The organism is Aeromonas sp. Y318-1, from assembly GCF_027706125.1.
Lineage (GTDB): Bacteria > Pseudomonadota > Gammaproteobacteria > Enterobacterales > Aeromonadaceae > Aeromonas > Aeromonas hydrophila.
Window position 1 is genome coordinate 56,551 of the sequence record NZ_JAPDCM010000016.1, and the last position, 50,687, is coordinate 107,237.

The 50,687-nt window shown below is 59.3% G+C and carries 44 protein-coding genes (1 of these 44 running past the window's edge); 25 read left to right on the plus strand and 19 right to left on the minus strand.

The annotated features are described in order from the left end of the window. The 10 genes from OKB87_RS20180 to OKB87_RS20225 all read left to right on the plus strand — a co-directional run. On the plus strand, positions 1–101 hold the end of the coding sequence (locus OKB87_RS20180) for a TetR/AcrR family transcriptional regulator (RefSeq protein ID WP_016348886.1). It extends 463 nt beyond the left edge of the window; the window shows 101 of its 564 coding nt (coding positions 464–564); its start codon lies beyond the left edge, outside the window; the stop codon is at positions 99–101. Between the two features lie 32 nt (positions 102–133). Beyond that, on the plus strand, positions 134–1,240 hold the full coding sequence (locus OKB87_RS20185) for an efflux RND transporter periplasmic adaptor subunit (protein WP_011704066.1): 1,107 nt from the start codon (positions 134–136) through the stop codon (positions 1,238–1,240). A 15-nt stretch (positions 1,241–1,255) separates the two neighbouring features. Next, positions 1,256–4,336, plus strand: a complete 3,081-nt coding sequence (locus OKB87_RS20190) for a multidrug efflux RND transporter permease subunit (RefSeq protein ID WP_270828369.1) — start codon at positions 1,256–1,258, stop codon at positions 4,334–4,336. A gap of 122 nt (positions 4,337–4,458) precedes the next feature. Then, the gene (locus OKB87_RS20195; RefSeq protein WP_193388893.1) at positions 4,459–6,426 is read left to right on the plus strand and encodes an ATP-binding protein; all 1,968 of its coding nucleotides are present in this window, start codon (positions 4,459–4,461) and stop codon (positions 6,424–6,426) included. Between the two features lie 76 nt (positions 6,427–6,502). Next, positions 6,503–7,852, plus strand: a complete 1,350-nt coding sequence (gene gorA / locus OKB87_RS20200) for a glutathione-disulfide reductase (RefSeq protein ID WP_263680965.1) — start codon at positions 6,503–6,505, stop codon at positions 7,850–7,852. 348 nt (positions 7,853–8,200) lie between these two features. Then, positions 8,201–9,883, plus strand: a complete 1,683-nt coding sequence (gene kdpA, locus OKB87_RS20205; RefSeq protein WP_270828370.1) for a potassium-transporting ATPase subunit KdpA — start codon at positions 8,201–8,203, stop codon at positions 9,881–9,883. 55 nt (positions 9,884–9,938) lie between these two features. After that, entirely contained in the window at positions 9,939–11,996 is a 2,058-nt protein-coding gene (kdpB, locus tag OKB87_RS20210; RefSeq protein WP_024946250.1) for a potassium-transporting ATPase subunit KdpB, read from the plus strand. Between the two features lie 58 nt (positions 11,997–12,054). Then, positions 12,055–12,582: a potassium-transporting ATPase subunit C gene (locus OKB87_RS20215; RefSeq protein ID WP_011704060.1), complete on the plus strand. Its 528-nt coding sequence runs from the start codon at positions 12,055–12,057 to the stop codon at positions 12,580–12,582. 103 nt (positions 12,583–12,685) lie between these two features. Then, positions 12,686–15,274, plus strand: a complete 2,589-nt coding sequence (locus OKB87_RS20220; RefSeq protein ID WP_171281835.1) for a sensor histidine kinase — start codon at positions 12,686–12,688, stop codon at positions 15,272–15,274. A 30-nt stretch (positions 15,275–15,304) separates the two neighbouring features. Next, complete coding sequence (locus OKB87_RS20225) at positions 15,305–15,988, plus strand: response regulator (protein ID WP_011704058.1); 684 nt, start codon at positions 15,305–15,307, stop codon at positions 15,986–15,988. Positions 15,989–15,992: 4 nt separating this feature from the next. Here the strand turns inward: OKB87_RS20225 and OKB87_RS20230 are convergent, their stop codons facing one another. Then, complete coding sequence (locus OKB87_RS20230; RefSeq protein ID WP_270828371.1) at positions 15,993–17,120, minus strand: multidrug effflux MFS transporter; 1,128 nt, start codon at positions 17,118–17,120, stop codon at positions 15,993–15,995. Between the two features lie 92 nt (positions 17,121–17,212). Between OKB87_RS20230 and OKB87_RS20235 the strand changes: the two genes are divergently transcribed. Continuing rightward, a complete protein-coding gene (locus OKB87_RS20235) occupies positions 17,213–18,037 on the plus strand; it encodes an AraC family transcriptional regulator (protein WP_270828372.1) in 825 nt (274 codons plus the stop codon). On the opposite strand, the gene OKB87_RS20240 is transcribed toward OKB87_RS20235, so the two are convergent. Then, the gene (locus OKB87_RS20240) at positions 17,967–18,200 is read right to left on the minus strand and encodes a hypothetical protein (protein WP_270828373.1); all 234 of its coding nucleotides are present in this window, start codon (positions 18,198–18,200) and stop codon (positions 17,967–17,969) included. The two genes, OKB87_RS20235 and OKB87_RS20240, sit on opposite strands and share 71 nt — an antisense overlap. 283 nt (positions 18,201–18,483) lie before the next feature. Between OKB87_RS20240 and OKB87_RS20245 the strand changes: the two genes are divergently transcribed. Then, entirely contained in the window at positions 18,484–19,734 is a 1,251-nt protein-coding gene (locus OKB87_RS20245; RefSeq protein ID WP_270828374.1) for a valine--pyruvate transaminase, read from the plus strand. Positions 19,735–19,807: 73 nt separating this feature from the next. On the opposite strand, the gene OKB87_RS20250 is transcribed toward OKB87_RS20245, so the two are convergent. Then, entirely contained in the window at positions 19,808–20,245 is a 438-nt protein-coding gene (locus tag OKB87_RS20250) for an Hsp20 family protein (RefSeq protein ID WP_076362540.1), read from the minus strand. Between the two features lie 92 nt (positions 20,246–20,337). Then, positions 20,338–20,751 carry an Hsp20 family protein gene (locus OKB87_RS20255; protein WP_010635612.1) on the minus strand — a complete coding sequence of 138 codons (414 nt, stop codon included), beginning with the start codon at positions 20,749–20,751 and terminating at the stop codon, positions 20,338–20,340. A gap of 234 nt (positions 20,752–20,985) precedes the next feature. Here OKB87_RS20255 and OKB87_RS20260 point away from each other — a divergent pair, with 234 nt between their 5' ends. Continuing rightward, positions 20,986–21,690, plus strand: a complete 705-nt coding sequence (locus OKB87_RS20260) for a helix-turn-helix transcriptional regulator (RefSeq protein WP_263680988.1) — start codon at positions 20,986–20,988, stop codon at positions 21,688–21,690. 66 nt (positions 21,691–21,756) lie between these two features. Then, on the plus strand, positions 21,757–22,134 hold the full coding sequence (locus tag OKB87_RS20265) for a VOC family protein (protein WP_270828375.1): 378 nt from the start codon (positions 21,757–21,759) through the stop codon (positions 22,132–22,134). 116 nt (positions 22,135–22,250) lie between these two features. Here the strand turns inward: OKB87_RS20265 and gyrB are convergent, their stop codons facing one another. The 4 genes from gyrB to dnaA form a co-directional block, all read right to left on the minus strand. Then, on the minus strand, positions 22,251–24,662 hold the full coding sequence (gene gyrB / locus OKB87_RS20270; RefSeq protein ID WP_016348869.1) for a DNA topoisomerase (ATP-hydrolyzing) subunit B: 2,412 nt from the start codon (positions 24,660–24,662) through the stop codon (positions 22,251–22,253). Further along, on the minus strand, positions 24,659–25,762 hold the full coding sequence (gene recF, locus OKB87_RS20275) for a DNA replication/repair protein RecF (RefSeq protein ID WP_259232340.1): 1,104 nt from the start codon (positions 25,760–25,762) through the stop codon (positions 24,659–24,661). Before recF ends, gyrB begins: the two co-directional genes overlap by 4 nt. Positions 25,763–25,764: 2 nt before the next feature. Next, positions 25,765–26,868 carry a DNA polymerase III subunit beta gene (gene dnaN / locus OKB87_RS20280; protein ID WP_011704048.1) on the minus strand — a complete coding sequence of 368 codons (1,104 nt, stop codon included), beginning with the start codon at positions 26,866–26,868 and terminating at the stop codon, positions 25,765–25,767. An 83-nt stretch (positions 26,869–26,951) separates the two neighbouring features. Next, complete coding sequence (dnaA, locus tag OKB87_RS20285) at positions 26,952–28,322, minus strand: chromosomal replication initiator protein DnaA (protein WP_005307141.1); 1,371 nt, start codon at positions 28,320–28,322, stop codon at positions 26,952–26,954. Positions 28,323–28,635: 313 nt separating this feature from the next. On the opposite strand from dnaA, the gene OKB87_RS20290 reads away from it, so the two are divergent. The 9 genes from OKB87_RS20290 to OKB87_RS20330 all read left to right on the plus strand — a co-directional run bounded on the left by OKB87_RS20290 (position 28,636) and on the right by OKB87_RS20330 (position 36,212). Then, on the plus strand, positions 28,636–29,394 hold the full coding sequence (locus OKB87_RS20290; protein WP_005307144.1) for an amino acid ABC transporter substrate-binding protein: 759 nt from the start codon (positions 28,636–28,638) through the stop codon (positions 29,392–29,394). Beyond that, positions 29,395–30,063: an amino acid ABC transporter permease gene (locus tag OKB87_RS20295; protein WP_011707929.1), complete on the plus strand. Its 669-nt coding sequence runs from the start codon at positions 29,395–29,397 to the stop codon at positions 30,061–30,063. It abuts the gene before it with no gap. Between the two features lie 12 nt (positions 30,064–30,075). Next, positions 30,076–30,810: an amino acid ABC transporter ATP-binding protein gene (locus OKB87_RS20300; protein ID WP_017410488.1), complete on the plus strand. Its 735-nt coding sequence runs from the start codon at positions 30,076–30,078 to the stop codon at positions 30,808–30,810. Between the two features lie 269 nt (positions 30,811–31,079). Continuing rightward, the gene (rpmH, locus tag OKB87_RS20305; protein ID WP_005307156.1) at positions 31,080–31,214 is read left to right on the plus strand and encodes a 50S ribosomal protein L34; all 135 of its coding nucleotides are present in this window, start codon (positions 31,080–31,082) and stop codon (positions 31,212–31,214) included. Further along, positions 31,214–31,573, plus strand: a complete 360-nt coding sequence (rnpA, locus tag OKB87_RS20310; RefSeq protein ID WP_016352406.1) for a ribonuclease P protein component — start codon at positions 31,214–31,216, stop codon at positions 31,571–31,573. Before rpmH ends, rnpA begins: the two co-directional genes overlap by 1 nt. Further along, a complete protein-coding gene (gene yidD, locus OKB87_RS20315; protein ID WP_010635605.1) occupies positions 31,540–31,788 on the plus strand; it encodes a membrane protein insertion efficiency factor YidD in 249 nt (82 codons plus the stop codon). The genes rnpA and yidD overlap by 34 nt, the downstream gene beginning before the upstream one ends. Positions 31,789–31,793: 5 nt before the next feature. Beyond that, complete coding sequence (yidC, locus tag OKB87_RS20320; RefSeq protein ID WP_011707925.1) at positions 31,794–33,440, plus strand: membrane protein insertase YidC; 1,647 nt, start codon at positions 31,794–31,796, stop codon at positions 33,438–33,440. Positions 33,441–33,549: 109 nt separating this feature from the next. Continuing rightward, the gene (mnmE, locus tag OKB87_RS20325; protein WP_139753486.1) at positions 33,550–34,911 is read left to right on the plus strand and encodes a tRNA uridine-5-carboxymethylaminomethyl(34) synthesis GTPase MnmE; all 1,362 of its coding nucleotides are present in this window, start codon (positions 33,550–33,552) and stop codon (positions 34,909–34,911) included. 161 nt (positions 34,912–35,072) lie between these two features. Beyond that, positions 35,073–36,212, plus strand: a complete 1,140-nt coding sequence (locus OKB87_RS20330; protein WP_047439882.1) for a site-specific integrase — start codon at positions 35,073–35,075, stop codon at positions 36,210–36,212. A 201-nt stretch (positions 36,213–36,413) separates the two neighbouring features. Here the strand turns inward: OKB87_RS20330 and repC are convergent, their stop codons facing one another. The 10 genes from repC to hsdR all read right to left on the minus strand — a co-directional run bounded on the left by repC (position 36,414) and on the right by hsdR (position 47,492). Next, positions 36,414–37,214, minus strand: a complete 801-nt coding sequence (gene repC / locus OKB87_RS20335; RefSeq protein WP_052200084.1) for a replication protein C, IncQ-type — start codon at positions 37,212–37,214, stop codon at positions 36,414–36,416. Between the two features lie 25 nt (positions 37,215–37,239). Continuing rightward, on the minus strand, positions 37,240–38,118 hold the full coding sequence (locus OKB87_RS20340) for a helicase RepA family protein (RefSeq protein WP_323136994.1): 879 nt from the start codon (positions 38,116–38,118) through the stop codon (positions 37,240–37,242). Beyond that, positions 38,105–38,440, minus strand: a complete 336-nt coding sequence (locus OKB87_RS20345; protein WP_015848536.1) for a helix-turn-helix domain-containing protein — start codon at positions 38,438–38,440, stop codon at positions 38,105–38,107. The genes OKB87_RS20340 and OKB87_RS20345 overlap by 14 nt, the downstream gene beginning before the upstream one ends. A 240-nt stretch (positions 38,441–38,680) precedes the next feature. Further along, positions 38,681–39,283: a hypothetical protein gene (locus OKB87_RS20350; protein WP_047439890.1), complete on the minus strand. Its 603-nt coding sequence runs from the start codon at positions 39,281–39,283 to the stop codon at positions 38,681–38,683. Positions 39,284–39,303: 20 nt separating this feature from the next. Further along, entirely contained in the window at positions 39,304–40,086 is a 783-nt protein-coding gene (locus tag OKB87_RS20355) for a hypothetical protein (protein ID WP_047439892.1), read from the minus strand. A 395-nt stretch (positions 40,087–40,481) separates the two neighbouring features. Next, the gene (locus OKB87_RS20360) at positions 40,482–40,961 is read right to left on the minus strand and encodes a hypothetical protein (RefSeq protein WP_047439901.1); all 480 of its coding nucleotides are present in this window, start codon (positions 40,959–40,961) and stop codon (positions 40,482–40,484) included. Then, the gene (locus tag OKB87_RS20365) at positions 40,961–41,668 is read right to left on the minus strand and encodes a DUF3800 domain-containing protein (protein ID WP_081990753.1); all 708 of its coding nucleotides are present in this window, start codon (positions 41,666–41,668) and stop codon (positions 40,961–40,963) included. The genes OKB87_RS20360 and OKB87_RS20365 overlap by 1 nt, the downstream gene beginning before the upstream one ends. Then, positions 41,668–43,419 carry a restriction endonuclease subunit S gene (locus tag OKB87_RS20370; protein WP_103261036.1) on the minus strand — a complete coding sequence of 584 codons (1,752 nt, stop codon included), beginning with the start codon at positions 43,417–43,419 and terminating at the stop codon, positions 41,668–41,670. The genes OKB87_RS20365 and OKB87_RS20370 overlap by 1 nt, the downstream gene beginning before the upstream one ends. Beyond that, entirely contained in the window at positions 43,419–44,906 is a 1,488-nt protein-coding gene (locus OKB87_RS20375; RefSeq protein WP_103261035.1) for an N-6 DNA methylase, read from the minus strand. The genes OKB87_RS20370 and OKB87_RS20375 overlap by 1 nt, the downstream gene beginning before the upstream one ends. Positions 44,907–45,026: 120 nt before the next feature. Continuing rightward, on the minus strand, positions 45,027–47,492 hold the full coding sequence (hsdR, locus tag OKB87_RS20380; RefSeq protein ID WP_103261034.1) for an EcoAI/FtnUII family type I restriction enzme subunit R: 2,466 nt from the start codon (positions 47,490–47,492) through the stop codon (positions 45,027–45,029). 737 nt (positions 47,493–48,229) lie between these two features. Here hsdR and OKB87_RS20385 point away from each other — a divergent pair. Then, a complete protein-coding gene (locus OKB87_RS20385) occupies positions 48,230–48,553 on the plus strand; it encodes a hypothetical protein (RefSeq protein ID WP_047439811.1) in 324 nt (107 codons plus the stop codon). On the opposite strand, the gene OKB87_RS20390 is transcribed toward OKB87_RS20385, so the two are convergent. Then, on the minus strand, positions 48,550–49,167 hold the full coding sequence (locus tag OKB87_RS20390) for a recombinase family protein (RefSeq protein WP_047439809.1): 618 nt from the start codon (positions 49,165–49,167) through the stop codon (positions 48,550–48,552). The two genes, OKB87_RS20385 and OKB87_RS20390, sit on opposite strands and share 4 nt — an antisense overlap. A 191-nt stretch (positions 49,168–49,358) precedes the next feature. Here OKB87_RS20390 and OKB87_RS20400 point away from each other — a divergent pair, with 191 nt between their 5' ends. Continuing rightward, a complete protein-coding gene (locus OKB87_RS20400) occupies positions 49,359–50,627 on the plus strand; it encodes a DNA-binding domain-containing protein (protein WP_000179845.1) in 1,269 nt (422 codons plus the stop codon). Positions 50,628–50,687: the final 60 nt, after the last annotated feature.

Below are 50,687 nucleotides of genomic sequence, written 5' to 3' on the forward strand. Positions count from 1 at the left end.
CAAATATGGCGCTGCAAAGCCAGGTGCACCAATTCGAACTGACGCAAGACCAGCTGGAAGCCGTGATCCGGGCCTGCTGGCGAGCTATTTTGACCCCTTAAACATTGCACTCATATCTCAGGAGCGAGAGTTCATGAAAAAGTGGATGAGCATCATGTTGCTCATCGCGCTGGCCCTGTTCGGCAGCGTGATTGGCTTCAACCTGTTCAAGCAAAAGATGATAGCCAACTACATGGCCAACATGCCGGAGCCCGAGTTTCCGGTCACCACCCACAAGGTGGAGACCCGCGACTGGGTGCCGACCATCGAGGCCATCGGTTTCATCGAACCCAACCAAGGGGTAACCCTGTCGACCGAGCAATCCGGCACCATCGACAGCATCTCCTTCGAGTCGGGTGATACCGTCAAGCCGGATCAGCTGCTGCTGAGCCTGGATGCCAGCGTCGAGAAGGCCAACCTGCGCGCCTCCATGGCCAAGCTGCCGGCGGCCAAGGCCAAGTTCGATCGCTATCAGAACCTGTTCACCAAGGGCTCCATCTCCCGCGACCAGCTGGACGATACCGAGGCGACCTATCGCTCCCTCGAGGCCGATATCGAGAGTCTGAAATCGACCATCGCCCGCCGCGAAGTGCGCGCACCGTTTGCCGGCGTAGTCGGCCTGCGCAACGTCTTCCTCGGTCAGTACCTGCAACCGGGTACCGACATCGTCCGGCTGGAAGACACCAGCGTGATGCGCCTGCGCTTCACCGTGCCGCAGACCGATATCTCCCGCATTCGCCTGAATCAGGACATCCTGATCAACGTGGATTCCTACCCGCATCGCCAGTTCAAGGGTCACATCAGCGCCATCGAGCCGGCCGTCAACTACCAGAGCGGCCTGATCCAGGTGCAGGCAGACATCCCCAACAACGACGGCCAGCTGCGCTCCGGCATGTTTGCCCGCGCCAGCATTCTGCTGCCGGCCCAGAAGGACCAGATCGTGCTGCCGCAGACCGCCATCACCTTTACCCTGTATGGCGAGAACGTCTACCTGGTCAAGGAGAAGGATGGCGTGAAGCGCGTCGAGCAGGTGGTGGTCAAGGTCAGCGAGCGCAAGGGCAACGATGCGCACGTGGTCTCCGGCATCAAGGCGGGTGACGAAGTGGTCATGTCCGGCCAGGTACGCCTGAGCAACGGCGCCAAAGTGAAAATCGTGCAGGACCAGGGCCTGAAGGTTCCGGACCAGGTTCCCATGCTGTAAAACGCGGAGAGACAGATGCGCTTTACCGATATATTCATCAAGCGGCCCATCTTGGCCATCTCGATCAGCTTTCTGATCGCGTTGCTGGGTGTCCAGGCCGTGTTCAAGATGCAGGTGCGGGAATACCCCGAGATGACCAACACGGTCGTCACGGTCAGCACCAGCTACTATGGCGCGAGTGCCGACCTGATCCAGGGCTTCATCACCCAGCCACTGGAACAGGCCATCGCCCAGGCGGACAACATCGACTTCATGACGTCGTCCACCCAGCTCGGCAGCTCGACCATCACTGCCTACATGAAGCTCAACACCAACCCGAATGCGGCCCTGTCCGACATTCTGGCCAAGGTCAACTCGGTACGTTCCCAGTTGCCGAAGGAGTCGGAAGATCCCTCGGTAACCATGTCGACCGGCTCGACCACGGCGGTGCTCTACATCGGCTTTACCAGCCCCGAGCTCAACGCCAGCCAGATCACCGACTATCTGGAGCGGGTCATCAAGCCCCAGCTCTTTACCGTCGGTGGCGTCTCCAAGGTCGACATGTACGGTGGTACCAAGTACGCCCTGCGGGTGTGGCTGGATCCGGCCAAGATGGCGGCGTTCAACCTGACCGCCGCAGACGTGATGAGCGTGCTCAACAGCAACAACTATCAGTCCGCTACCGGTCAGGCCACCGGCTACTTCACCCTCTACAACGGCAATGCCGAGACCCAGGTCAACACCACCGAGGAGCTCGAGCGCCTGGTGGTGGCCACCCGTGACAGCAAGGTGATCCGTCTGGCAGACATCGCCAAGGTCAGCCTGGAGAAGAGCCACGATACCTATCGCGCCACCGCCAACGGCCGCGAGGCCGTGGTACTGGCCATCAACGCGGCGCCGACCGCCAACCCGATCAACATCGCCCACGACGTGCTGGAGATGCTGCCGAGCCTGAAGAGCAACATGCCGAGCACCATGGAGGCCAACGTCCTCTATGACTCGACCGTTGCCATCAACGAATCGATCAGCGAAGTCATCAAGACCATCGCCGAGGCAGCCGCCATCGTGCTGGTGGTGATCACCCTGTTCCTTGGTTCGTTCCGGGCGGTCATCATCCCGATTATCACCATTCCCCTCAGCCTGATCGGGGTGGTGATGGTGATGCAGATGTTCGGCTTCTCCATCAACCTGATGACCCTGCTGGCCATGGTGCTGGCCATCGGTCTGGTGGTGGATGACGCCATCGTGGTACTGGAGAACGTGGATCGCCACGTCAAGGAGGGGGAAGAACCATTCCGGGCCGCCATCATAGGTACCCGTGAAATCGCCGTGCCGGTCATCGCCATGACGGTCACCCTGGCCGCCGTGTATGCGCCCATCGCCCTGATGGGGGGCATCACCGGCTCCCTGTTCAAGGAGTTTGCCCTCACCCTGGCCGGCGCCGTGTTCGTGTCGGGCATCATAGCGCTGACCCTGTCGCCCATGATGTGCGCCAAGATGCTCAAGGCCAACGAGGAGCCGGGCAAGTTCGAGAGCAAGGTACATCACCTGCTCGACCGCATGACGGTCCGCTACGATGCCATGCTGCACGCCGTGATGCAGAAGCGCATCGTGGTGGTGCTGTTCGCCGTCATCGTCTTCGCCAGCCTGCCGATGCTGTTCAAGTTCATTCCGAGCGAACTGGCACCGAACGAAGACAAGGGCGTCATGGCCGTGCTGGGTACCGCTCCCTCCAACGTCAACCTGGACTACATCCAGGGCACCATGGAGCAGGTAAACAAGGTGCTGGACGAACAGCCGGAAGTGGCCTTCTCCCAGGTCTTCTCCGGGGTGTTCAACGCCAACCAGGCGTTCGGCATCGCCTCCATGGTGCCGTGGAGCCAGCGTGAAGCGAGCCAGAAAGAGGTGCTGGAACGGATTGGCAAGCTGGTCGAGAACGTGCCCGGCATGTCCATCACCACCTTCCAGTTCCCGGAATTGCCGGGTGCCTCGAGCGGCCTGCCGATCCAGTTCGTCATCACCACGCCGAACAACTTCGAGAGCCTCTATCAGGTGGCAAGCGAGATCCTGACCGCAGCCCAGGGGAGTGGACGCTTCGTCTACTCCGAGCTGGACCTGCAGTACGACTCCGCCACTATGAAGATCAAGATCGACAAGGACAAGGCGGGTGCCTACGGCATCACCATGCAGGACATCGGCATTACCCTGGGCACCATGATGTCGGACGGTTACGTCAACCGGATCGACCTGGATGGCCGCTCCTACGAGGTGATCCCGCAGGTCGAGCGCAAATACCGCCTCAACCCCGAGTCGATCAAGTGCTACTACGTGCGGGCGGCCGACGGCCAGTCCATCCCGCTCGGCAGCCTGATCAGCATCGAGGTGGTCGGCGAGCCGCGCGCCCTGCCCCACTTCAACCAGCTCAACTCGGCCACCATAGGTGCCGTACTGATGCCGGGCACCACCATGGGCAACGCCATCGCCTGGCTGGATGCCACCGCCAGCGAGAAGCTGCCGCAGGGTTACCGTTACGACTACATGGGTGAAGCCCGCCAGTTCGTGACCGAAGGCAGCGCCCTGTACGCCACCTTCGCCCTGGCGCTGGCCATCATCTTCCTGGTGCTGGCGATCCAGTTCGAGTCGGCCCGCGACCCGCTGGTGATCATGGTCTCCGTGCCGCTGGCCATCAGTGGTGCACTGATCGCGCTGGCCTGGGGTGCCGCCACCATGAACATCTACTCCCAGGTGGGTCTGATCACCCTGGTCGGCCTGATTACCAAGCACGGTATCCTGATCTGCGAGGTGGCCAAGGAGGAGCAGCTGCTGCACGGTCGCAACCGGATGGAAGCCGTGATGGCCGCCGCCAAGGTACGTCTGCGCCCCATCCTGATGACCACGGCCGCCATGATCGCCGGTCTCATCCCGCTGCTCTATGCAACGGGCGCCGGGGCTGCCCAGCGTTTCAGCATCGGTATCGTGATCGTGGCCGGTCTGGCTATCGGCACCCTGTTCACCCTGTTCGTGCTGCCGGTGATCTACACCTACCTGGCCTCCGAACACAAACCGCTGCCGGTGTTTGACGAATCCATTCCGCCCAAGGCGAAAGGGAGTCATTAAAAACCGTTCTTAATCAACAAGGCCCCGTTTCGGGGCCTTGTTTTTATCACGCTAACGAAACACGACATAAGTGCATGAAGCAGTTAAACTAAATGGCAATATATCCAGACCGCAAGGACGCCATGTCAGGACTCTTCTCCAAGACCGCTAAGGCCGTCGGCCGTAACGGACTCTCATACCGCCTGCTCTCCTACATTCTGGTGTGCAGTACCGTATTGGCGATGATCATTACGGTGTTGCAGCTTGCCTGGGATTACCGCAAGGACGTGGCAGTGATCGAGGACAGCATCGGCCAGATCGAGGCTTCCTTCCTGCAGCCCATCGCCGCCAGCCTGTGGAACCTGGACGAAGAACAGGTCAAGGTACAGATCGAAGGCATCATGAACCTGCCCAACATGCAGTTCGTGATGGTGAAGGAGATGCTCGGCAACTCGGAAGTGCCGCTGCTGACCCAAGGGGTGGAGCGGGAAAGCTACGACATCTCCCGCGAATTCAACCTCACCTATCAGGGCGAAGTGGTGGGCAAGCTGTTTGTCGCCGCCTCCCTCGAGCAGATCTACCAGCGCCTGATCGAGAAATCGGTGCTGATCATGGTCAGCCAGACCATCAAGACCCTGGTGGTCTCGTTCTGCATCCTGATCATCATCTACTACCTGGTGGTGCGACACCTCAACCGCATCGCCAACTATGCCCAGAAGTTCAATCTGGACCGGCTCGCCATCGAGCTGACCCTGGAGGGGCGCCCCCTGCCCCGCAAGAAACCCGACGAACTCGACACCCTGGTTGCCACCCTCAACCAGATGCGCACCCGGCTGAACGACGAATTTGCGGCGCGCCATCAGGCCGCCGAGCAGCTGCAACAGGAGCGTGACTTCTCCGCCACCCTGATCAACTCGGCCAACATGGTCATCTGCTGCATGGAACCGGACCTCAACATCGCCAGCATCAATCCGGCAGCCATCCTGCTGACCGGCTACCACCAGCAGGAGATACTGCAGCACAACTGGCTGGATCTGTTCGTCAGCAAAGCCCAGCGCGATGAGCTGGCGGCTACCCTGGCCGATCACGGCTCCATCGAGGACAAAGAGGTCATCATGCATGACCAGCAGGGCCACGAGCTGGTGCTGCAGTGGACCTTCGCCCCCTTCTACGAGGGGCCCAACCTCAAGTATCTGATTGGCTTTGGCTACGACATCACCCGCCTCAAGAAGGTGGAGCGGGAGATCATCCAGCTCAACGAACAGCTGGAAGGCAAGGTGGTGGAACGCACCCGCAGCCTGAGCGATGCCAACGACCAGCTGGGCAAGGCCTACGACGACCTGAAACAGGCCCAGCAAACCTTGGTGGAATCGGAGAAGATGGCCTCCCTAGGTTCGCTGGTGGCCGGCGTGGCCCACGAGATCAACACCCCCATCGGCATCAGCGTGACCGCTTCCTCCTACCTGCAGGAGCGGGTGGCCGACTTCAAGCAGCACATCGAATCAAAACAGTTGTCACGCTCCTATCTCACCGAATTTACCGTCAACCTCGACGAGTCCATGCAGCTGCTGCAGGGCAACCTGCGCCGCGCTTCGGAGCTTATCGCCAGCTTCAAGCAGGTGGCGGTGGATCAGTCGTCCGAGGCACGCTACAACTTCAGCCTCGCCGACAACCTGCACCAGGTGGTGGTCTCCCTCGGCCACAAGCTGAAGAAGGCCCAGTGCGAGGTGGATATCCAGTGCGATCCCAAGCTGTCGATCTTCTCCTTCCCCGGCAGCTTCACCCAGATATATTCGAACCTGATCCTCAACTCCATCAACCACGGCTTCGACAACTGGGACAAACCCAAGAAGATCACCATCAAGGTGGAACAGCAGGGTGAAGAGCTGCTGATCGACTACAGCGACAACGGCCGCGGCATCCCGCCCGAGATCTTGCCGCGCATCTTCGACCCCTTCGTCACCTCCAAGCGGGGCCAGGGCGGCAGCGGGCTTGGCACCCACATCATCTACAACCTGGTGGTGCAGCTGCTGCGCGGTCGCATCAACTGCGTCAGCGAGCCGGACAACGGCGCCCAGTTCCATATTCGCCTGCCGATCCAACATAACTGAGCGCTGGCTCTTGTGAGCCAGCCGCTTTATCCCCATCATGCTGTGATTGCATTCTTAATGAGCGGAGAACCTCGCAATGGCACAGCATTTTGACTATATCGCCATCGGCGGCGGCAGCGGCGGCATCGCCTCGGCCAACCGGGCTGCCATGTACGGTAAGAAAGTTGCCCTGATTGAAGCCAAAGAGTTGGGTGGAACCTGCGTCAACGTCGGCTGCGTACCGAAGAAGGCCATGTGGTATGCCGGCCAGATCGCCGATGCCCTGAAATATGGCGCCGATTACGGCTTCGACACCACCCTCAACCACTTCAACTGGGCCAAGCTGGTCGAGTCCCGCCAGGCCTACATCGGCCGCATTCATCAGTCCTACCAGAACGTACTGGGCAAGAACCAGATCACCGTCATCAAGGGCTTCGCCCGCTTCGTCAGCAGCAACACCATCGAAGTGAATGGCGAGCAGTACAGCGCCGATCACATCCTGATCGCCACCGGCGGCCGCCCTGAAGTGCCGGCCATCCCGGGTGCCGAGCTGGGCATCGACTCCGACGGCTTCTTCGAGCTGCAGAGCCAGCCCAAGCGGGTTGCCGTGGTAGGGGCCGGCTATATCGCCGTCGAGATCGCCGGGGTGATGCAGGCGCTCGGCTCCGAGACCCATCTGGTGGTGCGCAAACACGCGCCGCTGCGCAACTTCGACCCCATGATCCACGAGACTCTGGTGGAGATCATGGCGCAGGAAGGGCCCAAGCTGCACACCCACGCCATTCCAAAAGCGGTGGTCAAGAACGCCGATGAGAGCCTGACCCTGCAGCTGGAAGATGGTCGTCACCTCACCGTCGACTGCCTGATCTGGGCCATCGGCCGCGTCCCGGCCACCGACAACCTCAATCTGGCTGCCGCCGGCATCGAGTTGGACGAGCAGGGCTTTATCCCGACCGACAAGTTCCAGAACACCGCCGTCGCCAATGTCTATGCCGTCGGTGACAACACCGGCCGCATCCAGCTCACCCCGGTGGCCGTCGCGGCGGGCCGCCGCCTCTCCGAGCGGCTGTTCAACAACAAGCCGAACGAGCACCTCAATTACGATCTGGTGCCGACCGTGGTGTTCAGCCACCCCCCCATCGGCACCATAGGCCTGACCGAGCCGGAAGCCGTTGCCGAATACGGTGAAGATCAGGTCAAGGTCTACCGCAGCCAGTTCACCGCCATGTACTCGGCGCTGACCCAGCATCGCCAGCCTACCCGGATGAAACTGGTCTGCGTCGGGCCGGAAGAGAAGGTGGTCGGCCTGCACGGCATCGGCTTCGCCATGGACGAGATCCTGCAAGGCTTCGGCGTCGCCATGAAGATGGGTGCCACCAAGGCGGACTTCGACAACTGCGTTGCCATCCATCCCACCAGCGCGGAAGAGTTTGTGACCATGCGATAAGCATGTTTGAAGCTGACCTGTCACTATCAGGCCAGTCTCAGTCAATTGCTACCAAACCCGGCCCAGGCCGGGTTTTTTGATCGCGTCCCACCCCTCCCACTCTGCCAGCCCTTCATTTTTACGCCGATTTTACGCCAGCCAAATCGGGCTTTATGGCGCCTTTACGCCCGTTCTACATACCCTTTCAGCGTCAATGAGACCTATGGGATCGACACGGATATGCATCGATCCCTGACGCTAATTACCTCAACGGAGTCGTTATGAATTGGCTATATCTGCTGCTGGTCCTCGCCCTCGCGGGTTATCTGCTGCGCGCCCTCGCGCGTACCCATGAGTGAGGAACCGGATATGTGGCAAGAGATCATCTATCCCGTCGCGTTCGTGCTGCTGGTGCTGCTGCCGGCGTCTCTGCTTGGCAACTACCTGTATCGGGTATTTGAAGGCAAGAGTCGCTGGCTGGCCCCGCTTGAGCGCGCCACCCTGGCCTGCTGCGGCACGGACGGGCGCGAGCAGGACTGGAAGTCCTACGCCCTCAGCCTGCTGGCCTTCAACGGCGCCGGCTTCGGCCTGCTGTTCCTGATCCTGCTGGCACAGGGGCTGCTGCCCCTCAACCCGCAACAGCTGCCCGGGCTGAACTGGCAACTCGCCTTCAACACCGCGGTCAGCTTCATGACCAACACCAACTGGCAGGCCTACTCCGGCGAAGCCAGCCTCTCCTACTTCAGCCAGATGGTGGGGCTCACCACCCAGAACTTCGTCTCCGCAGCCACCGGCGCCGCGGTCGCCATCGCCCTGTTTCGCGGCATCGCCCGCCAGCAGACCACCCACCTTGGCAACTTCTGGCAGGATCTGGTGCGTTTCTGTCTCTACGTGCTGCTGCCGATGGCGCTGATCCTGGCGCTGCTGCTGGTCTGGCAGGGGGTGCCCCAGAGCCTGTCTGCCTACCTGCCGTTCCACGCCCTGGAAGGTCAGGAGCAGCTGCTGCCGCTCGGCCCGGCCGCCTCCCAGATCGCCATCAAGCAGCTCGGCTCCAACGGCGGCGGCTTCTTCGGCATCAACTCGGCCCATCCGTTCGAAAACCCCACCGCCCTCTCCAACTGGCTGGAAATGGTCGCCCTGCTGACGCTGGCCGCCGCCATGGTCTGCACCCTGGGTCGTTACGTGAAGGATCTGGCCCACAGCCGCGCCATCCTCATCGCCATGACCATCATGCTGGTGCTGGGGCTCTGCCTCGCCATCGGCCAGGAGCTGAAGCCGGATCCGGCCCTCGCCCACCTCACCAGCGAAGCCGGCAACTGGGAAGGCAAGGAGAGCCGCTTCGGCCCCGTGCTGTCCAGCATCTGGGAAGTGGCCACCACCGCCGCCTCCAACGGCTCGGTCAACGCCATGCACGACAGCTTCGCCCCGCTCGCCGGCATGGTCGCCATGATCAACATGCTGCTGGGTGAAGTGGTGTTCGGCGGCGTCGGTGCCGGTATCTACGGCATGATGCTGTTCGTGCTGCTGACCGTGTTCCTTTGCGGCCTGATGGTGGGGCGCACCCCGACCTATCTGGGCAAACGGCTCGGCATCACCGAGATGAAATGGGTGGTCGCCAGCATGCTGGTGATGCCGGTCGGGGTATTGGTGATCGGCGGCATTACCCTGCTGATGCCGAACTCCGCCACCGTCATCGGTCACGACGGCCCCCACGGCCTCTCACGACTGATCTATGCCTACGCTTCGGCCGCCGGCAACAACGGCTCCGCCTTCGCCGGCTTTGCCGCCGCCGACAGCTGGCAGTGCATCGCCATCGGGCTGGCCATGCTGCTCGGCCGCTTCGGCTACATCATTCCGGTACTGGCCATCGCCGGCCAGCTGGCCCGCGCACCACGCCAGGAGACGAGCGAAGGGGACTTCCCGATCAGCGGCCCGCTCTTCATCACCCTGCTGATCGTCACCGTGCTGCTGATGGGGGGTCTCTCCTTCCTGCCGGTGCTGGCGCTGGGCCCGGTGGCGGAACACCTGAGCCTGCTGGGAGGAGCCTTCTGATGCTGCACACCCGATTGATCTGCGTGACCAACTATTCGATGCAGGGAGCTTTCCAATGAGCAAGTCCGCTTCAATGAGCACCGACACCATTCAGGTGAAGGGCAAGAAACAGAAATCACAGATCCTGCAGGCCATGGTGGAAGCCCTCTATCGCTTCAACCCCAGGGCGCTGTTTGGCAGCCCCATCCTGTTCACCCTCTGGCTGGCGGCCGTGATGGCGACCCTGGAGTCGCTGCTGGGGCAACCGCTCTCCGGCGTCGCTCCTTCGCTGGCCTGGCAGCTGACCGCCTGGCTCTGGCTCACCCTCTGGTTTGCCAACTTCGCCGAGACCCTGGCCGAGGGGCGCGGCAAGGCGCGGGCCGACAGCCTGAAGGCCGGCATGAGCCAGCTCAAGGCACGTCGAGTCACCAGCCCGCAGGATGACAAGGGCGAGTGGGTACCGGCCACCAGCCTGCTCAAGGGCGATCTGGTGCTGGTGCGCAGCGGCGAGATGATCCCGGCCGACGGCGAAGTGGTCGCCGGCATCGCTTCGGTCAACGAGGCGGCCATCACCGGCGAATCCGCCCCCGTCATCCGCGAGTCCGGCACCGACCGCAGCGGCGTGACCGGCAACACCACCGTCGTCTCCGACCAGATCTGGGTGCACATCAGCAACAACCCGGGCGAAAGCACGCTGGATCGCATGATTGCCCTGGTGGAAGGAGCCAAGCGGCAAAAGACCCCCAACGAGATGGCGCTGGACGCCCTGCTGGTGGGGCTGACCCTCATCTTCCTGCTGGTGGTGGCCACCCTGCCCTGGTTCCTCGACTACAACGGCACCCAGGTGCCCCGGCTCTATCTGCTGGCGCTGTTCATCACCCTGATCCCGACCACCATCGGCGGTCTGCTCTCCGCCATCGGCATCGCCGGCATGGACCGACTGGTGAAGCTCAACGTGATCGCCAAATCGGGCCGGGCGGTGGAAGCCGCCGGCGATGTGCGTACCCTGCTGCTGGACAAGACCGGCACCATCACCTTCGGCAACCGGATGGCAGACGAGCTGATCCCGGCCCCCGGCGTGGACCCCTCCCTGCTGGCCCAGGCCGCCATGCTGGCCTCGCTCGGTGACAATACCCCGGAGGGCAAATCCATCCTGACCCTGGCGGGCAAGAGCCACACCAGACCGAGCCAGCTGGAGAGCGACATCCTCATCCCCTTCAGCGCCGAGACCCGGCTGAGCGGGCTGGATCGCAACGGCCATCACTATCGCAAGGGGGCGGTGGATGCTGTGTTGCGCTACCTCTCGCTCGATCGCAAGGCGGTGCCCGAGCTCATCCTCAAATCGGTGGACAACATCGCCCGCCAGGGCGGCACCCCGCTGCTGGTCTGTACCCACGAGAAGCTGCTGGGAGTGGTGTTCCTCAAGGACATCATCAAGCCGGGCATCAAGGCCCGCTTCCAGATCCTGCGCCACATGGGGATCCGCACCGTGATGATCACCGGTGACAACCCGCTGACCGCCGCCGCCATCGCCGCCGAGGCCGGGGTGGATGACTTCATCGCCGAGGCGACACCGGAGAAGAAGCTGGCCTACATCCGTCAGGAGCAGGCCGACGGCCGGCTGGTCGCCATGTGCGGGGACGGCGCCAACGACGCACCGGCACTGGCCCAGGCCGACGTGGGGCTGGCCATGAACGAGGGGACCCAGGCCGCCAAGGAGGCGGGCAACCTGGTGGATCTCGACTCCAACCCCACCAAGCTGCTGGACGTGGTGCTGGTGGGCAAGCAGCTGCTGGTGACCCGTGGCGCCCTGACCACCTTCTCCATCGCCAACGACGTGGCCAAGTACTTCGCCATCCTGCCGGCCCTGTTCATCGCCGCCTATCCGCAGCTGGGGGTGCTGAACCTGATGCAACTGGGCAGCCCCGAGAGCGCCATCCTGTCGGCCATCATCTTCAACGCCCTGATCATCGTCGCGCTGGTGCCACTGGCCCTGCGCGGGGTCAGCCTGCAGGGCTCGGCCGCCAGCCTGCTGCGCCGCAACCTGCTGATCTACGGCGTCGGCGGCCTGATAGTGCCTTTCATAGGTATCAAGTTGATCGACCTGGTCATCACCGGCCTGGGGCTGGTGTAACCACATAGCGGGGTGCAGGCCGGGCTTGTACCCCATCAATCTTTTGGAGCAAAAAAACATGATCGCAATCAGAACCCTGCTGACCCTGACCCTGCTGCTGGGGGTGGCATATCCGCTGGCCGTCACCGGGCTGGCCCAGCTGCTCTTCCCCTGGCAGGCCAACGGCAGCCTGCTCACCAACGCCAAACAGCAGGTGGTCGGCAGTGCCCTGCTGGCACAGAAGTTCGAGCGGGCAGACTACTTCCACTCCCGCCCCTCCGCCAGCGACTTCGCCACCATAGGCGGAGGCGCCAGCAACCTGGGGATGAGCTCGCCGCTGCGGGCCGAGTTTGCCGCAGCGGCGGCCAGGGCGCAGCCGGAAGCCAGGGTCCCCGCCCTGCTGACCCGCTCCGCCTCCGGCCTCGATCCCCATCTGCCGCTCGCTGCAGCGCTGGCTCAGGTAGAGCGGGTCGCCGGGCAACGGGGGCTGGATCCCGTTCAGCTGACGGAGCAGGTCAAGTCGGCGGCACAAGCTGGTATCCTTGGCCCGCAGGTGGTCAACATTCTCCAGTTGAACCTGCAACTCGATCATCAAAAGGGCGCCTGAGGGCGCTCCTTGCCGTTCGGGACAGGCTCCCTTTCGACAACGGGGACAAGCATGAGCAATGAGGTCACGGCCGCGGTTCGGCCGATGCAACGGGAGCACGGGGATGCGTGATGAGTTGAGGGCGGACGCCCTGCTGGCGAGCCTGGAACAGGAGCACAGGGGCAAGCTGAAGGTGTTTCTCGGTGCCGCCCCCGGCGTCGGCAAGACCTACGCCATGCTGCAGGCGGTGCGGGAGCAGGCCAAGGAGGGGGTCGACATCCTGATCGGGGTGGTGGAGACCCACGGCCGCCAGGAGACCCTGGCCCTGCTCGACAAGCTCGCCATCCAGCCGCGCAAGCTGCACCTACACCGCCAGCAGCGGCTGGAGGAGATGGATCTGGACGGCCTGCTGGCCCGCAAGCCTGCCATCGCCGTGGTGGACGAGCTGGCTCACAGCAACGCCCCCGGCAGTCGCCACGAGAAGCGCTGGCAGGATGTGGAAGAGCTGCTCGGTGCCGGCATCGACGTCTACACCACCCTCAACGTGCAGCACCTGGAGAGCCTCAACGATCTGGTGTGGCAGCTGACCGGGGTCAGGGTCAAGGAGACCCTGCCGGATCAGGTGCTGCTGGAGGCCGACAGCCTGGTGCTGATCGACCTCCCCCCCAAGGAGCTGCTCGGCCGCCTCAAGGAGGGCAAGGTCTATGTGCCCCACCAGGCCAAGGCCGCCCTGCAGTCCTTCTTCTCCCTCAACAACCTCACCGCCCTGCGCGAGCTGGCGATGCAGACCGCCGCCAGCCACGTGGAGGGGGATCTGCAACTGCAGTGGCAGGCGGCCGGCAAGACCACTCTGCCGCTGCGGGGCAAGCTGATGGTCTGCCTCGGCGATCAGCACGGCGCCGCCCTGGTGCGCTACGGTCACCGCTTCGCCCAGCGCCGCCAGCTGCCCTGGCTGGTGGTGCACATCGACAGCAAGGGGCAGCGCTCGGTCGAGCTGGAGCAGGCACTGGCGCTCGCTTCCCAGCTGGGGGCCAAGGTGCTGACTCTCTCCAGTCCGGCGGTGGCCGACACCCTGCTGGAGACCGCCGAGCAGCAGCAGGTATCGCAACTGCTGCTGGGCAAACCCCACAAGGCGCCCTGGCGTCGCTCGCTGGTGCAACATCTGCTCAAGCAGGCGCAAGGACTCGAGATCACGCTGGTGGATACCGAGAAGCGCAAGCCCAGCCTGGGCTTGCAGCCGCTCCACCCCAAGGACATTCGCCAGAGCCTGCTGGCGGTGGCCATCATGGGGACCACCTCGGCCGCCGTCTGGGGCCTCTCCCACTGGTTGCCGCCCGCCTCCCTGCCCATGCTGTTCGTGCTGGGGGTGCTGGCCACCGCGCTCACCACCAGCCTGATGCCCGCCATCCTGGCCGCCGTGCTGGGCTTCGTCGGCCACAATCTGCTGTTCACCGCCCCCTACTTCTCTTTGAGCGTGGCCAGCCACAGCGATCTGCTCACCCTGTTCGTGCTGCTGATCGTCGGCATCACGGCCGGGCGGCTCGCCTCCCGTCAGCGCCAACAGCTGATCGGCCTGCGCGAGACCCAACAGCTGGGCAATGCCCTGCTGTCGCTGAGCCAGGGGCTGGCCACCGCCAGCAGCCCGGAAGAGGTGCTCAGGCAGGGATCTCAGGCCATCTCGCTGGCGCTGGGCCAGCCGGTGTTCGCCCTCGATCAGCACTACCAGCACAGGGCCGGCTCGACCCAGCACAAGCCGGGGCAGACCGACAAGGCAGCCATCGACTGGTGTCTGGCCCAGAAGCAGAGCGCCGGCGCCCACACCGCCACCCTCAACGCGGCCGAGGCCCAGTACCATCACCTCAGTGATGAACTGGTGCTGGGGATAGTGCTGGCCAATCCGCTCGCCTCTTCGGCCGAGCATCAGCTGCAGGCCCTGCTCACCGATATCCGCGCCGCGCTGGCCCGGATCGATCTCAACGAACGGCTGGCCGACAGCCAGCTGCAGGCGGAAACCGACCGGATGCGCGCCGCCCTGCTCTCCTCGGTCTCCCACGATCTGAAGACACCGCTGGCCACCATCATGGGGGCCGGCAGCACCCTGCTGGAATATGGTGACCGGATCAGCAGCGAAGATCGCAGCGAGCTGCTGCACTCGGTGCAGGACGAGGCGCGCCGCCTGCACAGCTATGTGCAGAACCTGCTGGACATGACCCGCATCGGCTCACCGGATTTCCAGCTCAAACGGGACTGGGTCGACCTGGCGGATCTGGTGGAAAACGCCCGCCGCCGGCTCGACTCCTCCTGGCGCCAGCACAAGCTGCTGGTGCACTTCGATCAGCAGATCCCCCGTCTCTATGTGCACGGCGCCCTGATCGAGCAGGTGCTGGTCAACATTCTCGACAACGCCTCCCGCTACTCACCGGCCGGCACCCCCATCGAGTTCAAGGTGATGCTGGCGGACCCCGATCTCATCCTCGACATCATCGACATCGGGGTCGGCATTGCCGAGTCGGATCGGGACAAGATCTTCAATCTGTTCTACACCCAGCCGGTCGGCGACTGCGGCAGCCGTGGCACCGGACTTGGCCTCGCCATTTCCCGCGCTATGATAGAGGCCCACGGCGGCCGCATCTGGGCATTTTCCGGCCCCAACGGCAACGGCACCTGCATGCGCATCTCCCTGCCGCTGGCGCTCAATGCAGCCGCGGCCTGAACCTTTTTACTCTATCCAGCTGGAGGCTGAATGGCTCACATACTGGTCATCGACGACGAGGCGGCCATCCGCCGTTTTTTGCGGATCAGCCTGATCGCCGAGGGGCATCAGGTGAGCGAGGCGGTCGGTGTCAACGAGGGGTTGGCGCAGTATCGCCACCTCAATCCCGATCTGGTGATCCTGGACCTCGGCCTGCCGGACGGAGACGGCATTCAGGTGTTGCAGGCCATTCGCGAGCACCATCAGCACCCGGTACTGGTGCTGTCGGCACGGGACTCTGAACAGGAGAAGGTGCGCTTGCTGGATGCGGGGGCCAACGACTACATGAGCAAGCCGTTCGGCATCGGCGAGATGATGGCCCGCATCCGGGTACTGTTGCGCCAGCGGGCCGGGGTCAGCAGCGGCGAGCAGCGCCACTTCCCCCAGTGCGGGCTGACCCTGGACAGCAGCAGCCACAGGGTCACCCTGGGGGAAGAAGAGGTGCCCCTCTCCCGCAAGGAGTTCGCCCTGCTGCAGGCACTGGTGTGCCACCCCGGCAAGCTGGTGCTGCAGACCCAGCTGCTCAACGACATCTGGGGACCAAGCCACAAAGAAGACACCCACTACCTGCGCATCGTCATCGCCAGCCTGCGCAAGAAGCTGGGAGATAACCCCCAGCAACCCACCCTGATCGAGACCGAATCCGGCATCGGCTACCGCTTTATCGGCAGCTGATGTTTCACGTGGAACGACGCCAACCACAGCAGAGGGCCAGCAGACCGCAACCACCGAGCAGCAGACCGAGATCCTGCAAGCTGGCGGCAACCGCCAACCCCAGGCTGAGCAACAGGTAGTAACCGAGCCCGAACAGGGCACCGGCACTGCCTGCCACCTCCCGATAGGCCAGCAGCGCCTGGCTCAGCACATTGGGGATCGCCAGCCCGAACGCCACCACCACCCCCATCATGGGCACCAGGAACCAGAGCGAAGCCTGACTGGCCCACACCAGCCAGCCGGACCCCAGCGCCAACGCGGCGGCGAGCCGGATCAGCGAGGCTGGCGACCAGCCACGCCCCAGCAGGCGCTTGTTGAGCAGGCTGCCCCCCAGGGTTGCCAGCGCCAGCAAGATGCCGGAGTAACCAAACTCACCTGCACTCAACCCCAGCCCGGCAAACAGGAAGGGAGCCAGGCTGTAGTAGCCGAACAGCATGGTGTTGAACAGCGCCACCAATGCGGCGCTGCGCCACAAGGCTGCATCACGCACCATCCGTTGTGCCAGCGGCCAGAGCGCCACCCGCTGGGTGATGGCCGGCCGGGTTTCCGGCAGTTGCCAGCAAGTGACCAGCAGCAATCCAACTGCCAATACCAGCAGGGCGCTGAATACCCCCAGATAACCGAACCCGCTCGCCAGCTGGCCGCCGCTCACCAGTCCCAGCACCGGACTGAGGGAGAGCGCGATGCCCATCACCGAAAAGACCCGCGCCAGATCGCTGCCCTGATAGCTGTCGCGCAGCATGGTCTGGGTCACCACAGAGCCCACGGCGGCGCCGAAGGCCGCGATGACCCGGGCCAACAGCAGGGTTTCAAATTGAGTGGCCAGCAACGCCAGCAGAGTGCCGGCGCCATAGGTCATCAGCCCCGCCAGCATGGCGGGACGCCGCCCGACCAGATCGCACAGTCGGCCCCAGCAGACCACGCCCGCCGCAAACGCCAGAAAATAGACCGATAGGGTCTGGGATGCCTGCCCCTCGCTCACCCGAAACTGGCTGGCGATATGGGTCAGCACCGGGCTGTAGATGGTCTCCACTATCTGCGGAAACATCATCAATCCAACCACCAGCCAAAGCGGTGGCAACTTGTTGTTCATGACAAACCTCCTTCACAAGAGGCCGTCATTCTAGAGTGATGCCGATTGTCCGATTACAATAAGCAGGACTATAAACATCAATAATCGGACATATGGCTTTTATTCTTCCCGATCACCCTTTTGACCCGGATCAGCACGACGGCAGCGCCATCGGGATCGCCTCCGCCCTCGGCTGGCACGACTCCGGCCGTCATCAGCACAAACGCCATCAGCTGCTGTTCGCCCAGGCCGGCTGCATGACCATAGAGCTGGACGATCAGGTCTGCCTGCTGCCGCCGACGCGGGCGGCCTGGCTGCCGGTAGGGCTGCCCCATCGGGTGCTGATGCGCGGAGTGGTGGCGTATCGCTCCCTCTACTTCCAGCCGGAGCCCGGTTTGCCGACCGAGATGGCGGTGCTGGCGGTCAACCCGCTGCTGCGGGAGATCATCGAACGGATGGCGATCTGGCCGTGGGACAAACCGGCAGCGGAGCAGCATTGCACGCTGGCGCTGTTGCAGGAGGAGCTGGCGCAAGCGCCTCGGGAGTCCTGGCAGTTGCCGCTGCCGTCAGACTCGCGTCTGGCCGGCTGGCTGCAGGAAGTGAAGCGGGGCGACACCCTGCCCGATCGGCTCAACCGGCTGGCCGAACGGGTGGGTGCCAGTGACAAGACCATAGGTCGTATCTTCATGCGGGAGACCGGCATGAGCTACCAGGCCTGGCGCCAGCAGTGGCGACTATTGCGGGCGCTGGAACTGCTGGCCGAGGCCGAACCCATCAGCCGGGTAGCGGCAACGCTGGAGTTCGCCAGCGACAGCGCCTTCATCAGCTTCTTCAGACAACACACGGGGCAGACCCCGCTGCGCTATCTCAACTCTCGGGGTGAGTCGCATCGGCCGAGCTCGCCTCCACCACCAGGGTCTCCAGCGCCAGCGGTTTGAGGTTGTGAATAGCCTCCTCCACCACCGCATGGGAGGCCTGCTGCTGCTGGGCCGCTATCTCCTGCGCCAGCTTGGCGCAATCCAGTTCGGGTCTGGGGTACTCGTCAGCCATGACGTTCAGGCTCAGGCTGCTGGCAATCAAGGTTGCGATCAGGATTTTCATCTGGTGTGCTCCGGTGTGGTTGAGATGACCAGATAGCTATTCCAATTGTTGTGCCACATCTATAACAACATGATTTTGTTAAAATTAATTGTTTTTAGATGATAAGTGGCGCCAGTTGGAGAACATCCTGTAGTCAGGATTGAACCAACAAGTGGTCATTTTCACCACGCTTAATTTTTGTCTGCTGTTCCACGTGGAACGTCCCATTTTTTTGATCGACACCCGCTTTTAAACTGAGCTATGGTGCTAGCTCCCCCGTAACTGACTCTGGATCTGTCACCGAATGGAATTTTCCTTGTTCGGCGAGAAGTTCACTCGCCATGCCGGTATTACCCAACTCATGGATGACCTTAATCAGGGGCTGACCAATCCGGACGCCATCATGCTGGGTGGCGGCAACCCGGCCCCCATCCCCGCCATGCTGGAACGTTTTCAGGCCGAGGCCAAGAGCCTGCTCGACAACGGCGAGCTGGTGAAGGCGATGGCCAACTACGATGGCCCCCAGGGCAAGGACAGGTTCACCAAAGCGCTGGCGGCCCTGCTCAGCAAAGAGCTGGGCTGGGACATCTCCGCCCGCAACATCGCCCTCACCAACGGCAGCCAGAACGCCTTCTTCTATCTGTTCAACCTGCTGGCGGGCGAATTTGCCGATGGCCGCAAGAAGAAGGTGCTGTTCCCGCTCGCCCCCGAGTACATCGGCTATGCCGACTCGGCACTGGCGGACGACTACTTCGTGGCCTATAAGCCCACCATAGAGAAGCTGGCCGACGGCCAGTTCAAGTACCACGTGGACTTCGAGAGCCTGCAGGTGGGTGACGACATCGGGGTGATCTGCGTCTCCCGACCCACCAACCCCACCGGCAACGTGCTGACCGATGAAGAGATCGAGCACCTCGATCAGATTGCCCGCGACAAGGGCATTCCGCTGCTGATCGACAACGCCTACGGCGTCCCCTTCCCGGGCATCATCTTCAGCGAGGCCAAGCCGTTCTGGAACGCCAATACCATCCTCTGCATGAGCCTCTCCAAGCTCGGCCTGCCGGGCACCCGCTGCGGCATCGTCATCGCCGACGAGAAGATCATTCAGGCCATCACCAACCTGAGCGGCATCATCAATCTGGCACCGGGCAGTCTGGGGCCCGCTATCACCATTCCGATGATCGAGAGCGGCGAGATCATCGCCCTCAGCGAACAGGTGGTGAAACCCTTCTATCGGCAGAAGGCGGAGCTGGCGGTGCAACTGCTGCGCGAAGCGATCCCCGATCCTCGCTTTCACATCCACAAGCCGGAAGGCGCTCTCTTCCTCTGGCTCTGGTTCGAAGGCCTGCCGATCCACTGTCAGGAGCTGTACGAGCGACTGAAGGCGAAGAACCTGCTGATCGTGCCGGGGCACTACTTCTTCCCCGGCATAGACGATCCGGAGTGGCGTCACAGCCAGGAGTGCATCCGCCTCAACTACTCCCAGAGCGAGGAGCTGGTACGGCGCGGCATCACCATCCTGGCCGACGAGATCAACGCCCTCTACGCCGGCTAAGCCAGTTCGGCGATACAAAAACAGAGAGGCCTGCACATGCAGGCCTCTCTTGTTTATTGCGCGCCCGGTTTGCTTAACCGGGCAGTGCCAGCTGATCGGGCTTGCCGATCGGGATGGCACGAGGCTTGAGCGCCTCCGGCAGCTCGCGCGCCAGATCGATGGTCAGCAGCCCATGCTCCAGCTTGGCGCCCTGCACTTCCACATGCTGGCTCAGCTTGAAGGCGAGCTCGAAGTCGCGCTCGGCGATCCCCTGATGGAGGAACTGGCGTTCATCGGCGGCGGCCTTGCGCCCCTTCACCTTGAGGGTGCCGTTTTCGGTCTCCAGCTCCAGCTCTTCGCGCTCGAAGCCGGCCACGGCAACCGTGATGCGATAGCCGTCGTGATCGCGCTTTTCGATGTTGTACGGGGGGTAAGCGGCAGTCTTCTGCTCGAACAGACCTTCCAGCTCACGGGCCATCCGCTCGAAGCCGACGGCGTTGGAATAGAGATGAGAAAAATCGAGGTTACGCATAATCCTATCCTTCTATAAGCAACAGGTTTCACTTCTCCACGGGCCCGTCATCGGCACCCGGGAAACGTCAACAATTCAATGAGGTCAGGCTATCAGCCGTTGATCTCGATCTTGCGGGGCTTCATCGCCTCGGGCACTTCGCGCACCAGGTCGATGTGCAGCAGACCATTTTTCAGATCGGCCCCCTTCACCCGCACATAGTCAGCCAGCTGGAAGCGACGCTCGAAACCGCGTTCGGCTATGCCTTGGTAGAGGTAGTTGCGCTCGGTATCGGCCTGCTTGTTGCCCTTCACCGTCAGCAGATTTTCCTGGAAGCTCAGCTCCAGCTCTTCCTGGGTAAAGCCCGCCACCGCCATGCTGATGCGGTAGTCGCTGTCACCCAGCTGCTCGATGTTGTAGGGGGGATAACCGGCATTGCCATTGCTGGCCGCAGATTCGATGAGATTGGCCAGACGATCAAAACCGATGGCAGAACGATAGAGCGGAGAAAAGTCGATAGAACGCATAGTATTATCCTCTTTTGAGCGATAACTGATTGTTTGCCCTCCTGATGGACGGGCGCCTGGTCGAAACCTCTGTCGAGCGTTCCGGCCTTGTTATCTATATAGGGGCCCGCTTTCGGCTTTCAAGGGCTCTGCTCGAAAAATCTTCTCGCCGCCCGTGGCAGGCCTTTTCCACATTCAGCTTTCTCCCCCAGTCACAACATGGCACCCTGAGCGGAGATCTTGAGGAGCCATATCATGTCCCGTTCAGAACGCCTGCTGGCCCTGCTCCAGCTGCTGCGCGGCCACCGCTACGCCATCACCGGCAGCGAATTGGCCAGCCAGCTTGGCATCAGCCTGCGCACCCTCTATCGGGATATCGCCACCCTGCAGGCACAGGGCGCCCACATCGAGGGGGAAGCGGGCATCGGCTATGTGCTTCGCCCCGGCTTCATGCTGCCGCCGCTGATGTTCAGCGAGGAGGAGCTGGATGCGCTGGTGCTGGGCTCACGCTGGGTGGCGGCTCATGCCGACCATGCCCTCAGTACCGCCGCCAGCAGCGCGCTGGCCAAGATAGAGGCCGTGCTGCCCACCGACTATCGCCAGCAGCTCCAGAGCAATGCCCTGCTAATCGGCACCTCCCGCAGCGACAGCCTCACCGATGAAGCCCCCCTGCGCAGTGCCATCCGCCAGCAACGCAAGGTGATCCTGGGCTATCGGGATCTCAAGGAGAAGAGTTCGGAGCGCACCGTCTGGCCCTGTGCCCTCGGCTACTTCGACCAGGTGCGGGTATTGGTGGCCTGGTGCGAGCTACGCCAGGACTTTCGCCACTTTCGGGTAGATCGCATTACCCGGATGCAACCGCAAGATTGCCGCTATCCAAAAAGCAGAGAGAGCCTGCTGAAGGAGTGGCGCACCACCCAGCAGATCCCGCAGCCGAAATTCATTGCTGACAGAAACTGACAGCAGGCAGCGCCATGCTGACGGGGTCGGCGCCGATGCGCCATCTCATCAGCAAGGAGCATCACCATGTTAGTCCCCCAGATCACCATCCTCTACGTTGCCAACCCGACCCGCAGCGCGCTCTTCTACCGCGAGCTGTTCGGGCGTGAACCGGTGGAGGAGTCACCTACCTTTGCCATGTTCGTGTTCGAATCGGGCGCCAGACTGGCACTCTGGTCCAGCGCCACAGTCGAGCCCGCCGTGACCCAAACAGCCGGGGCCATGGAGCTGGCCTTCGCCCTCCCCGATGATGCCGCCGTCGATAGACAGTCTGCCGAATGGCAGGCGCGCGGGTTAACACTGATCCAGGCACCGACCCGGATGGAGTTTGGCTACACCTGCATGGCGCTCGATCCGGATGGCCATCGTCTGCGCCTCTACTGCCCGGCCCCCGAACTGGGCTGAGCCGGCACCATCAAGACGGAGCCATGTTTCACGTGGAACGTGCAACCTTCTTCACCAGGAAAACAAAAAGCCGCTCACAGGGAGCGGCTTTTTTATATCGAGCTGACAGCGCCGAATTAGACGTCGAGGTTGGCCACGCGCAGGGCGTTGGTCTCGATGAAATCACGACGCGGCTCAACGGCATCACCCATCAGGGTGGAGAAGAGCTGGTCCGCACCGACGGCGTCGTCGATGGTGACGCGCAGCATGCGACGGGCTTCCGGATCCATGGTGGTTTCCCACAGCTGGTCCGGGTTCATCTCGCCCAGCCCCTTATAGCGCTGGATGTAGATGCCGCGCTTGCCTTCGCCCATCAGCCACTCGACCGCTTCGACGAAGCTGGCGACCGGCTTCACCTTCTCGCCACGCTTGATGTAACCACCTTCCTCGATCAGGTTGGCGATCTCCTTGCCCAGCGAGACCAGCTGACGGTACTCGGAGGATTGCAGGAAGTCGTAGCTGAGCGGGTATTCGCGGTCGACCCCGTGCTGGCGTACCACGGCATGCGGCACGAACAGACGGCGCTCTTCGTCGTGGCGCACCTGCATCTGGTACTGGATGCCGTGGTTGCTCTCGTTGAGCACGGCTTCCATGCTCTGGCACCAGGCCAGCAGATCGCTCTCGCTGCTGAGCAGCGCTTCGTTCAGCTCCGGCTGATAGATCAGCTGGGTCAGCACGGCTTCCGGCGCACGGCGGGACATACGGGTGATCAGGTGAGTCACCGAGCGATGCTGGTTGACCAGGCGCTCCAGCGCCTCGCCACCGATGGCCGGAGCGGACTCGTTGACATGCAGAGTCGCACCGTCCAGCGCCATGGCGGTCTGGTACTGCAGCAGCGCATCTTCGTCTTTCAGATACTGCTCCTGCTTGCCCTTCTTCACCTTGTAGAGCGGCGGCTGGGCGATGTAGACGTAGCCACGCTCGATGATTTCCGGCATCTGACGATAGAAGAAGGTCAGCAGCAGGGTACGGATGTGCGCACCATCGACGTCCGCATCGGTCATGATGATGATGTTGTGATAACGCAGCTTGTCCGGGTTGTACTCGTCACGACCGATGCCACAGCCCAGTGCGGTGATCAGGGTGCCCACCTCCTGGGAAGAGATCATCTTGTCGAAACGGGCCTTCTCCACGTTCAGGATCTTGCCCTTGAGCGGCAGGATGGCCTGGTTCTTCCGGTTGCGACCCTGCTTGGCGGAACCGCCAGCAGAGTCCCCTTCCACTATGTAGAGTTCGGAGAGCGCCGGGTCTTTTTCCTGACAGTCGGCCAGCTTGCCGGGCAGACCGGCGATATCCAGCGCGCCTTTGCGGCGAGTCAGTTCGCGGGCCTTGCGGGCCGCCTCACGGGCACGGGCCGCATCGATGATCTTGTTGACCACGATCTTGGCATCGCCCGGGTTTTCCAGCAGGAAGTCGGCCAGCTTCTCACCCATCGCCTGTTCGACGGCGGTCTTCACTTCGGAAGAGACCAGCTTGTCCTTGGTCTGGGAGGAGAACTTAGGGTCAGGCACCTTGACGGAGATAACGGCAATTAGACCTTCACGCACGTCGTCGCCACTGGCGGCAGACTTGGCCTTCTTGCTGTAGTCCTCCTTGTCCATGTAGGAGTTCAGAGTACGGGTCAGCGCGGTACGGAAGCCCACCAGGTGGGTACCACCATCGCGCTGCGGAATGTTGTTGGTGAAGCAGTAGACCCCTTCCTGATAGGCGTCGTTCCACTGCATCGCCACTTCGACGCCGATGCCGTCCTGCTCGGTGGTGAAGTGGAACACTTTCGGGTGGATCGGGGTTTTGTTCTGGTTCAGGTATTCGACGAACGCCTTGATGCCGCCTTCATAGCAGAAGTGCGCCTCACGACCGTCACGCTCATCCAGCAGGCGGATGGAGACGCCGGAGTTGAGGAAGGAGAGCTCACGCAGACGCTTGGCCAGGATCTCGTAGTGGAACAGAGTATCGCTGAAGATGGTCGGGCTCGGCCAGAAGCGAACTTCGGTCCCGGTGCCGGTGCTGTCGCCAATCTGCTTGAGCGGTGCCTGCGGCTCACCCAGGTGATAGGTCTGCTCGTAGACATGGCCGTTGCGACGGATGGTCAGCAGCAGCTTGTCAGAGAGGGCGTTTACCACGGAGACGCCGACGCCGTGCAGACCACCAGAGACCTTGTAGGAGTTGTCGTCGAACTTGCCGCCCGCGTGCAGCACGGTCATGATGACTTCGGCAGCGGAGCGACCCTCTTCCGGGTGGATGTCGACAGGAATACCACGACCGTTGTCACGGACGGAGACGGAACCGTCGGAATGGATCTTGACCTGAATATCGGAGCAGTAGCCGGCCAGAGCCTCGTCAATGGAGTTGTCGACGACCTCGAACACCATGTGGTGCAGACCCGAGCCATCATCCGTATCGCCGATATACATCCCCGGGCGCTTGCGGACCGCATCCAGGCCCTTCAGTACCTTGATATTCGAGGAGTCGTAAGTATTTTCACTCATAGCTTACTCTCTGCCTTCTCTAACGTTTCGGAGATCTTGCCTTGTTCCACGTGGAACAACTTGCAGTCATTCGCATCCATCATGTCTGCGAGCTGACCGGTGTCGATGGCGGTAATGAATACCTGGGACGCACACTGCTTCAGCCTTGCGGCCAGCAGCCGGCGCTTGTCGACATCCAGTTCAGAGGCAAAATCATCAATTAAAAAAATACAGCCACGGCTGCTATGTTGATTCAAATAGAGCCCTTGGGCCAGTCGCATGGCACAGACCAGCAACTTCAACTGACCCCTGGACAAAATATCCTGAGCGGGGACGCCGTTCGCCTTGAGTCGCACATCGGCCTTCTGTGGGCCTACTCCTGTGTAACCCAGCGCCCGATCCCGCTCAAACCCCGCTTCCAGCAATTCATTGAGCGGGGTATCTTTTTCCCAGCCTCGATAGAATCCAAGGCTGATATCGAATTCCGGCAAAAAATCCGCCGTCATCTCCTTGATCAGGGGCGTAATGGCCTGACAATAACTGGCGCGAAACTCGGCCAATTCACCGCCCAGCCGTACCAATTCCTGATCCCAGTACGCCAGCTGGCGATACTGGCTGCTCTGACGCAGCAGCGCATTGCGCTGTTTCAGCAGCCGACGCACTCGTCCCCACAGGGCAAAGAAGGTCGACTCCTGATGAAAAACACCCCAGTCGAGCCAGGCCCGACGAGCCTGTGGCCCGCCGGTCAGCAGATTGAAGCCATCCGGATGGATCAACTGCACCGGCAGCAATTCGGCCAGCTCGGCCAGGCGCTGGGCCTGGGCACCGGCGATCTTGAGCTGGGTCTCGCCACTCTTGTCCTTGGCGAGGCCGATGGGCACCTGGCGCCCTTCCAGTTCACACTGGGCAAACAGGGTAAACGCCCTCTCCCCCTGGCGGATGACCCGCCCGGTCAGGTGAGTACGAAAGGAGCGACCGAGACCGAGGTAGTGAATGGCTTCCAGCACGCTGGTCTTGCCGCTGCCGTTGCACCCGACCAGGATATTGAGGCCGGGCGACAGCGTGAGACTGGCCTGCTGGATATTGCGAAAGTCGCTGAGCTGGAGTTTGACCAGGGACACGACTAGATCCGCATCGGCATTACCACGTACTGAGCATCCTGACTGTCAAAATCCTCAATAATGGCGCTGCTGATGGAATCGCTCAGGCTGATCCGGATTTGGTCACATTTTAACGTATTCAGCACGTCCAGCACATAAGAGACGTTGAAACCAATCTCCATCTCGCCGGCTTCGTATTGTACGTCAAGCAACTCTTCGGCTTCTTCCTGTTCCGGGTTGTTGGCGGTGATGCGCAGCAGGTTTTCCTGCAGATTGAGACGCACCCCACGGAATTTCTCGTTGGAGAGGATGGCGGCACGGGCAAAGGCCTGGCGCAGATCCTCACGACCGGCGATCAGGGCCTTGTCGCTGTTGCGCGGAATGACGCGGCGCCAGTCCGGGAAGCGGCCATCCACCAGCTTGGAGGTAAAGATGAAGCCGTCGAGGGCGGCACGCAGGTTGCTGCGGCCGATCTGCAGCCGTACCGGCTTGTCTTCCGCTTCCAGCAGGCGCACCAGTTCCAGCACGCCCTTGCGCGGCAGGATGACCTGATGATCGGGCAGCGATTCCGTTACCACCTCGCGGCGGCAGGTCGCCAGCCGGTGACCGTCGGTCGCCACGGTACGCAGGCCGTGGCCTTCGCTCTCGAACAGCATGCCGTTCAGGTAGTAACGCACGTCCTGGCTGGCCATGGAGAACTGGGTGGCATCGATGAGCTTTTTCAGCTCCAGCTGGCCGATGTCGAACTCGAGCACGGATTCCCAATCCTCGATGTTCGGGTATTCGGTAGCCGGCAGGGTCGACAGGTTGAAGCGGGAACGGCCGGAACGGATGATCAGGCGCTCGCCTTCGGTATTGAGGCGAATGTCCGCCCCTTCCGGCAGACCGCGGCAGATGTCCAGCAGCTTGCGCGCCGGCACAGTGGTGCGGCCATCCTGACTGTCGCTGTTGAGATAGACCTGACCGATCATCTCCACTTCGAGGTCGGTCCCGGTCAGTGACAGCAGACCGTTGCTGACATCCAGCAGCACGTTGCCGAGGATTGGCAGGGTCGGCCGGCCACCGAGGGCACCGGACACCAGTTGCAGAGGACGTAACAGGGCCTCACGGCTAATTTCGAGCTGCATCTGTGCTCTCCGTTGTTATTAGGAGGAAAAGGTTCGGATCAGGTTGGAATATTCGAACTGCATCTGTCCACTCCGTTCCGTTGTCAGGAAGAAAGGGTACGGATCAGGTTGGAATAGTCTTCCTTGATGTCGTGACTCTCTTCCTTCAGCTGCTCGATCTTGCGGCAGGCATGAAGCACGGTAGTGTGGTCACGACCACCAAAGGCATCACCTATCTCCGGCAAGCTATGGTTGGTCAGCTCCTTGGCCAGCGCCATCGCCAGCTGGCGTGGGCGGGCAACGGAGCGGGAACGCCGCTTGGAGAGCAGATCCGCCAGCTTGATCTTGTAGTACTCCGCCACCGTCTTCTGGATGTTGTCGATGGTGACCAGCTTCTCCTGCAGCGCCAGCAGGTCGCGCAGCGCTTCACGCACGAAGTCGATATTGATCGCCCGACCGGTAAAGTTGGCGTTGGCAATCACCCGGTTGAGGGCACCTTCCAGCTCGCGCACGTTGGAGCGCAGCCGCTTGGCGATGAAGAAGGCTACTTCGTCCGGCAGGTGGATCTGGTTCTCGTCCGCTTTGCGCATCAGGATCGCCACCCGGGTTTCCAGCTCCGGCGGCTCGATCGCCACCGTCAGGCCCCAGCCGAAGCGGGACTTGAGACGATCTTCCACCCCGTTGATCTCCTTCGGATAACGATCCGAGGTCAGGATGATCTGCTGGTTGCCTTCGAGCAGGGCGTTGAAGGTGTGGAAGAACTCCTCTTGGGAGCGCTCCTTGTTGGCAAAGAACTGGATGTCATCGATGAGCAGGGCATCGACGCTACGGTAATAACGCTTGAACTCTTCAATGGCGTTATTCTGCAGCGCCTTCACCATGTCCTGCACAAACCGTTCGGAGTGCATGTAGATGACCTTGGCGTCCTGCTTTCGCTCCTTGATGGCGTTGCCGACGGCATGCAGCAGGTGGGTTTTGCCCAGACCGGTGCCGCCATAGAGGAACAGCGGGTTGTAGGCCCCGCCCGGATTGTCGGCAACCTGACGGGCAGCCGCACGGGCCAACTGGTTGGACTTACCCTCGACGAAATTCTCGAAGGTATAGTTCACGTTGGTGTTGCTCTTGTGGTTCGGCTCGGGTTTGGCCTCGGCCTTGCTTTCCCAGCTCTTCTGCGAGTTATTCACAGGATCCGCACCCCGCGCCGGCGCTCTGGCGACCGCGACGGGATGGGGACGATTACCGATGTCAAAACGCAGAGTGGGGCCGTCGACCCCGCAGAGTTCATTGATGATGCCGTTCACCCGGATGAGATACTTGTCTCGAACCCAGTCCAGAACAAAGCGATTCGGTGCATACAGGGTCAGAGTATTGTCACTCAACTCCGCTTGAAGCGGCCGGATCCACATGCTGAATTCTGCCGAGGGCAACTCATCTTGCAGCCGGTTAAGGCACTGCTGCCATAGCGAAGCAGTCACTCTAAACTCCCGTCGATTGATTAACTAAAGACCGGCTATTCTACGTTTTTAGCGGCTGGATCTCTAGCCGCGACCTCGCGGATCCAGCAAATAAGATCCTTGACTTTCAAGGATCCAGCAGCGCCGAATCCGATTTCATCCCCAAAGTTACCCACAGCCAGATCCATCGACAGGGGCACCAAAGATCCAGACCTGAAGCGGTTATTTTATATAACCAAATATCATTTATTCTTTAGCTTTTATTCCAATAACATCAGCGCAAATCCAGTGTTTACAACTAAAAATACAGAACAACAGAGAGAGAGGAATCCCCATGACGTCATCCATCAAGCTGGTCTCCGGCGCCGCCATTTTGCTGGCCGCCCTGTCCGGTCAAGCCATCGCCCAGGAAACCATCAAGGTCGGCATGTCCGGCAAGTACTTCCCGTTCACCTTCGTCAAGCAGGACAAGCTGCAGGGCTTCGAGGTGGATATGTGGAACCAGATCGGTGAGCGCACCGGCTACAAGGTCGAATTCGTGACCGCCAGCTTCTCCGGCCTGTTCGGCATGCTGGAAACCGGCCGCGTCGATACCATCTCCAACCAGATCACCATCACCGACGAGCGCAAGGCCAAGTACGCCTTCTCCCAGCCCTACGTCTATGACGGTGCCCAGATCGTGGTCCGCAAGGGCAACAGCACCATTCACGGCATCAAGGATCTGGAAGGCAAGAAGGTGGCGGTGAACCTAGGCTCCAACTTCGAAGAACTGCTGCGCAAGAACGACCCGAACAAGAAGATCGACATCCGCACCTATGACTCCGCCTTCGAGCAGGATGTCGCCCTGGGCCGCATCGACGCCTTCGTGATGGACCGCGTCTCCACCGCCCAGCTGATCAAAGAGTCCAAGCTGCCGCTGCAACAGGCCGGCGCACCGTTCGAAACCATCGAGAACGCCCTGCCCTTCCTGAAAACGCCTGAAAAGCAGGCGCTGCTGAAGAAGGTCGACGATGCCCTCACCGCCATGCGCAAGGACGGTTCCCTGCGTCAGATCTCTGAAAAATGGTTCGCTTCCGACATCACCGACAAATAAATGATGGAATTTGACCTCGAATACACGCTGGGGCTGTTTCCCATCCTGCTCAAATATCTGGGCACCACGATGGAGATGGCCCTGTGGGGATTCGTCCTGGCACTCGTACTGTCGCTGGCCCTGGCGATAGTACGGGTGTTTCGCGTTCCCGTGATCCACTGGCTGGCGATGCTCTATATCTCGTTTTTCAGGGGTACACCGCTACTCGTCCAGCTGTTCCTGCTCTATTACGGGCTGCCGCAGCTGTTCCCCATCTTCGTGGGAATGGATGCCTTTACCGCCGCCATCGTCGGCCTAACCCTGCACTTTGCCGCCTACATGGCCGAATCGATCCGCGCCTCCATCATTGGCATCCACAAGAGCCAGATGGAAGCTGCCCTCAGTATCGGCATGAGCCGCTACCAGGCGATGCAGCGGATCATATTGCCGCAGGCGGCCCGCATCGCGACCCCGTCGCTGATGAACTACTTCATCGACATGATCAAGAGCACCTCGCTGGCCTTTACCCTGGGGGTGGCCGAGATCATGGGCAAGGCGCAGATGGAAGCCTCCTCCTCCTTCAAGTTCTTCGAGAGCTTCATGGCGGTGGCGCTGGTCTACTGGGTGGTGGTGATCTTCTTTACCCGCTTGCAGCATCTGCTGGAAGTCCGTCTCAACCGTGCCTATTAAAGGAGGGCCATCATGATCAAGTTAACCGGCCTCTCCAAGGCATATGACGGCAATCAGGTGCTGAACAGCATCGATCTGGAGGTAAAAAAGGGGGAGATAGTGGTCATCATCGGCCCCTCCGGCACCGGCAAGTCGACCCTGCTGCGCTGCCTCAACCTGCTGGAGACCCCGGATGCCGGCAACCTCGCCATCGACGATCTGCAGCTCAACCTGGCCAGGGCCAGCGAGCAGCAGGCCATCGAACTGCGCAAGCGGGCCTCCTTCGTATTCCAGAACTACGCCCTGTTCGCCAACAAGACGGCGCTGGACAACATTGCCGAAGGGTTGATCACCGTCTGGAAACAGCCGAAGGCAGAGGCCCGTGCCACCGCCCTCGGCATCCTCAAGGACATCGGCCTCGCCGACAAGCAGGACGCCTATCCGGCTTCCCTGTCGGGTGGTCAGCAACAACGGGTCGGCATCGGCCGGGCCATGGCCGCGCACTCCAAGGTGATCCTGTTCGATGAGCCCACGTCGGCGCTCGACCCCGAGTGGGTCGACGAAGTACTGGGCCTGATGAAGGAGCTGGCCCGCCAGCACCAGACCATGGTGGTGGTAACCCATGAGATTGAATTTGCTCGAGATGTTGCCGATCGAGTGATCTTCATGGAGGGGGGCCGGATCGTGGAACAGGGCCCGCCGGATCAGATATTGGTCGATCCGCAGGATCCCCGCACCCGGGAGTTCCTGCGCAAAGTGCTTAAATAGCTCTCTCTTTGGCGGCATTGCCGCCTTTTTTATTGGAGGATCCTTGTTAAACCCCGGGTTGCCAGTATAATCCGGAGCCCTCGATCCTCTGGATCCTCACTGCCGGTTCGGGCCTTTGCAAGGTCAGGGCAGGAAGAGAGGGAACGGCGGATTGACTAAAAGCCGAACTCTGTTTAGAATTCGGCCTCTTTTGCTAGTCGTCACACGCTATAGCTGGCGCGTCGGCTAAGTGTGACAATCAAAACTGTACAGAAATACGGAATCGAATCATGAAACGTACTTTTCAACCGTCCAACCTGAAGCGCAAGCGCTCTCACGGTTTCCGCGCCCGCATGGCAACTGCCAACGGTCGTAAAGTTCTGGCCGCTCGTCGTGCCAAGGGTCGTGCCCGCCTGGTAGTCTAATGCCTACCCAGCACGCCTTTTCTCGGGAGTTACGTCTGTTAACTCCCGAACACTTCAAACGCGTTTTCGCCGAGCCTGTCCGGGCCGCTTCTCCGCAAATTACGCTTCTCGCCTGTCCCAATACCCTCGAACATCCTCGCCTTGGTCTCGCTGTGCCCAAAAAAGCACTCAAGCGTGCCGTCTGGCGCAACCGTGTAAAACGGGTGGTTCGGGAAAGTTTCCGCCTCAATCAGGCCAATCTGCCCGCTATCGACATCGTCGTGATCGCCAAGGCCGGTGTGAAAGAGATGGATAACGAGGAACTGTTCAAGTTACTGGAAAAGCTATGGCGCACTCTGTCACGCCGTTGCAATGGGTAGCTGTCAAACTGATACGCCTGTATCAGCTAATCATTAGCCCGCTGCTCGGGCCGCGCTGCCGTTTCACTCCGACTTGTTCCCAATTTGCGATAGAAGCAATCCGACTTCACGGTTTCATAAAAGGCGTTTGGTTAGCCAGCAAACGTCTATTAAAATGCCATCCCTTATCCGAGGGTGGTTATGACCCGGTTCCGCAACCAAAGCGAAGAAACTGAAGACTATGGAATCACAACGCAATCTCATCCTGATCGGTTTGCTGTTCGTGAGCTTTTTGCTCTGGCAACAGTGGGAGTCCGACAAGGCTCCGAAGCCGGCCCCGACTACCGTGGCCCAAACCGAACATTTCGTACCTGAAGCCGGTCAGACCGGTGATATTCCTCAGGTTTCCGAGCAAGCCAATGCGAACACCGCACGCAAGCTGATCACCGTCTCCTCCGACGTGCTCAAGCTGACCCTGGATACCCAGGGTGGTGACATCGTCTCTGCCGATCTGCTGGCCCACAAGCTGGAAGAAGGCAAAGATCAACCGTTCGTACTGCTGACCAGCCAACCTGAGCACCTCTATGTTGCCCAGAGCGGTCTGGTTGGTCGCAATGGTCCTGACAGCCAGGCCCAGGGTCGTCCCACCTACGAAGCCGCCCAGACCAGCTACCAGCTGGCCGATGGTCAGGATCAGGTCGTCGTACCGATGACCTGGACCGACAGCAAGGGCGTGGTCTTCACCAAGGAGTTCGTCCTCAAGCGTGGTGACTACGCCGTTGGCGTCGATTACAAGATCGACAACAAGTCCGCCGAGCCGGTTCAGGTGCAGTTCTACGGTCAGCTGAAGCAGACCGTGACTACCCCGAAAGACCAGCAGGGTCATGCCATGGTGGCCAGTGCCTACCGTGGTGGTGCCTTCTCCAGCGAAGATACCCGCTACAAGAAGTACACCTTCGACGAGATGAAGGATGCCGACCTGAACAAGACCACCAAGGGTGGTTGGGTCGCCATGCTGCAACACTACTTCGTCTCTGCCTGGGCACCGAATGCCGACGATACCAACAGCTTCTACAGCCGGGTGATCCCTGGCAAAGACCAGGCCATCATCGGCTACAAGGCGCCGCTGGTTGACGTGGCTGCCGGCCAGCAAGCCGAAGTAACCAGCAAGCTGTGGGTAGGTCCCAAGCTGCAAGACCAGATGGCCAAGGTGGCAAACCACCTCGACCTGACCGTCGACTACGGCTGGCTATGGTTCATCGCCCAACCGCTGCACTGGCTGCTGACCGTGTTCCACGGTTTCGTCCAGAACTGGGGTGTGGCCATCATCATGCTGACCCTGCTGGTACGCGGCATCATGTTCCCGCTGACCAAGGCCCAGTACACCTCCATGGCCAAGATGCGCATGCTGCAGCCCAAGCTGGCCGCACTGCGTGAGCGCTTCGGCGACGATCGCCAGAAGATGTCTCAGGGCATGATGGAGCTGTACAAGAAGGAGAAGGTCAACCCGCTGGGTGGCTGTCTGCCGATCCTGGTACAGATGCCGATCTTCATCGCCCTCTACTGGGCACTGATGGAATCCGTTGAGCTGCGCCACGCGCCGTTCGCCCTGTGGATCACCGACCTGTCGGTGAAGGACCCCTTCTTCGTACTGCCGATCCTCATGGGTGCGTCCATGTGGTACCTGCAGAAGATGAGTCCGACCACCATCACCGACCCGATGCAGCAGAAAGTGATGCAGTTCATGCCGATCATCTTCACTTTCATGTTCCTCTGGTTCCCGGCAGGTCTGACCCTGTACTGGCTGGTGAGCAACGTCATCTCCATTACCCAGCAGACCATCATCTACCGTCAGCTAGAGAAGAAAGGCCTGCATACCCGCAGCTAATCGCTCCCGATGGCAAGATGGATGACAAAAGAGGCGGCCTTCGGGCCGCCTTTTTTATTACAATGACCCCACTGCTGTGAACCATCAGCGAACAAATGAGCCAAGCAAGATGACTACAGATACCATCGTGGCCCAGGCCACCGCCCCCGGCCGGGGTGGCGTCGGCATAGTCCGCGTCTCCGGTCCCGCCGCCGAACAGGTCGCCGAGATAGTGCTCGGCAAGCTCCCCCGGGTGCGTTATGCCGAATATCTGCCGTTCAGGGATGAGCAAGGCCAGCCGCTGGATCAGGGCATAGCCCTGCTGTTCAAGGCCCCCAACAGCTTCACCGGCGAAGATGTGCTGGAACTGCAGGGCCATGGCGGCCCGGTGATCATGGACATGCTGGTGCGCCGCATCCTACAGATAAAAGGGCTGCGCCCTGCTCGCCCAGGCGAGTTCAGCGAACGCGCCTTCATGAACGACAAGCTGGATCTGGCCCAGGCCGAGGCCATCGCCGACCTTATCGAGGCGTCCAGCGAGCAGGCGGCCCGCAGTGCCATGCACTCCCTGCAGGGGCAGTTCTCCGGCAAGATCCAGCAGCTGGTGGAGAGTCTCACCCGGTTGCGTATCTATGTGGAAGCCGCCATCGACTTCCCGGACGAGGAGATCGATTTTCTCTCCGACGGCAAGGTGGCGGGCGATCTCTACGCCATCATGGACGAACTGGATGCGGTGCGCGGCGAGGCCAAGCAAGGTGCCCTGCTGCGGGAAGGGATGAAGGTGGTGATCGCCGGTCGCCCCAACGCCGGCAAATCCAGCCTGCTCAACGCCCTGGCCGGCCGCGAGTCGGCCATCGTCACCGAGATCGCCGGCACCACCCGCGACGTACTGCGCGAGCACATCCATCTGGATGGCATGCCGCTGCACATCATCGACACCGCCGGCCTGCGCGATACCCAGGACAAGGTGGAGCAGATAGGCATCGAACGTGCCTGGGCCGAGATTGAGCAGGCCGATCGGGTGCTGTTCATGGTGGATGGCACCACCACGGATGCGGTCGACCCGCGTGAGATCTGGCCGGAATTTGTTGATCGGTTGCCAAAAAATATCGGCCTCACCGTGGTGCGCAACAAGGCCGACCTGACCGGCGAAGATCTGGCTCCTAGCCAGGAGCAGGGCCACGCCGTCTATCGCATCTCCGCCAAGACCGAGCTGGGGCTGCCCGCCCTGCGCGAGCATCTGAAGGCTTGCATGGGCTTCCAGGGCAACACCGAGGGGGGCTTCATGGCCCGCCGCCGTCACCTGGATGCGCTGGAGCGCGCCGCCGAGCGGCTGCTGGTGGCCAAGGAGCAACTGGAGGTGTTCGTGGCCGGCGAGCTGGTGGCCGAAGAGCTGCGCCTGGCGCAGGAGTCCCTCTCCGAGATCACCGGTGAATTCAGCTCCGACGATCTGCTGGGTCGCATCTTCTCCAGCTTCTGCATCGGCAAGTAATGTGGTGAAAAATCAGCAATAAAAAGCAGCCATAAAGAACATAAGACATTGTAAATATTGGACTTTGTTTTTACTGGCTGTTCTTACCTGATCTTGTTTCGTGAGAATTTACCCCGAGAGTACCCCGAAGTAACCTCTTGGGGTACTTTTGGGGGACACTCATGAAGATCAGCATCGAATTCCGCGAACCGGACGCCGAAGGCAAGCGCACTGCGCGCTTAACCTACTACGCCGGCTCCTACCTTGATCCCGCCACAGGCATCCGCAAGCACAAGCGCAGCAGAGAGCCCCTGGATCTCTTCCTGTACGACAAGCCGCGTACCCCGGCACAGCGGCTTCACAACAAAGAAACCCAGCGGGCAGCCGAAGCCATTCGCGCCAAGCGGCTCTTCGAATACGAGACCGGCAAACACCATCTGGATTTATCGAGCGCCCACAAGGCCAGCTTCTTTGAGTACTTCCAGGAAGTGACCGACCAAAAGGCGGCAGGCAGCAAGAGCAACTATTCCATCTGGGTGTCTACCCTCAAGCATTTGCGCCAGTACCATAAACTGCCTGATTTGACTTTCGAGGAGGTCGATCAGCTGTTCCTGGAGGGTTTTCGGCACTACCTGATGCACAAGGCCCGCACCAAAAGCGGCACGCCACTGAGCCGCAACACCCAAAGTGCCTACTTCAACAAGTTGAGGGCAGCCCTGAACCAAGCAGAGCAGGAGCGGCTGCTGATGGATAATCCGGTACGACGCGTCAAAGTCATCCAGGGGGAGAAGAACAAGCGGGTTTATCTGACCGAAGATGAGGTTCGGGCCATGGCCCAGGCTGAGTGCCGCTATGACGTTCTTAAGCGCGCCTTTCTGTTCTCTTGTTGCACTGGCTTGCGCTGGTCCGACATTCACAAGCTGACCTGGGCCGAGCTGGAGCCTTTCTATGGCCATTACCGTATCGTCTTCACCCAGAAAAAGACCAGCGGCCTGCAATACCTGGATTTGAATGACATGGCGATGCAGCTGATGGGGCGCTCAGGCAAGGCAACAGAGCGGATCTTCAAGGGCCTCAAGTACTCGGCTTGGCACAACATGGAGCTCACCCGGTGGGCGTTGCAGGCGGGTATAACCAAGAAGGTAACCTTCCACAGCGCGCGTCATACCTTCGCCGTCATCCAGCTTAACCGCGGCGTCGATATCTATGCCCTCTCCCGCTTGCTGGGACACAGTGAGCTGAGAACCACAGAGATCTATGCAGACATCCTTGAATCACGGCGTAGAGATGCCATGCTCGATTTTCCCAACGTATTGGAGTGATAGAAGCACCCTCGACGAGATCATGGCCAGGAAGAGCCAACAAATAGGCCAGCGCGACCATGCGCTGGCCTAGATTATCTTAGATAATATAGATCGGATTTCAGGATCGCCCTGCAGCCCAAGCGGTAACTGGGTTTCACTGAATTGGCTTGTGACCGTTATCGTGAACTTTGTGACCACTTTCGTGATAGTTTGTGACCGTTATCGTGATAGTGCAGGCCGGCCGATGGTAAACCGCCCCTTGGCATGTTCGCAGATAGACCAGCCCAAAGCAGTCAGCTCATCCAATGCCTTACGAACTCTTGATTGCCGCTTGCGATGGGTGGCCGTGCTGACCTCATCGGGAAAGGCATAAGCGACCAAGGTGTCTAACTGCACTGCCCTTTTCTGACCACAATCCACCCAGGCACATAGCCGCTGATGCAACAACCGAGCGATGCTGCCATTCAAGTGCCGAACTTCTGTCATGTCGATACGAACATGGCGACCATTACCCATAATGGCGTAGGTCAGCAAGGGATTAAGCGCCAAAAAAAGTCCATCAGTCTGAGTGTCACTGACATAGTTCGCCAATAAGCGAAAGCCGCTACGCTGGCCAGCCACCTTTGCGATCACCGACACCTTCCACAATCGCTCGATACAGCAACGTACAGTATTGGTATCCCGAGGATTGGCGTATCCAACCTCCTTGGCCAGTTTGCGCAGGCTGCTTCTGACCACCAATACCCTTTGCTGGTTGGCAGCCCAACGAAGATCCAGAAGATCTCGCAATATCGCCCCAGTTTCGCTCACCGCAACTGGCTCAATCTCGTTACTTTGTGACTCAAGTCCAGCCAGGGCAACCAACCCCTGAAGCACACGGAGGTCATCTGCACCCAGCGGCTCAGGCCCGGAGAACTCGATCTGATTGCCACCACCGAAACGGTAAATCACCTCCAGCTTGTCACGGCGGCGTTGGCCATGCGAGATCGCCCTAAACAACCCGGGTGCAAGACAGTGCATATGGTCATGCCTAGCATGAGTCAATTCAAAGCAAGACACGTTTGCCTCCCGCTCGGCGTGTTACGCCCAACCTAGCGGGAGCGGGATACAGCACGCCACCTTCCCCCCGCACCAACCAGCGCTCCGGTAGTGGCGGCCCATAATTACTTTTGCTTACCCCAAACCGCACGTGAAGCTTGCTCTTCTCTGCCGATACTCCCAGCTGCTGCGCCTCTTTCTTGGTCATAGTGGCGAGGTAGCCCTGCCAGCGCACATTGTCTACCAGCACCGACGAACCACGGCTTGCCTGCTGCAGATCGCCAACTTCTTGGAATACTGCGGATTTGCTGGTGTGGTGTACAAACAACACAGCGCATCCCAGCCTCATGGCCAGCCGCTCCAACTGACCCAGTACCTGCGTCATGGCACAGGCCGCGTTCTCGTCGGCATCGTGGAAGCGCCTCAAAGTATCGATGACAATCAACCTCACCCCTTCAGCCCATATAGCAATCGCTTCCCACCAATGGCTATCCAGCACATTCGGACTGGAGCCCTGCAGCGGTATAAGACGAAGGTTTCGTTCGACGTTGGCACGAAGTTCAGCATCAAGACCTCCGCCCAAGGCAAACAAGCGCTGGTGCAGTACAGGCCAAGGGTCCTCAGCAGGCAGGTAGAGCACGGTTCCCCTGCCCAGCTTGCCAAGTCCAATCCAATCCGGCCCACCGGCGATCTGCATTGCCAGTTGCAATGCCAACATCGATTTGCCCACCCCTCCCGGTGACACCAACGCACCAACGCAGCCAACAGGCAGCCCCGGTAGGACAAAATCGAGGGGTTTCGGAGGTTCAATAAAAGCCGACCGGAGATCCCGGGGGCAGAGAGATGTAATCAGATCCTGTGTCATACCCACCTCACAACCGCCCATGGCTAGCTTGCCGCACACGCTTGGTTACATGCTCAGTGAGTTCGGCGTCTGGTGAAATGCGGTGGGAGAGCAGCCAGTCCAGCAGCTCAACGCGCTTGAAGTAGATCTTTTTGCCTTGTGGCTTGTAATGCGGCAGACGCTTTTCACTGGTCAGCCGGTACACATAGCAGACAGAAACCCCCAGCAACTCAGCGCACTCCTCGGCAGAAAGCACCTCTTTTTGCGCCTGTCCTTGCTGGATTACCAACTGCTTAAGCTCATAAAGCTCTTTCAGGATTGCCCCATTCGGATCACTGAAAACTGACGAATTTTGTTCGCGCATGCAGATTGTCTCCTAGTTACAAACATCAGCATGCAAGAGCGTACCGGGGACCTAACGAAATCCAGACCGCTGTAAGTGCCCGTTTTGGGCACTTACAGCGTTTTCTGGAAAATTTTCGGATGTGAAATTTAAGATGGGAACAGGAAGGGGGGTTGGTAGAGCCAAATGACATTTGGGCGAGAGACCGCCAGTAAAGTCATTAGGCTCCACTAGGTTGGCTATCCCAAGCCAACCACAGGCTCAGCGATGGTTCATTTCTTTGATCCAATCGGCCACGCTATCAGGGTCGGCAAGCAGCTGGGCGAGCGGCAGATGATTGGAGCAGATCTCAAGCTGATGACATTTGTCACTTTGCTGCCAGTCAGGTTGATGAGCAGGCCAGCTAACCTGCTTGAGCAGATCCCAGAGGTGGTTATCACTATCCTGCAGGCAACGGTACAGATTTACTTCAACCACGGCGTTGCCAGACAGTTGCAAAGGATCAGGCTGACCCTTCGTATGTGCACGCAAGGCTGAGTTTTGACGGAAATCATCATCGATATAGAGGCGAAAAATCAGCGTCTTATCACCTTGCAGAGCCTTATCGCCATTCCTGTCCCGGTAAGCGTGATTCGATGCAAACAGTGGCAGATAGTCCCATGCCCAGCTGCTGGAAGGGCGGGTTCCTGAGCGGCAGGGGCGGCTATTTTCGCTGGGCTCCCAATACCAGAACTCGGCGTCCAGCGCCTGACTGGCGATCTGATCGAATAGCGGGAGGATACGCTGGTAGAAACCGGCTGCGAGTCGGTGAGCTTGTTGCAGTTGGGTCACCAGCTGGGTGGTCTGTTCAAGATCGTGTGGCATGACGGCATCCTTAGCCAGAGTCAGTGATTCAAAAAAGAGAAATCGGGGCGAGATAGGTGGAATGTCCCGGCATAATCGAGCAGAGCAGCCCAACCAGTAGGCTCAGCGGGTGGGGTAATTTGCCGCTCTGACATCACCCCGCAATCCAGATCCAGCCGCCCTGCGTAGGCAAACAACGGCGCCCATTCAGGTACCACCGGGGCCATGCCAAACAGCTCAAACGCCTGCAGCCACTCATCGCGGATGGCGCGATCCTGACGGCAGGATTCAAACTCGGAGGCAGTTTGCAGATAGCGGCGCAGTGGCTCCCATTCACGCAAGGTCATCTGGACAAAGCGCTTCGGCAGATCGGGGGGAGACAGCGGAGCGACAGGGATATTGCCAAGTGCCACGTAATAGAGCCGGTCTTCATAGTCATCAAACTCGGCTTCACTGACCACAGCATTGACCTGCGCCAGCCACTGCTCCCGATACTGGTCGCCACCGAACGGGGGCTTCACCTCGATAACCACCAGCGTGTCGTCAAAGTGGAGCAGCACATCGGGCTCGACATAACGGCGATCCTGCAGCGATACCAGTTTTGGCCACAGCTCCAGCCGTTGAAAGCTGGCCGGGTCTAGCGGATTGTCACCGAGTAGAAAGTGCAGCACGGCCCCCAGAGTACCGTCCGAGAGGTGGGGCAGACGGCCAAAGAAAGTGGCAGTTAGCAGATCTTCGCTGCCTTTAAACAGGTCGCGCCAGCGCAGGGATTCCCCTTCCCGCTCGATACGCCCAGCCTTGCCATGCAGGATTGCATGTAGCATCGCAACTCCTTGTAATATTGATATTTCAAGCAGGCTCTCACTTAGCTGAAGAGCCTTCGAGATCCTGCTTTGATATCCACTCGACTACCACTCTATCCATCACAAAATGGGGTAAAAATGTTTGACTGAAAGAGGGCGTCTCTTTAAGGTTTCCCGCAACATGACCCCGGCCTCTTGGTTGCTTTGCAACTTACGCCGGGGTTGTTTTTTTGAATCTGTCTTTGTGTCGGCATACACGCCTTATTACTTCGCCATACAGCCAGTCGGTTGCTAATCATCGGGGTAACCGTTACACTTTGCGCATCTCATCTACCAGCCTTTGGCGTCAGCGTAGAAGGAGTTACGGCCCCGTCCTCTCCGGAGGGCGCGGCCAGCTTAATTCCCTCCCCTAGCAGTCAATAACTCCCATACCGTTCCCAGCGCTTGTTGTACTTGCGCCGTTCGTGCTCATGTTCGATGAAAAATGCCGTCCACGGCAGGATGTATTCTCCTCGATCATCCAGCACGACTAGGTAGCCTTCCGCTTCAAACCAGATATGGATGCGTTGTTGCTTGCCACGAGGCTCAGCCCACACCTTCAGCTCAGGATCGCTATCATTCTCGATGATGGGTTTGGGCCAGCGGATGCGTTCGCATCGACGTAAATCGGGTTCTCGCTCTGCTTCAACTTCTCCAGTTGAAATCATGTGCCAGAAGGTCGCTGATTTCCCGGCATATTCAGGATGACGTTTCAGACCAAGACGCTTGCCTCTGAACTCGGGTTTGTTGAGTACAAAGTCTTGTTCGAAGGCCGCATAAACAGCAGAGAAAAAACGCCCCCAATCACCGCCAGAGGCGGTCATCAGAATGAGGTCAGGTAGCCATATAGGTTGCATCACCATCCACCCCTGCTGCACCAGACCATCAGATTGAACTTGCTCTCTCGCAGAAGGGTATTGTGTGTCAGCTTGTAACCACTTCGTTGCCGTATTCTTTCAATCAACGCCAGCTTGGCTTGGCTGCTGGTCAACCCTCGATGCAGATAGCTCAGGGCTCCGATCAAAAGATCCGCAACTTGCAGCAACTCGGCTTCATGAGAGTGGATCCGCTGCACCCGATGAATGATTTTCTTCGAGTAGTCATACGTGTTATTGCACAAAACATCATGCAACTTGCTGATCTTCTCATGCCCCAAGGTATCCTTGATATCGATATAGACTCGATAGCCATTCTGCGGCTCAAAGATCGTCTTCAACATGACGAAATACATTTTGTAGTACCAGTCGTCATGACTCTGCCCAAACGCTTCATGATTTAGCTGTGATTTATCCGGGATAACCAGACCACGAAAGTGAAGGTCATCATCATCGAAAAAGTAATCCAGCAGGTCACGATAGAAGGCGAGTTTCGACTGACTAACCTTGGTCCACTTCACCTCGAAATCCGGCGCCAACCCATGCTTTTGCTTGATCTCCCGCAAGCGACGCACGATCTCGTGGCGCTTATCCAGCGGACACCATACAGCCCCAAGCACCATGGCCGATTGACCATCGTTCTCCAGATGGCAGGACTCATCACAATAGACATTAAATATGCGGCTCATCAGGCAAGGGCTCCTTCCACCAGCGACTCGGCCAAGGCAAGTTGGGTCTGCTGGCTGGTTTGCAGGCGGGATTTAAGTTGATCGCAGAGTGTCGTCAGTTCATCGACTTTAGCTACTATCAATTTTTGTACCGCAGTAGGAGGTAGAGGAATTGAATATTCATTCAGTTTTGCACCAACAAAATGCTTAATTGTTGCTCCTGTAAAATACTGTTCTAAGGTTCCCGTAGCAGCATCATTAGTTAAACAAATTTGTAAATACTCTGCCATTACCCCTTGATAAGGCCTTGCTCGGTGCAGTGCTTTTTGAAAATACATTTCCTTATTATGATGCTTCCAAATAGCACATCTTCCAGGTTCACCACCTTCACATATCAATAAATCACCATACCTAAGAGCTAGCTCATCTTTTTCATTATCATCGATTTTCATTTGTTTTATATCATCAAGCTCAATCAGATCCCACTGCACATTTGTATTTCTTAAATATGGCAATTCATTGCCAATATTTTTTGCATTATCGAGCATTTTTCCAAGGCGAGAGTGTGCAACTTGGCTAAATCTAACCCATTCCCAACCTATTGGTAGCTCAAATAGCTGTTCCTCCGCCCGAATCATCGGCAGCGGTTTCTCTTTTTTGATTTTCTTCTCTTTGACCAGCAGCGCCTTTTCGGCAGCGATGCGTTCCAGCAGGGCGGAGGCGGGTTCATCGCTTGGGTCTTGCGGTACCAGCTTACCCATTACTGCCAGTTGCAGGATGGTCTGTTTCAAGGCGTCGATGCTGGCCTCAGTGGTAAAGAGGGTATCGAAATGAGTGCTTAGCCGCGCCCAGTTTTGCGCCAACTCGTCGGCATCGCAGGAGTCTGTCAGTGTGGCGAGCAGGGTCTCCACCAGCGTCTGATGGGCCGCCAACTGCGATTCGCTGCACTGCTCCAACTGGTCGCAGAGGGCCATAAGCTCATCCACTTTGGCAACGATGCGGTGCTGTTCTGCAAATGGCGGAATTGGCAATGGATAGAATGAGAAAAAGTCCTTGGCAAGTCGCTTTTGACCTGCGGTTCCGGTCATTCCTGCCTCACCTTTTTTGAGATATATAGGCGATTTTATATTTAATAATATAAAGAATGCTGAAACATAATCTGTATATGGTCTAGCTATATGAAGCTCTGTCGTTCCTGCACCTATTCCATTAGTTAAACCACGAAAAACTGCAGCCTTACTATTCTCAAAGCATGGTGTTATTTTTGCTATGCCAATATCCCCATTAGAAAAATGGGTAAAACCTTTCTTTATCTCGCCCCACTTCCTTGCTTCAAATTCATGCTGCCCGTTATATGCGGTGCTGATTAAAGACATGGGTACAAATGATGCGTCAACAGTATCATCGCTTTCATTACGTGGATTGATCTCTGCGATCTCTGCAAGCATTGACCACACCCACCCATCCGGTAATTCAAACGGCTTCTCTTCCTCACCAATTTCTGGCAAGGCTTTGGGCTTTTTAATCTTGCCCTCTTTCACCAGCCGCGTCTTTTCGGCGGCGATCCGTTCCAACAGCACGGAGGCCGGTTCATCGCTGGGGTCTTGCGGCACCAATTTACCGCGCACGGCCAGCTCTAGGATCAGCTCTCGCAGCTTTTTGATGCCGGTGAGTTCCAGCTTGCTGTTGCTACCGCGCCCGGCACTGCTTTTGGGGCGAACCGCCGCGGTCCATAGATCCAGGTGGTCGGTAATCAGATTCTCGATCGCCATTATGCCTGCCCCCCTTGCTTGGCCGCACCTTTGCCCAAGGCGTCGCCCAGAATGGCTTTTAGCTGGTTACGCAGGGTCTGAATTTCAGCCTGTTCTTTGGCATAGCGCGCCAGCAGCTCCTCAGGGTCGTGGCTTATCTGCTCACCAACATGGGGGTTTTTGATATCGAGGTTAAAGTTGCGCTCGATAATGGTGTCGATGCTGACCTTCCAGGCTTGCTCGGTCTCTACCCGGGCGGCAAAGCCGTCCGCCTCATCGCCCCACCAGGCGATCTCGGCTTCAAACTCCTCGAACTTCATCGGTTTGGTCTTGCTGTAGTTTTTCACCCCAGCCGGATAGGGGTGCTCATAGAACCAGACATCCTTGGTGGGCTGACCCTTGGTGAAGAAGAGGATATTGGTCTTAATGCCGGTATAGGGGGCAAACACGCCGTTGGGCAGCCGCACTATGGTGTGCAGGTTGCACTCGCTGGTGAGCAGTTGCTTGATCTTGGTTTTGACCCCTTCGCCAAACAGGGTGCCATCAGGCAGCACCACGGCGGCGCGACCGCCCTTTTTCAGGATCTCGATAATCAGCTGCAGGAACAGGTCGGCAGTTTCGCGCGTGCGCAGATCGGCCGGGAAGTTCTGCTCGATGCCATCCTCTTCGGTACCACCAAAGGGCGGGTTGGTGAGGATCACATCGATATCGCTATCCCAGCTCGACAGCGGTTTGTCGAGGGTGTTGCCATGGCGAATTTGCACCGGCACCTCGATGCCGTGCAGCAGCATATTGGTAGTGCAAAGGAGGTGCGGCAGCTGCTTCTTCTCGACCCCCAAGATCTGCTGCTGCAGAGTCTGGTGGTCGGCTGAGGTCTCGACATAGTGCTCTTTGACATGATCGAAGGCGCAGGCGAGAAAGCCGCCGGTACCGCAGGCCGGGTCCATGATCCGCTCGCCGAGTTTGGGGTCGATGCGGTTGACCATAAAGCGGGTGACGGCGCGGGGGGTGTAGAACTCGCCCGCGTTACCGGCGCTTTGCAGGTCGCGCAGGATCTGCTCGTAGATATCACCAAACAGGTGGCGCTCACTGCTGTCGGTGAAGTCGATCTCGTTTAGCTTGTTAATCACCTGCTTGAGCAGGGTGCCGTTCTTCATGTAGTTGAAGGCATCGCTGAACGCCTCTTTCACCACATAGCCACGGGGGTTGAGATCGATATTGGCAGGCTGGTTTTTCAGGCTGTCGAACAGGTCGTTGTTGACGAAATCGAGCAGGGCATCGCCTGTCAGCCCTTCACTATCGGCCGCCCAGTTGCGCCACAGGAAGCGCTCGGGGATGGGGCAGCGGTAGTTATCCTGCTCAAACTCCAACTCCTCTTCCTGGGCGTCGAACACTTTCAAAAACAGCAGCCAGGAGAGCTGGCCGAGGCGCTGGGCATCGCCGTCGATACCGGCGTCCTTGCGCATGATGTCCTGAATGGATTTGATGACTGAGCTGATGGATGACATGGAATTCTCTGCTTTTTACAAAAATGATGACGAATACAGGGGCGAATGCGTCAGGAGTATCGATAAAACAAGCGGCCATCATTGGAATGGCCGCATGGTAGTTCAGAAGCAGTCAGGTCGTCAGGCGCTCTGCTGCTCACGGTAAATTTCTTGCTCCAGTTCGGTGATGGCCTGCTCGAACTGTTTGGGGCCACCAAAACCCTTCTTGGCCAACTCCAGCGGGCGCCCCAACTCGGTAAAGGGGGCGACTTTTAGCGCATCCTTGGTCTCAATCTCGGTCACCCCCTGATCGGCATACTTGTCGAGCAGTCTGGTAAGAACCTGCTGGGCGGTGTCGTTGTACTTGGTGAAGTAGTTGCGCTTTTTGACGTTGTTGGCCCGCTCGCGGCGGGTCAGTGGCGGCTGATCGTATACCACATGGCAGATAAGGTCGAACGGGTCGAGCTCCTTGCCCACTTCCTGCTCCAACACCTCCCACAGCACGCCCGCCTGAGCCAATTCATCCATAATGGCTTGCTTGCGTTCGGCGGCTTGCCAGCGTTTGGTGAACGCATCGAGGGTGGCAAACTCTTTGAGCAGGGTCTTTTTGGTGTAGTCCTTGAAGGATTCGGTCACCAACTTGCCATCGGCATCGTAATACTGCACCCGCTCGGCGATGACGCTGACCGCCACGCCGTTGACATAATACTTGCTGACCCCGGGCTCGGGGCCACCCAGCGGGCCTGCGCCCTGGCCCCCAGCGCTACTCTGGCCACCATCACTACCGGTTGTGTAGCTGCCGGGTTGTTCATCGACTCCGGGAGCAAACGGATCGTCATTGTCGCCGGGTTCATCGGTTGGCAGCAGATCGGCATCGCCGATGATATCGCCCAAGCCTTCATCCGGATTGTTGATGTCTGCCGGTTTGATCACCATGACGCGCTCCGGCTCGCCGTCGAAACGGGGATCGGCAAACAGCTCGGTGGCCTTCTTGAAGTCGAGAATGGTGAACCAGAGCTTGCCGTACTTGTCATCGATGCGGGTACCACGGCCGATGATCTGCTTGAACTTGGTCATGGACTGGATATTTTGGTCCAGCACAACCAGCTTGCAGGTTTTGGCATCGACGCCAGTGGTCATCAGCTCGGAAGTAGTGGCGATGACCGGATAGGGCTTTTTCGGCTCAATGAAGTTCTCAAGCTGCCCCTTACCCAACTCATCATCGCCGGTGATTTTCATCACATAGCGCTCATCCTTGGCCATCTGTTCCGGGTTGAGGTTGACCAACGCCCGTCGCATCCGGTCGGCATGATCGATGTCGTTGCAGAACACGATGGTCTTGGCCATCGGGTCGGTTTTCTTGAGGTAGTTGGTGATGGTTTCGGCCACCAGCTGGGTACGCTCGTCGATCACCAGAGTGCGGTCAAAATCCTTCTGGTTATAGATACGGTCTTCAATCAGGTTGCCCTGTTTGTCCATCTGCCCTTTGGTGGGACGCCACCCCTGCAGATCGACATCGATATCGACCCGCACCACCTTGTAGGGGGCAAGAAAACCATCTTCGATTCCCTCTTTGAGGGAGTAGGTATAAACAGGGTCACCGAAATAATCGGTGCTGGAGACGGTTGCGGTCTCTTTGGGCGTGGCAGTGAGACCAATCTGGGTGGCCGATGAGAAGTATTCGAGGATCTCGCGCCAGGCGCTGTCTTCGGCGGCGCTGCCCCGATGGCACTCATCCACCACGATCAGGTCGAAGAAACCGGGTGAGACCTGCTTGAAGGCTTTCTGTGACTCTTCTGGTCCGGTGAGCGCCTGATAGAGGGCAAGGTGGATCTCATAGGCAGGATCGACAGTACGCCCAGTGACCTTGGCCATGGCCGAGCCAAAAGGCTGAAAATCATTACGCTTGGTTTGTTCCACCAGCGCATTCCGATCGGCCAAAAACAGGATGCGCTTCTTGGCGCCCGCCTTCCACAAACGCCAAATGATCTGGAATGCGGTGTAGGTCTTGCCGGTGCCGGTGGCCATCACCAGCAATACCCGATCCTCACCTTTCGAGATGGCTTCTACGGTCTTGTTGATGGCCTGCAGCTGGTAATAGCGGGGAGATTTGCCGCTGCCATCCGAGTAGTAGTCCTGACTGATGACAGGCAACTGTGCCTGGGTGTAACCCTTCCAGGTGCAGAGTTTGTCCCAAAGCTGGCCGGGGCTGGGGAAGTCCTCCAGCGCGATCTCGGATTCCAGCTTGGCCGGATTGGTCTTGTCATGAAATACAAAACCATCGCCGTTGCTGGCAAATACGAACGGCACATCCAGCAGACGGGCATAATCGAGCCCCTGCTGCATCCCCTTGCCAATCTCATGCTTGTTGGCTTTGGCCTCGATCACCGCCAGTGGCAAGCCCATCTTGTGATAGAGCACGATATCGGCCGATTTGACCTTCTTGCGTGCCGCCATCTGGCCGCGCACCACCACCTTGCCATCCCGCAGCTTCACCTCTTGGCGAACCTGAGTCAGGTCATCCCACCCCGCAGCCTTGATAGCAGGCAGCAGGTATTTCGAGATGATGTCGGCTTCGGTGAGGGTTGCTTTGTTGATCTCGGCCATGAGCACTCTTCCGGTCGGGGGACAATATTGCTCAAGATTCTCTCATAAATTCAGCCGGGTTTTATTGATTTCAGACTCATAAAGCAACATGGGTGCAGCTCTTGATGGCATGCCTTCGGGTCAAGGAAACGTCTGGTAATGGCGTAACTAGGTCGTAGTGAATGATTGTTGAAGGGCATCGCTTGAGTTAGTCCCATAGCAAGTCAGCCGGTTTGGCTCTCGCTGAATGCAGAGGCCAAGATTCCAGATAGATAGGAATCTGCCCCCATCAATTCCAGCACACCGGGTTTTCCCACTCACCTCAGACAGAGTGGCCAACATTCCAGAGCGAAAAACAGCACGAACATTCCAGATAGATGGGAAGGCCCCTATCAATATTCCAGGTGCTCGTTCTGAAGCGACATTCCACTATCTGGAATATCCGCACCAAGATTCCAGATAGATAGTTATGTGGAAAGGAATTGGACAGGGATTGGCCGGGGATAAGGGCGCTGATTCCACTGGTCAATAAGCCACTGGATTCCAGTACTCCAACTTTGTCACGAACGAACAAAGTCAACATTTTCAATAAGTTGATTGAATACCAAGACCTTCAGTGCCATGCTGAAATCATGTTCATTGGTGGAGTAACACGATGGATGCGTTCAGTTGGGGAATGGTAGGCTTGCTGGCCTTCTTCACGCTTGTCTTCGTGTGGAGTCTGTATAGCTACAAGGCGCATGCAAAAGAGAGACACCATGAAACCGATCGCTGATATCGCCCTCATGGCGTTGGTTGCGCTGGGCTTGATGGCACTTGGCGACACGCTGTTTGCATGGCTACTGATCTGCCTGCCACCGGTTTACTGGTGCTGGCCAATACTGGCCTGGGCTACCAGGCGCCCCATCACGGCCAGGTTGCAGTTAATGGCTCTTGCCGCACTCGCCTGCTGGCACTGGCCCGCCGGGCTGTTCACTGCGCTGAGCATCGCTCTTATCTGGACAGCGAAAACCCTCAAGACAACCCCACGCCCAAAACGCAAGGGTGGGCCGGTCATCAAAAATTACTACTTCTGGAGCTAACTGCGCGCCTCCTTGGCCACACTGGCGATAAGGTACCTTGAGCAACCAAGCATCTCCTGAATCGCGGAATAACTGTGGCCTGTCACCAACAGCCTGGCGATGTGCTGACGCTTCTTCTCATCCTTCTGCCTACCACGGTATTTCCCTTCATCCCTGGCCTTGGCAATACCCTGCTGCTGCCTGCGACGGCGATCTTCATAGTCTTTACGAGCGACGGCTGCGAGCATATCCAACAGCATGCCATTTACAGCCTGCAAAATGGCGCTGGTGAACTCGGAGCGGCTGTCCCCCTGTAATGCCACCCAGGAAGTCGGAAGCTCAGGAGAAACGATGGAGAGCTGTTTCTGTGCCAAAAGCTGCTTCAGTGTTTGCCAATCCGTCTGATTGAGACGGGCCAGACGATCAATCTGCTCTACCAGCACAATGTCACGATCTGCAGCGTCGCGGATCAGCCTCATAAGCTCAGGCCTGTCCAGCGTCGCTCCCGACTCATTCTCCACATAGAAACTGGCAATCTGATGGCCATGCTCAGCAGCAAAACCTATCAGAAGCTCTCGTGCCCGCTCAGCATCCTGTTCCACTGTCGATGCACGTAAATACGCCCGTATGAACATTGAAACCCCCATCGGTCTGTTTAAAGTGGTTCCTAATTATTGGTTCAATATGTCATTTTCAGAAGACGACTGCACCAGTTGATTGGGCGTAATGGCTGTTGTGCAGCCAGCTCCTGACAGTTCAATATCAGAAGTGATCTGCACCAATCTCGACTATGCTCAATACTCGTGTGCACCAAAGCGAGGTGAGCATGGCGACGGACACCCCACGGATTCCAGAACAAGGCGTGGCCACTCTGCCTGATGAGGCTTGGGAGCGTGCGCGCCGTCGTGCGGAGATCATCAGTCCGTTGGCGCAGTCGGAGACGGTCGGGCACGAAGCGGCCGATATGGCGGCTCAGGCGCTGGGCTTGTCTCGGCGCCAGGTATACGTTCTGATCCGGCGTGCCCGGCAAGGCAGCGGCCTCGTGACGGATCTGGTGCCCGGCCAGTCCGGTGGAGGTAAAGGTAAGGGGCGCTTGCCGGAACCGGTCGAGCGCGTCATCCACGAGCTACTGCAAAAGCGGTTCCTGACCAAGCAGAAGCGCAGCCTAGCGGCCTTTCACCGCGAAGTCACTCAGGTGTGCAAGGCTCAAAAACTGCGAGTGCCGGCGCGCAATACCGTGGCCTTACGGATCGCTAGCCTTGACCCGCGCAAGGTCATCCGCCGGCGGGAAGGCCAGGATGCCGCTCGTGACCTACAAGGTGTGGGCGGCGAGCCTCCTGCCGTGACCGCGCCGCTGGAGCAGGTGCAGATAGACCATACGGTCATCGACCTGATCGTGGTCGATGACCGCGACCGGCAACCTATTGGCCGCCCGTACCTGACCCTCGCCATCGACGTGTTCACCCGCTGCGTGCTCGGCATGGTCGTCACGCTGGAAGCGCCGTCTGCCGTTTCGGTTGGCCTGTGCCTCGTGCATGTCGCCTGCGACAAGCGCCCTTGGCTGGAAGGACTGAACGTGGAAATGGATTGGCAGATGAGCGGCAAGCCCTTGCTGCTCTACCTAGACAACGCGGCCGAGTTCAAGAGCGAGGCCCTGCGCCGGGGTTGCGAGCAGCATGGCATCCGGCTGGACTATCGCCCGCTGGGACAGCCGCACTATGGCGGCATCGTGGAACGGATCATCGGCACGGCGATGCAGATGATTCACGACGAACTGCCGGGAACGACCTTCTCCAACCCTGACCAGCGCGGCGACTACGATTCCGAAAACAAGGCCGCCCTGACGCTGCGCGAGCTAGAGCGCTGGCTCACATTGGCGGTCGGCACCTACCACGGTTCGGTGCACAACGGCCTGCTCCAACCGCCGGCCGCGCGCTGGGCCGAGGCCGTGGCGCGTGTCGGCGTACCGGCCGTCGTCACACGCGCTACTTCGTTCCTGGTCGATTTTCTGCCGATCCTCCGGCGCACGCTGACCCGCACCGGCTTTGTCATCGACCACATCCACTACTACGCCGATGGGCACTGTTGCAAATAGTCGGTGGTGATAAACTTATCATCCCCTTTTGCTGATGGAGCTGCACATGAACCCATTCAA

Bases quoted from the DNA above. Each gene is read 5' to 3' on its own strand.
- OKB87_RS20185 (WP_011704066.1), top strand. From the start codon at position 134: ATGAAAAAGTGGATGAGCATCATGTTGCTCATCGCGCTGGCCCTGTTC.
- OKB87_RS20385 (WP_047439811.1), top strand. From the start codon at position 48,230: ATGAAACCGATCGCTGATATCGCCCTCATGGCGTTGGTTGCGCTGGGC.
- kdpA (WP_270828370.1), top strand. From the start codon at position 8,201: ATGTGGCAAGAGATCATCTATCCCGTCGCGTTCGTGCTGCTGGTGCTG.
- OKB87_RS20220 (WP_171281835.1), top strand. From the start codon at position 12,686: ATGCGTGATGAGTTGAGGGCGGACGCCCTGCTGGCGAGCCTGGAACAG.
- OKB87_RS20190 (WP_270828369.1), top strand. From the start codon at position 1,256: ATGCGCTTTACCGATATATTCATCAAGCGGCCCATCTTGGCCATCTCG.
- yidD (WP_010635605.1), top strand. From the start codon at position 31,540: ATGGCGCACTCTGTCACGCCGTTGCAATGGGTAGCTGTCAAACTGATA.
- gorA (WP_263680965.1), top strand. From the start codon at position 6,503: ATGGCACAGCATTTTGACTATATCGCCATCGGCGGCGGCAGCGGCGGC.
- OKB87_RS20250 (WP_076362540.1), bottom strand. From the start codon at position 20,245: ATGCGTAACCTCGATTTTTCTCATCTCTATTCCAACGCCGTCGGCTTC.
- OKB87_RS20360 (WP_047439901.1), bottom strand. From the start codon at position 40,961: ATGCAACCTATATGGCTACCTGACCTCATTCTGATGACCGCCTCTGGC.
- dnaN (WP_011704048.1), bottom strand. From the start codon at position 26,868: ATGCAGCTCGAAATTAGCCGTGAGGCCCTGTTACGTCCTCTGCAACTG.
- OKB87_RS20390 (WP_047439809.1), bottom strand. From the start codon at position 49,167: ATGTTCATACGGGCGTATTTACGTGCATCGACAGTGGAACAGGATGCT.
- OKB87_RS20355 (WP_047439892.1), bottom strand. From the start codon at position 40,086: ATGCTACATGCAATCCTGCATGGCAAGGCTGGGCGTATCGAGCGGGAA.
- repC (WP_052200084.1), bottom strand. From the start codon at position 37,214: ATGCACTGTCTTGCACCCGGGTTGTTTAGGGCGATCTCGCATGGCCAA.
- hsdR (WP_103261034.1), bottom strand. From the start codon at position 47,492: ATGGCCGAGATCAACAAAGCAACCCTCACCGAAGCCGACATCATCTCG.
- OKB87_RS20400 (WP_000179845.1), top strand. From the start codon at position 49,359: ATGGCGACGGACACCCCACGGATTCCAGAACAAGGCGTGGCCACTCTG.
- yidC (WP_011707925.1), top strand. From the start codon at position 31,794: ATGGAATCACAACGCAATCTCATCCTGATCGGTTTGCTGTTCGTGAGC.
- OKB87_RS20300 (WP_017410488.1), top strand. From the start codon at position 30,076: ATGATCAAGTTAACCGGCCTCTCCAAGGCATATGACGGCAATCAGGTG.
- OKB87_RS20260 (WP_263680988.1), top strand. From the start codon at position 20,986: ATGTCCCGTTCAGAACGCCTGCTGGCCCTGCTCCAGCTGCTGCGCGGC.
- OKB87_RS20195 (WP_193388893.1), top strand. From the start codon at position 4,459: ATGTCAGGACTCTTCTCCAAGACCGCTAAGGCCGTCGGCCGTAACGGA.
- OKB87_RS20330 (WP_047439882.1), top strand. From the start codon at position 35,073: ATGAAGATCAGCATCGAATTCCGCGAACCGGACGCCGAAGGCAAGCGC.
- gyrB (WP_016348869.1), bottom strand. From the start codon at position 24,662: ATGAGTGAAAATACTTACGACTCCTCGAATATCAAGGTACTGAAGGGC.
- OKB87_RS20350 (WP_047439890.1), bottom strand. From the start codon at position 39,283: ATGCCACACGATCTTGAACAGACCACCCAGCTGGTGACCCAACTGCAA.
- OKB87_RS20235 (WP_270828372.1), top strand. From the start codon at position 17,213: ATGGCTTTTATTCTTCCCGATCACCCTTTTGACCCGGATCAGCACGAC.
- OKB87_RS20295 (WP_011707929.1), top strand. From the start codon at position 29,395: ATGATGGAATTTGACCTCGAATACACGCTGGGGCTGTTTCCCATCCTG.
- rnpA (WP_016352406.1), top strand. From the start codon at position 31,214: ATGCCTACCCAGCACGCCTTTTCTCGGGAGTTACGTCTGTTAACTCCC.
- OKB87_RS20375 (WP_103261035.1), bottom strand. From the start codon at position 44,906: ATGTCATCCATCAGCTCAGTCATCAAATCCATTCAGGACATCATGCGC.
- OKB87_RS20215 (WP_011704060.1), top strand. From the start codon at position 12,055: ATGATCGCAATCAGAACCCTGCTGACCCTGACCCTGCTGCTGGGGGTG.
- kdpB (WP_024946250.1), top strand. From the start codon at position 9,939: ATGAGCAAGTCCGCTTCAATGAGCACCGACACCATTCAGGTGAAGGGC.
- OKB87_RS20340 (WP_323136994.1), bottom strand. From the start codon at position 38,118: ATGGGCGGTTGTGAGGTGGGTATGACACAGGATCTGATTACATCTCTC.
- OKB87_RS20245 (WP_270828374.1), top strand. From the start codon at position 18,484: ATGGAATTTTCCTTGTTCGGCGAGAAGTTCACTCGCCATGCCGGTATT.
- OKB87_RS20230 (WP_270828371.1), bottom strand. From the start codon at position 17,120: ATGAACAACAAGTTGCCACCGCTTTGGCTGGTGGTTGGATTGATGATG.
- OKB87_RS20240 (WP_270828373.1), bottom strand. From the start codon at position 18,200: ATGAAAATCCTGATCGCAACCTTGATTGCCAGCAGCCTGAGCCTGAAC.
- OKB87_RS20255 (WP_010635612.1), bottom strand. From the start codon at position 20,751: ATGCGTTCTATCGACTTTTCTCCGCTCTATCGTTCTGCCATCGGTTTT.
- rpmH (WP_005307156.1), top strand. From the start codon at position 31,080: ATGAAACGTACTTTTCAACCGTCCAACCTGAAGCGCAAGCGCTCTCAC.
- OKB87_RS20370 (WP_103261036.1), bottom strand. From the start codon at position 43,419: ATGGCGATCGAGAATCTGATTACCGACCACCTGGATCTATGGACCGCG.
- OKB87_RS20290 (WP_005307144.1), top strand. From the start codon at position 28,636: ATGACGTCATCCATCAAGCTGGTCTCCGGCGCCGCCATTTTGCTGGCC.
- OKB87_RS20265 (WP_270828375.1), top strand. From the start codon at position 21,757: ATGTTAGTCCCCCAGATCACCATCCTCTACGTTGCCAACCCGACCCGC.
- mnmE (WP_139753486.1), top strand. From the start codon at position 33,550: ATGACTACAGATACCATCGTGGCCCAGGCCACCGCCCCCGGCCGGGGT.
- OKB87_RS20345 (WP_015848536.1), bottom strand. From the start codon at position 38,440: ATGCGCGAACAAAATTCGTCAGTTTTCAGTGATCCGAATGGGGCAATC.
- OKB87_RS20365 (WP_081990753.1), bottom strand. From the start codon at position 41,668: ATGAGCCGCATATTTAATGTCTATTGTGATGAGTCCTGCCATCTGGAG.
- OKB87_RS20225 (WP_011704058.1), top strand. From the start codon at position 15,305: ATGGCTCACATACTGGTCATCGACGACGAGGCGGCCATCCGCCGTTTT.